35 protein-coding genes and 2 tRNA genes are annotated in these 57,671 nt (G+C 32.8%); 22 read left to right on the top strand and 15 right to left on the bottom strand.

Features of this window, described 5'->3' with window-relative positions; translation table 11 throughout:
* The first annotated feature begins 1 nt into the window (after position 1).
* Positions 2 to 1,177, top strand: coding sequence for a beta-ketoacyl synthase N-terminal-like domain-containing protein (locus LJY17_RS10845; RefSeq protein ID WP_264543842.1), 1,176 nt, complete (start codon positions 2 to 4; stop codon positions 1,175 to 1,177).
* Between the two features lie 126 nt (positions 1,178 to 1,303).
* On the opposite strand, the gene LJY17_RS10840 is transcribed toward LJY17_RS10845, so the two are convergent.
* The gene (locus LJY17_RS10840) at positions 1,304 to 1,777 is read right to left on the bottom strand and encodes a regulatory protein RecX (RefSeq protein WP_264543841.1); all 474 of its coding nucleotides are present in this window, start codon (positions 1,775 to 1,777) and stop codon (positions 1,304 to 1,306) included.
* A 224-nt stretch (positions 1,778 to 2,001) separates the two neighbouring features.
* On the opposite strand from LJY17_RS10840, the gene LJY17_RS10835 reads away from it, so the two are divergent.
* From LJY17_RS10835 to LJY17_RS10820, 4 genes are all read left to right on the top strand, one after another.
* Positions 2,002 to 7,944 (top strand): InlB B-repeat-containing protein, encoded by a 5,943-nt coding sequence (locus LJY17_RS10835; protein WP_264543840.1) that lies wholly within the window; start codon positions 2,002 to 2,004, stop codon positions 7,942 to 7,944.
* A 194-nt stretch (positions 7,945 to 8,138) separates the two neighbouring features.
* Entirely contained in the window at positions 8,139 to 11,630 is a 3,492-nt protein-coding gene (locus LJY17_RS10830) for a T9SS sorting signal type C domain-containing protein (protein ID WP_264543839.1), read from the top strand.
* A 132-nt stretch (positions 11,631 to 11,762) separates the two neighbouring features.
* The gene (gene recA / locus LJY17_RS10825; RefSeq protein ID WP_073307748.1) at positions 11,763 to 12,767 is read left to right on the top strand and encodes a recombinase RecA; all 1,005 of its coding nucleotides are present in this window, start codon (positions 11,763 to 11,765) and stop codon (positions 12,765 to 12,767) included.
* An 87-nt stretch (positions 12,768 to 12,854) separates the two neighbouring features.
* A complete protein-coding gene (locus tag LJY17_RS10820) occupies positions 12,855 to 13,259 on the top strand; it encodes a hypothetical protein (RefSeq protein WP_264543838.1) in 405 nt (134 codons plus the stop codon).
* A gap of 1 nt (position 13,260) precedes the next feature.
* On the opposite strand, the gene LJY17_RS10815 is transcribed toward LJY17_RS10820, so the two are convergent.
* Positions 13,261 to 14,013 carry a lysophospholipid acyltransferase family protein gene (locus LJY17_RS10815; protein ID WP_264543837.1) on the bottom strand — a complete coding sequence of 251 codons (753 nt, stop codon included), beginning with the start codon at positions 14,011 to 14,013 and terminating at the stop codon, positions 13,261 to 13,263.
* Positions 14,014 to 14,087: 74 nt separating this feature from the next.
* Here LJY17_RS10815 and trpS point away from each other — a divergent pair, with 74 nt between their 5' ends.
* Entirely contained in the window at positions 14,088 to 15,062 is a 975-nt protein-coding gene (gene trpS, locus LJY17_RS10810) for a tryptophan--tRNA ligase (RefSeq protein ID WP_264543836.1), read from the top strand.
* An 82-nt stretch (positions 15,063 to 15,144) separates the two neighbouring features.
* On the opposite strand, the gene thiL is transcribed toward trpS, so the two are convergent.
* A complete protein-coding gene (gene thiL, locus LJY17_RS10805; RefSeq protein WP_264543835.1) occupies positions 15,145 to 16,194 on the bottom strand; it encodes a thiamine-phosphate kinase in 1,050 nt (349 codons plus the stop codon).
* 137 nt (positions 16,195 to 16,331) lie between these two features.
* Here thiL and LJY17_RS10800 point away from each other — a divergent pair, with 137 nt between their 5' ends.
* Positions 16,332 to 16,820, top strand: coding sequence for a DinB family protein (locus LJY17_RS10800; protein ID WP_264543834.1), 489 nt, complete (start codon positions 16,332 to 16,334; stop codon positions 16,818 to 16,820).
* A gap of 27 nt (positions 16,821 to 16,847) precedes the next feature.
* Here LJY17_RS10800 and LJY17_RS10795 read toward each other — a convergent pair whose 3' ends face one another.
* From LJY17_RS10795 to lepA, 3 genes are all read right to left on the bottom strand, one after another.
* Positions 16,848 to 17,828: a helix-turn-helix transcriptional regulator gene (locus LJY17_RS10795; RefSeq protein WP_264543833.1), complete on the bottom strand. Its 981-nt coding sequence runs from the start codon at positions 17,826 to 17,828 to the stop codon at positions 16,848 to 16,850.
* Positions 17,829 to 17,998: 170 nt separating this feature from the next.
* Entirely contained in the window at positions 17,999 to 22,228 is a 4,230-nt protein-coding gene (locus LJY17_RS10790; protein ID WP_264543832.1) for a T9SS type B sorting domain-containing protein, read from the bottom strand.
* A gap of 135 nt (positions 22,229 to 22,363) precedes the next feature.
* Positions 22,364 to 24,160, bottom strand: coding sequence for a translation elongation factor 4 (lepA, locus tag LJY17_RS10785; RefSeq protein WP_264543831.1), 1,797 nt, complete (start codon positions 24,158 to 24,160; stop codon positions 22,364 to 22,366).
* Positions 24,161 to 24,432: 272 nt separating this feature from the next.
* Here lepA and dusB point away from each other — a divergent pair, with 272 nt between their 5' ends.
* From dusB to LJY17_RS10765, 4 genes are all read left to right on the top strand, one after another.
* Positions 24,433 to 25,422, top strand: coding sequence for a tRNA dihydrouridine synthase DusB (gene dusB, locus LJY17_RS10780; RefSeq protein WP_264543830.1), 990 nt, complete (start codon positions 24,433 to 24,435; stop codon positions 25,420 to 25,422).
* Between the two features lie 113 nt (positions 25,423 to 25,535).
* Positions 25,536 to 26,807 (top strand): hypothetical protein, encoded by a 1,272-nt coding sequence (locus LJY17_RS10775; RefSeq protein ID WP_264543829.1) that lies wholly within the window; start codon positions 25,536 to 25,538, stop codon positions 26,805 to 26,807.
* A 1-nt stretch (position 26,808) separates the two neighbouring features.
* Complete coding sequence (locus LJY17_RS10770; protein WP_264543828.1) at positions 26,809 to 27,612, top strand: hypothetical protein; 804 nt, start codon at positions 26,809 to 26,811, stop codon at positions 27,610 to 27,612.
* Positions 27,613 to 27,840: 228 nt separating this feature from the next.
* Positions 27,841 to 28,623: a hypothetical protein gene (locus LJY17_RS10765; protein ID WP_264543827.1), complete on the top strand. Its 783-nt coding sequence runs from the start codon at positions 27,841 to 27,843 to the stop codon at positions 28,621 to 28,623.
* A 50-nt stretch (positions 28,624 to 28,673) separates the two neighbouring features.
* Here the strand turns inward: LJY17_RS10765 and LJY17_RS10760 are convergent, their stop codons facing one another.
* From LJY17_RS10760 to rbfA, 3 genes are all read right to left on the bottom strand, one after another.
* Entirely contained in the window at positions 28,674 to 30,095 is a 1,422-nt protein-coding gene (locus LJY17_RS10760) for an MATE family efflux transporter (protein ID WP_264543826.1), read from the bottom strand.
* A gap of 162 nt (positions 30,096 to 30,257) precedes the next feature.
* Positions 30,258 to 31,460, bottom strand: a complete 1,203-nt coding sequence (locus LJY17_RS10755; RefSeq protein WP_264543825.1) for an ABC transporter permease — start codon at positions 31,458 to 31,460, stop codon at positions 30,258 to 30,260.
* A gap of 1 nt (position 31,461) precedes the next feature.
* The gene (rbfA, locus tag LJY17_RS10750; protein WP_264543824.1) at positions 31,462 to 31,854 is read right to left on the bottom strand and encodes a 30S ribosome-binding factor RbfA; all 393 of its coding nucleotides are present in this window, start codon (positions 31,852 to 31,854) and stop codon (positions 31,462 to 31,464) included.
* An 83-nt stretch (positions 31,855 to 31,937) separates the two neighbouring features.
* Here rbfA and mce point away from each other — a divergent pair, with 83 nt between their 5' ends.
* From mce to LJY17_RS10735, 3 genes are all read left to right on the top strand, one after another.
* A complete protein-coding gene (gene mce, locus LJY17_RS10745) occupies positions 31,938 to 32,342 on the top strand; it encodes a methylmalonyl-CoA epimerase (protein ID WP_264543823.1) in 405 nt (134 codons plus the stop codon).
* Positions 32,343 to 32,424: 82 nt separating this feature from the next.
* Positions 32,425 to 32,498, top strand: a tRNA-Ile gene (locus tag LJY17_RS10740).
* 201 nt (positions 32,499 to 32,699) lie between these two features.
* Positions 32,700 to 32,903, top strand: a complete 204-nt coding sequence (locus LJY17_RS10735) for a hypothetical protein (RefSeq protein WP_264543822.1) — start codon at positions 32,700 to 32,702, stop codon at positions 32,901 to 32,903.
* Between the two features lie 51 nt (positions 32,904 to 32,954).
* Here LJY17_RS10735 and bioB read toward each other — a convergent pair whose 3' ends face one another.
* The 3 genes from bioB to LJY17_RS10720 all read right to left on the bottom strand — a co-directional run bounded on the left by bioB (position 32,955) and on the right by LJY17_RS10720 (position 35,635).
* Complete coding sequence (bioB, locus tag LJY17_RS10730) at positions 32,955 to 34,037, bottom strand: biotin synthase BioB (protein WP_264543821.1); 1,083 nt, start codon at positions 34,035 to 34,037, stop codon at positions 32,955 to 32,957.
* A gap of 115 nt (positions 34,038 to 34,152) precedes the next feature.
* Entirely contained in the window at positions 34,153 to 34,596 is a 444-nt protein-coding gene (locus LJY17_RS10725; RefSeq protein WP_264543820.1) for a hypothetical protein, read from the bottom strand.
* 103 nt (positions 34,597 to 34,699) lie between these two features.
* Positions 34,700 to 35,635 (bottom strand): bifunctional riboflavin kinase/FAD synthetase, encoded by a 936-nt coding sequence (locus LJY17_RS10720; RefSeq protein WP_264543819.1) that lies wholly within the window; start codon positions 35,633 to 35,635, stop codon positions 34,700 to 34,702.
* Positions 35,636 to 35,790: 155 nt separating this feature from the next.
* On the opposite strand from LJY17_RS10720, the gene LJY17_RS10715 reads away from it, so the two are divergent.
* Both LJY17_RS10715 and LJY17_RS10710 read left to right on the top strand, forming a co-directional pair.
* Entirely contained in the window at positions 35,791 to 38,592 is a 2,802-nt protein-coding gene (locus LJY17_RS10715) for a reprolysin-like metallopeptidase (protein WP_264543818.1), read from the top strand.
* A 122-nt stretch (positions 38,593 to 38,714) separates the two neighbouring features.
* Positions 38,715 to 41,531, top strand: coding sequence for a zinc-dependent metalloprotease (locus LJY17_RS10710; RefSeq protein ID WP_264543817.1), 2,817 nt, complete (start codon positions 38,715 to 38,717; stop codon positions 41,529 to 41,531).
* A 44-nt stretch (positions 41,532 to 41,575) separates the two neighbouring features.
* On the opposite strand, the gene pth is transcribed toward LJY17_RS10710, so the two are convergent.
* The 3 genes from pth to LJY17_RS10695 form a co-directional block, all read right to left on the bottom strand.
* Positions 41,576 to 42,142: an aminoacyl-tRNA hydrolase gene (gene pth / locus LJY17_RS10705; protein WP_264543816.1), complete on the bottom strand. Its 567-nt coding sequence runs from the start codon at positions 42,140 to 42,142 to the stop codon at positions 41,576 to 41,578.
* Positions 42,143 to 42,275: 133 nt separating this feature from the next.
* Complete coding sequence (locus LJY17_RS10700) at positions 42,276 to 42,881, bottom strand: 50S ribosomal protein L25/general stress protein Ctc (RefSeq protein ID WP_264543815.1); 606 nt, start codon at positions 42,879 to 42,881, stop codon at positions 42,276 to 42,278.
* A 107-nt stretch (positions 42,882 to 42,988) separates the two neighbouring features.
* Positions 42,989 to 43,930: a ribose-phosphate pyrophosphokinase gene (locus tag LJY17_RS10695; protein WP_264543814.1), complete on the bottom strand. Its 942-nt coding sequence runs from the start codon at positions 43,928 to 43,930 to the stop codon at positions 42,989 to 42,991.
* Between the two features lie 294 nt (positions 43,931 to 44,224).
* On the opposite strand from LJY17_RS10695, the gene LJY17_RS10690 reads away from it, so the two are divergent.
* From LJY17_RS10690 to LJY17_RS10665, 6 genes are all read left to right on the top strand, one after another.
* A tRNA-Leu gene (locus LJY17_RS10690) sits at positions 44,225 to 44,304 on the top strand.
* A gap of 585 nt (positions 44,305 to 44,889) precedes the next feature.
* The gene (locus LJY17_RS10685) at positions 44,890 to 45,339 is read left to right on the top strand and encodes a T9SS type A sorting domain-containing protein (protein ID WP_264543813.1); all 450 of its coding nucleotides are present in this window, start codon (positions 44,890 to 44,892) and stop codon (positions 45,337 to 45,339) included.
* Between the two features lie 13 nt (positions 45,340 to 45,352).
* Positions 45,353 to 52,303, top strand: coding sequence for an RHS repeat-associated core domain-containing protein (locus tag LJY17_RS10680; RefSeq protein WP_264543812.1), 6,951 nt, complete (start codon positions 45,353 to 45,355; stop codon positions 52,301 to 52,303).
* Positions 52,300 to 52,719, top strand: a complete 420-nt coding sequence (locus tag LJY17_RS10675) for a hypothetical protein (RefSeq protein ID WP_264543811.1) — start codon at positions 52,300 to 52,302, stop codon at positions 52,717 to 52,719. The genes LJY17_RS10680 and LJY17_RS10675 overlap by 4 nt, the downstream gene beginning before the upstream one ends.
* 29 nt (positions 52,720 to 52,748) lie before the next feature.
* Complete coding sequence (locus LJY17_RS10670; protein WP_264543810.1) at positions 52,749 to 53,543, top strand: hypothetical protein; 795 nt, start codon at positions 52,749 to 52,751, stop codon at positions 53,541 to 53,543.
* Positions 53,531 to 57,373: a T9SS type B sorting domain-containing protein gene (locus LJY17_RS10665; RefSeq protein WP_264543809.1), complete on the top strand. Its 3,843-nt coding sequence runs from the start codon at positions 53,531 to 53,533 to the stop codon at positions 57,371 to 57,373. The genes LJY17_RS10670 and LJY17_RS10665 overlap by 13 nt, the downstream gene beginning before the upstream one ends.
* The last annotated feature ends 298 nt before the right edge of the window (positions 57,374 to 57,671 follow it).

Here is a 57,671-nt window from a genome sequence, read left to right as displayed (position 1 = left end):
TTTGAAACAAAAAATTGCTATTACTTCTTTAAGTTCTATATCGGCATTGGGTAATACGCCTGATGAAATATGGAATAATTATTTATCTGATAAATCTTTTATAGACTATAAAGTTTTTAATGGGAAGCATACTCCTGTGGCTCAAATTCCTGAAAGAGTTAAAACCGAATTGAAAGAGTTACGAAATTCAGATTCAAAGTATAGAGCTTTAGATGAAACGGTTTTGATGGCTATTTTAGCTTCAAGAGATGCGGTTAAAAAAGCAGGATGGGACTCAGGTGAAAACTTCGGAATCAATATAGGTTCGTCACGAGGTGCAACACAATTGTTTGAAAATCATCATAAAGAATTTATAGAAACTGGTAAAACAGCTACTTTAACATCGCCTACAACTACTTTAGGGAATATTTCGTCTTGGGTTGCCCATGATTTAAAAAGTAAAGGATTAGCAATTTCACATTCAATTACTTGTTCAACAGCATTGCATGCCATTTTAAATGCTGTAGCTTGGTTACAATCGGGCATGGCTACCAAGTTCTTGGTTGGAGCCAGTGAATCTCCTTTAACCGATTTTACTTTGGCACAAATGGATGCTCTTAAAATTTACAGTAAAGAACTAGGCGAATATCCTTGTCGAGCTTTAGATTTAGAAAAAAAGAAAAACACTATGGTTTTAGGTGAAGGTGTTGCTGTGGCTTGTTTAGAAGTAGGTGAGAATGATAAGGCCTTGGCTTATGTGGAAGGAATAGGGTATGCAACAGATGATTTAGAACATAATATTTCAATTTCTGAAGAAGCTAAATGTTTTCAGGAATCTATGAAAATGGCTTTGCAAAATACTCCGTTGGATGAAGTTGATGCTATAGTAATGCACGCTCCAGGAACTATAAAAGGCGATTCGTCGGAATATAAAGCAATTCAAAAGGTATTTGGCACTTCGTTGGTTGCTGAGCTTGCTAAAGCACCTTTACTAACTACAAACAAGTGGAAACTGGGACACACCTTTGGAACCTCAGGAATGCTTAGTGTAGAATTGGCAATACTAATGATGCAAAATAATACATTTATACCGGTGCCTTTTGTGTCAAAACAAACAATTAAAAAACCAATTAGAAAAGTATTGGTTAATGCAGTAGGATTTGGTGGGAATGCAGTGAGTATTTTGTTGACTTTGTGATAAATTTTGTGTCCTTTTTGTGAAAAATATTTTTTAAGCACAAAAAGTGTGTCTTTTTTGCAAATTAAATTATTTAGACACAAAATCTGTGTCCTTTTTATGAAAAATATTATTTAGACACAAGTTTTAAGCAGATTCTAATTCATTCATTTTGTCATAAACCAAATAGCTTTCCCATCCTTTTCGAAGTAAATAATCTGAAACTTTTTTCTTTTTTTTCTGAGGATTATTTTCTAAAATACTGTTCCATTGCTTTTCTGCTAAAAGATGGAAATTTTCAATGTAGGTTTCATGTGGGATTTCTTTTAATGCTTTAGTTATGTTGTATTTAGAAATATTTCGTAATTTTAATTCGTTTTCAATTCTAAATTTCCCCCATTTTTTAATGTTATGTTTTCCTCTTGCAAAGCTACAGGCAAATCGTTCTTCGTTTAAGAAGTTATCTTCTATTAGATGAACAATGATGTGGTCTACTGCTTGAGGTACCATACCTAGAGATTTCAGTTTCTTGATAACTTCGTCATGACACCTGTCTTGATAAGAGCAGTAATGTTCTAATTTTTTTGTTGCTTCTTCTACAGTATATACTTTTGAATTCATGCGGTAAAAATATCAAAAACTGTCTAAAAAATTAAAAAAGTAAGAAATTACATATTTAACAAAAATGCGAAAATCTCAGGTTTTATCGACGATTGACGAAATTTAACGATAAAATTAACTATAATTTATTTTTTTATTCGGGGAGAATAATATATTTGTCCGCTTTATATTAAACTAAGTAGTTGGTTTTCATAGAGCGTTTTACACAATTAAAACAGAGATATATGAGAATTAAATTACTTATTTTTTCTTTACTTTTTAGCGTTGTAGTATGGGGACAGACTTCTGTACAAAATTTTGGAACAGGTACAGGCTCAAATACCACAACTACAGGGAATACAACATTGATTCCAAATCCAACAAGTGGCACTACATGGGCTAGAGGAGGAAATGGAGGTTCAGTAAATCTAGTTACAACGTCTAATCCATTAGGAACGACAGGAGCTTATGTTAGGGCTGTAGCACCTACAGGTGCAGCGGTTGTTAAATTTTCTCCATGGGTCGGATATACTGGTGGAACAGAGTTTTATACATCCTTTAAAGTTTTATTTGGGGATTCATCTGCAAATAATACTGCAACATCAGGAACTTGGGCTTTTTATCAAGGAGCTGGCGGGATGTATTCTGATGCAAATGATTTTTCGGGAGCTCAAGTTTTTACAGGACTTCGATTCACTTATGGAGCAGGAGGTTCAATAACTTTAAATAATAGAGCGGCAGGTGCTTGGAGTACAGCAGGCTTGACAACTTCAACGTTTAGTTCGGGTACTGTCTATACTATTGAAATTGTTGGAAATAATAAAACTAGTGGAACTATAAATTATACTTATAATTGTGTTGCGCGAACAGTTGCGGTACAAAAATTTGACCTTTACATTAATGGAACATTAGTGGGTGATGATTTGGCTGAAGCACAATTGTCGGCAAATGCGTCGATTAATTCAGGAACTTTTATTGGAACAAATAGTACAAGTAATGTTTCCAATGTTTTTGTAGATGATGCAATAACTTATAATGCAGTGCCATCTTCAATAGGTACCAGTAGTCACACAGTAACTTTTAATGCAAATGGTGGGTCTGGAAGTATGTCACCTCAAACTTCTTGTGGTTCTGCAAATCTTACAACTAATACATATACGAATTCAGGTTTTACTTTTAATGGTTGGAATACTGCTAGTAATGGAAGTGGAACATCTTATACCGATGGTCAAACGTATAATTTTTCTGCAGATATAACTTTATATGCACAATGGACACCAGTTGCTTCTGGAAACATAATTACGGTAACACAAGCCACTGGTGGTACAATCTCACCAGGAACAAGTTCAGGAATTACTAACGGTAGTAATTTAGACTTTACGGCTTCACCAACTTCATGTTATGATTTTACTAATTGGGTAGTTGACGGATCTAATGTAGGAAATTCTAATCCATATTCATTTACCAACATAACGGCTAATCATACTATTACTGCAGTTTATACTATAAAGACTTTTGCAATTAGTGCCAATGCAGGTGTTAATGGTTCTATAAGTCCTAATGGTGTTACAAATGTAAATTGTGGGAGCAATCAAACTTATACAATTACTCCTAATGCAGGTTATTTGGTTCAAGACGTTTTGGTTGATGGCGTTTCTTTAGGTTCAATAACATCTTATACTTTTAATAACGTAACAGCTACGCATACTATAAGTGTGACTTTTACTTCCCCATGTTTTTCTGAAGATTTTGCAAGTATTCTTGCAGGAGATAATACTACAACTGGGGGTTCTGGAACTTTATGGTCAGGTAATACTAATTTCCCTGCTGCTGCAAACTCAAGCGCTTATAACGCAGGTGGGGCTGTTAAATTAGGTACTTCAAGTGTTCCCGGTTATATTACTTCAAAGACTTTGACTGGTTTATCGGGGAATTTAGCAGTTGTTTTTGATGTTAAGGGTTGGACTACTGTAGAAGGGGATATAAAAGTTACTTTAGGAGGTAGTGTTCAAACTGTCAGCTATACGGCAGTTATGGCTGGTAGCTTTGAGACTAAAACATTAAATTTTACAGGAATTCCTCTAAATCCTACTTTAAAAATAGAAACCACAGCTAAAAGAGCTTTTATAGATAATGTTAAAATTATTTGTGGAGCACCTTTGTCTCCATGTACAACGCCAAGTGCTCAGGCTACATTATTAAACTTTTCTTCAGTAACATCGACATCTTTTAATGGTGCATATACTGCTGCTTCACCAGTTCCTAGTGGATATTTAGTTGTTTATAGTACAAATGCTACATTATCTGCTTTAGATTTGCCTGTTGATGGAGTAACTTATTCTCTTGGAAATTCTATTGGTGATGGAACTGTAGCTTATGTTGGAAATGGGAATTCATTTTCAGTTTCAGGATTAACATTAGGCACAACATATAACGTGTTTATTTTTTCATATAATTCAGGAACTTGTATTACTTCATATAACACAAATTTACCATTGACAGGAAATGTTACAACAGTTTCAATGATAAATGATTTATGTAATAATGCAACGACTTTAATTGTAAATGCAGCTCCTGTGGCTGGTGATATGACAGGTTCTACATTAACAGCACCATTTACTAAAAAAGATCGTTGGTATACCTTTACAGCAACCTGTTCAAGTACACATGCCATTACAGTCTCAGGTTTTACAGGAGATATAGATATTGAGTTGTTTTCAGGAAGTTGTCCTACAACAACAACATTTATAGATAATTCAAACGGTGCTACTTCGACAGAAACAATAAGTATTGTGTTAACTGCAGGAACAACTTATTATGTTCGCGTATTAGCATTTGATACAACTGCAGAGACTTCTGGATTTAATGTGGGTGTAACTGCAGGAAGTTCATTAAATATAAGTAATACAGGAAGCCCAGCAGCAGGAAATATTAATACTGGTACAAATAATGTTGTAATTATGGGAGTTACTACAACTCCAGCTTGCGCAACTAGTTATGATGTATCTTCCATAATATTGACTAAAGCGGCTACTTCAACTGTTGCTTCAACAGATATTTCTAATTTTAGAATATTTTATGATGCAAATTCAAATGGAGTTGTTGATGGTGCAGAAACTTCAGTTTCAGGTGCTGGTATTGCTTTGAGTGCATCAATGAGCTTTACTTTAGTAGGGCAAACAGGATTAACAACAGAGAAAAGATATCTATTAGTAGCAGACGTATCGGCTACTGCAGTAGTGGGAAGAAAAATAAAAGTAGATTTGTCACCTAACAGTAATTTAGTTGCGACGATTAACCCAGCAGGAACTAAAAATGGTATTGCTTTAGGAAATGTACAAACTATAGTTACACCATCATGTACACCAGTTACAATTGTGTCTGTAATGCCTGCATCAGGTCCTGTGGGGACGCAAGTAACCATAACAGCATCTACAGGTAATTTAACTTCGGCTACTGCTTCTTTTAATGGAGTTGCTGGAACAATTGTTTCAAGTTCGGCTACTCAATTAGTGGTTACAGTACCAACTGGCGCAACAACTGGAAATTTAATTGTGACAGATGCTCAACCGTGTTCTTCGGCTGCAATTGCTTTTACGGTTGTAGATAAGGATATAACTTCATGTCAAAGTTCATCTTTGATAACAGATTTGTTTATTTCTGAAGTTACAGACGCTTCTTCAGGATCTTTAACTTATGTAGAAATTTATAACGGTACATCAAGCTCTATTGATATGGCTGCATTAAATTATGCTGTTAGATTTACAAATTACAATGGTACTTTAAATGACGGTGCTTCTGGAGTAGATGTTGACTTATCATTAGCTGGGGTATTAGCTCCTGGAGATAAATTTATTTTTGGCACAACAGTTGGTACAGCTTGTGTCGTTCCGGGAGGCAATGGTAGTTTAGCTAATCAAACTGGAGTTCATTCTGGAATTAATAATAATGATTTAGTAAAATTAGTAAAAGGAGGAGCGGTAATAGATGTTTGGGGATTTGCAGATGATACGCGTTTCTGGATTACTGATTTAGGATTAGGTGACAGAGGTTATGATTTCGAAAGAAAGAATACTGTTTCGGCGCCTTCTACAACTTTTAATGCAAATGACTGGATAATTATAGATTGGGATAGTTGTAGTGATGATTATTCAAACATAGCAACATATATTCCGGTTGCGGCAACTCCAGTGATAACTATACAACCAACAATTTCTGTAAGTTGTACAACAACCTCAGCAAATTTGAGTGTTACAGCAAATGAAGGATATTCAGGAGGAAATCCATTGGCATATCAATGGTATGTAGTAGCTCCAAATACAGCTACTTGGACTCCAGTAACTAACGGAGGAATATATTCTGGAGCAACTTCAGCTAATCTTGTAATATCATCGGTTGCAACTTTAGATGGATATCAGTTTTATTGTCAAGTAAGAGAAAATACTGCTACATGTTATATAGCTTCTAATTCAGTATTCGTTTCTGTACCTTCAACTGTTTGGAATGGTACAATTTGGACGAAAGGAGCGCCTGATACTGCTAAAATTGCAGTTATTGATGGGAATTATGACACAGCCGCTAATGGTGATTTTGAATGTTGTAGTTTGTTTGTGAATACAAATTATACATTAACTATCAAAGGCGGGGATTTTGTTGCTGTTATTAATAATATTACAAACAGTGGTACATTAAACATAGAAAACAATGGTTCATTAGTTCAGGTTAATGATGTAGGGGTGAATACTGGTGTTATTAACATGCAAAGAACTGCTTTTGTAGATTATAGAGATTATGTTTATTGGTCAACACCTGTTGCTAATTTTAATTCAGCAAATATATCTACCTTCTCAAACAATAGTAATTTGTATAAATGGATTCCAACAGTTCCTGGTAACGGAATTGGAGATTTTGGTAATTGGACAAACGGTACAGAAACAATGGTACTTGGGAAAGGATACATTGAAAGAGGACTTAACAATGCTTCATTAAATTCACCTACGAACTTTACTAGTACATTTACTGGTGTACCAAATAATGGCAGTATTACAACTTCTATTTCAAGAGGCACATATAACACAGTTGGAGTTTATCCTTCACCATACTCTCCAACAAACGCTACACAAGATGATGATAACTGGAATTTATTAGGAAATCCGTATCCATCTTCAATATCAGTAGATGCATTCTTAACAGCTAATTCAAGCAATTTAGATGGGTTTGTTAAAATTTGGTTACACGGTATTGCTCCAAACACATCAGCTGCAGACCCGTTTTATAATAATTATAGTTACAATTATGATTCAAACGATTATTTAACATATAACCTTTCAGGACCTTCAACTCCTGGGGTATTTGATGGATACATTGGAGCAGGACAAGGTTTCATAACTAGAATGTCGACAACAAGCATTTCTACATCAGCAACAGCTGTTTTTAATAATAGTATGAGAAGTAAAACGTACAGAAACGATCAATTTTACAGAAACTCAAATAATAATGTGAGTGTACTTCCTCAGGGTAGAATTTGGATTGATTTAGTTTCTTCTACAGCAAGTAGTTCAACACTTGTTGCTTATGTAAATGGGGCTACAAATGGTAAAGATCAAATGTATGATGCAGATGCTAATTTAAAAGCTAATTTTAGTATTTATTCATTATTAGAAGGGTATGATAGAAACATTATTCAAGGAAGAAGCTTGCCTTTTGATCAAAACGATCAAGTACCGTTGGCAGTAAAAATACCATCTAATGGTAATTATACTATTGGAATTAAAGATGTAGATGGTTTCTTTAATAATGCAAGTCAGTCTATTTATTTAGAAGATAAACTATCAAATGCAATTCATGACCTACGTTCAGCTCCATATCACTTTACAAGTACTAGTGGTGAATTTGTAGATCGTTTTGTGTTGCGTTATACAAATCAAACATTAGGAAATGATCATTTTGAAGTTTTAGATAATAGTGTAAAGGTTTATACTTCAGATAATAGTATAGTAATAAATTCATTGGTAGAGTCAATAAAAACATATGAAATCTACAATGTTTTAGGACAAATGTTGGTAAGTAAAAAACAAGTTAAAGTTAACAAGGCAGAAGAAACTTCATTACAAAAAACGAATCAAGCACTTATAGTAAAAGTGACTTTAAAAAACGGTAAGTCTTTTACTAAAAAAATCCTTCATTAAGAGTGATTTAGTCTAAAATATATTATGCTAAAATGGGGCTTTATAAAGCCCCATTTTTTATTAATTCTTCTCGGTTAGGGAATTATTTAAATTAACTTGAATTTAATCTTTTTTAAGTGTTTCTCATTAGTTTGATTTATAGATTATTGCTATTTTTGCACCGCTAAACTGAATCTTACTAAACCTAACTTGTCATGAGAATGATTTTATTTGCATTGTTGCTGTTTTCGGCGACCAATGCTCAATGTGTTTACCCTACGGGTAATACGCTTAATGGTAGTGCACAAACATTTTGTGTTGGAAACCCAACTAATAGTATTACAATTAACAATGTAAATTCCAAAAATTACACTTTAATTAATGTTGTAAAAGGTTTTACTTATACCTTTTCTGTTGGTGATGTATATTCTGGAAGTAACGAAAAATTAGATATCTATAACGCAACAAGTAATTCTAATATTGCAAATGCGTCTGGTTCTGCTGGAACTTCAATAAATAATTGGGTAGCTACTTATTCAGGACAAATTAAACTAGTTCTATCTAGAGGATCTTGCAGTAATTCAGACACAACAAATGTCTCAGTAACGATTCAATTAGTTAATGTAGGCAATACCCAAGATAATCAAAATAATTTTGGTACGGATACTTGGGTTGGGCATGTTTATAACTGGTTGGGTTCTCCGCCTCCGGGGGGTACTTCTCCGTCTGCACCAGCAGCAACATTGCCATTTGATAGTGCTAGTTATGTTGGATATTATACTATACCATCGGAATCAATTGTAGAAGGTTTTGGAGGTGATAATAACTGCTTGCCAATATATTCTAATGGTGTGGTACGAACAAATATGCAAACGGAAACTTTTGCTGTTAGATATAAAATGCGATCTACAAGACCTGCTGGTTGTTACATTGCAACGATTAGGGGAGATGATGGAATTCGTTTGTATAATGATGGAGTTTTGGTTTTTAATTCTTGGATTCAGCAAGTAGCGACCACATATAGCAATGTGTTAATTTATTTGGATGGAAGTGCTGATTTGGTTTTTGATTTTTATGAAAATTCAGGAGGGAATATAGCGGAATTTAGTTTAACTCCGTTTAACACTAATTTAAACTCAATAACAGCACCTTCTAATTCGATAGTATGTTCTGGAAGTCAATCTGGAGTTATTGATGGTTCTTCATTTGTGTATAATGGTTCTTCAGTAAATCCTACAATTGCATTTCAATGGCAGTCTTCTACAGATAATGTTACCTTTACTGATATTGCAAGTGCAACTTCAGAAGATTATACCCCTCCAGCAATTACAACTTCTACTACTATTGTAAGATATTATAGAAGACAGGTTTCGGCCGTTTCAAATACTTCGGCATGTAAGTTTTCAAGTAACTCTATAGCCATTACTACTACTGGTGGTACAGCTACTACCTCGCCAAGTGCAAATGCAGGATCAGGAGCAACTTGTTCACAAATAACAACCAATTGGAGTGCGATGGTAGGTGCAAGTTCATATCTGTTAGATGTTTCTACAAGTTCGACTTTCGCATCTTTCGTGTCAGGATATAATGGATTGAATGTAGGTAATGTTACAAGTTATATTGTTACAGGCTTAACAGCAAATACTACTTATTATTATAGACTAAGAGCGAATTACACTTGTGGTCTAAGTAGTAATTCTAATCCAATTAGTTATTCTACTCTAGCAATAGTTGCTCCGGTAGCAACTGCGGCAACAGCTATTTCTTGTGGTGATTTTACGGCAAATTGGAATGCGTCTCCTTATGCAACTAGTTATACTATCGATGTAGCTACATCAAATACATTTACAGCTGGAACTATAATAGCGGGTTACTCTGGATTAAATGTTGGTAATGTTACCTCTTTTAATGTAAGTGGTACAACAGAAAGCACATTGTATTATAGAATTAGCGCTGTGGCTGCATGTGGAAATAGTAGTTATTCTAATGTAATTACTGTAACTACTCCTACAACTACATGGAATGGTACTGCATGGAGTAATGGAGTTTCTAGCTCATCTAAGATTGCAATTATTGATGGTAATTATAATACGGCCACAAATGGAAATTTTGAATCTTGTAGTTTATTGGTAAATAATGGGTATGTATTGACTATAAAAAGTGGTAACTCTGTTACCATAGTTAATAATTTGACAAATAATGGCACAATTAATATAGAGAATAATGGTTCTTTAGTTCAGGTTAATAATTCAGGTGTAAATTCAGGTAACATTAATATGCAAAGAACTGCATTTATCGATTTCCGTGATTATGTGTATTGGTCAAGTCCTGTTGCAAATTTTAATTCTGCCAATATATCTACTTATTCAAATAATAATAGTCTTTACAAATGGATTCCTACTGTTGTAGGTAATGGAGTTGGTAATTTTGGTAATTGGGTAAATGGGACAGAGACAATGGTTATTGGTAAAGGCTATATTGAAAGAGGTCTAAACAATGCTCCATTGAACTCGCCAGTTAACTTTACTACCACTTTTGTTGGAGTGCCTAATAATGGTGTTCTTACTACGCCTATATCACGAGGCACTTATAATACTGTTGGAACCTATCCTTCGCCGTATTCTCCAACTAATGCTGCACAAGATGACGATAATTGGAACTTGTTAGGTAATCCATATCCTTCAGCAATATCTGCAAATGCATTTTTAACCGCCAACTCAAGTAATTTAGACGGTTTTGTTAAAATTTGGTTGCATGGTATTGCTCCTAACACTTCAGCTTCAGATCCGTTTTATAACAATTATGGATATAATTATGACCCTAATGATTATTTAACTTATAATCTTTCAGGTCCTTCAATACCTGGAGTATTTGATGGTTATATTGGCTCAGGCCAAGGTTTTATCACTAGAATGTCTGCAACAAGTGCATCTACATCAGCAAATGTTATTTTTAACAACAGTATGAGAAATAAAATGTACAGAAACGATCAATTTTACAGAAACTCAAATAATAATGTGAACGCCCTTTCTCAAGGTAGAATTTGGATTGATTTAGTTTCTTCTACAGCGAGTAGTTCAACACTTATTGCTTATGTAGATGGTGCTACAAACGGTAAGGATCAAATGTATGATGCAGAGGCTAATTTGAAAACTACTTTTGATATTTATTCATTACTAGAAGGGTATGATAGAAATATTATTCAGGGAAGAAGCTTACCTTTTGATCAAAACGATCAAGTGCCTTTAGCTATAAAAATACCATCTAATGGTAATTATACAATAGCTATTAAAGATGTTGATGGGTTCTTTACAGAAGCCAGTCAAGGGATTTATTTAGAAGACAAACTATCAAATATGATCTATGATTTACGTTCATCTCCATATCACTTTACAAGTACAATTGGAGAGTTTACAGATAGATTTGTGTTACGTTATACAAATCAAACATTAGGAAATGATCCGTTTGAAGTTTTAGATAATAGTGTGAAAATTTATGTTTCAGATAATAGTATTGTTATCAACTCTTTTGTTGAATCAATTAAAACTTATGAAATCTATAATGTTTTAGGGCAAACTTTAGTAAGTAAAAAACAAGTTAAAGTTAACAAGGCAGAAGATACTTCAATACAAAAAAGCAATCAAGCTCTTATTGTAAAAGTGACTTTAGAAAATGGAAAATCAATTACGAAAAAAGTTATATACTAAGCTTTTGTAATTATTTAATAAAAGAAAATCCCTCAAACGAGGGATTTTCTTTTTTGTTGAAAACTTGTTACTTTAATGAAATAAAAAACAACTATTTTTACTAAAAATAATTCGATTTAAAATTTAGGAATAATGAGTTCAGAAAAAGAAGCCAAACTAAAAGCGCTACAGCTTACTTTAGATAAATTAGACAAAGCATACGGTAAAGGAACCGTAATGAAAATGGGAGATAAAGCTATCGAAGAAGTTGAAGTAATTGCTTCAGGTTCGTTAGGATTAGACTTGGCTTTAGGTGTAAATGGATATCCAAAAGGAAGAATTATCGAAATTTTTGGGCCAGAATCATCAGGTAAAACTACATTAACATTACACGCTATTGCCGAGGCTCAAAAGGCAGGAGGAATAGCTGCCTTTATTGATGCAGAACATGCTTTTGATCGTTTTTATGCCGAAAAACTAGGAGTAGATATTGACAATTTAATTATTTCTCAGCCAGATAATGGAGAGCAAGCATTAGAAATTGCAGAAAACTTAATTCGTTCAGGAGCTATTGATATTGTGGTTATTGACTCTGTTGCAGCGTTAACTCCAAAAAGTGAAATTGAAGGTGAAATGGGAGATTCAAAAATGGGTCTTCATGCACGTTTAATGTCACAGGCTTTAAGAAAATTAACAGCAACAATTAGTAAAACACATTGTACAGTTTTCTTTATTAACCAGTTGCGTGAAAAGATTGGTGTAATGTTTGGAAACCCTGAAACGACTACAGGTGGTAACGCTTTAAAATTCTACGCTTCGGTACGTTTAGATATTCGTCGTTCATCTCAAATTAAGGATGGTGAAAATGTTTTAGGAAATAGAACAAAAGTAAAAGTTGTTAAAAATAAAGTAGCACCACCTTTTAGAACTGCAGAGTTTGATATTATGTACGGTGAAGGAGTTTCAAAAACTGGAGAGATTTTAGATTTAGCTGTTGAATTTGAGATTATTAAAAAGGCTGGATCATGGTTCAGTTATGGAGATACTAAATTAGGACAAGGACGTGATGCAGTTAAGGCTTTAATAAAAGATAATCCTGAATTAGCAGATGAACTGGAACTTAAAATTAAGCAACTTATAAAAGAAAACGAAAATTAATAAATATATGAAAGCCTCAAATTTAACTTTTGAGGCTTTTGTTTTTTAAATAGCTTATGTAACTTAGTGTTTTAAAATGAGTAAACTATGAAAAAGTTATTGTTTTTTGCTTTAGCAATTGTCACTTTTGGTTGCTCAAAAGATGACTATACAGAAGTTCATTATGAATATGTACCAGTGAATAGTGTTCAATTACCTTCTGAATTTAAAAAGGATAGTATTTATGAGTTGCCCTTTACTTATGTAAGACCTAGCACATGTCATTTTTTTAATGGATTCTATTATGACAAAAAATCAAATGTAAGAACAGTTGCAGTTATAAACGGTGTTTTTGAACAAGATAATTGTACAGCAGCAACAGTTAATCCTATAACCGAAATTTTAAAATTTAAACCTACCACAGAAGATAGTTACATTTTTAAAATCTGGAAAGGGGAGGATTCAAACGGAAACGATGTTTATGAAGAAACTGAGATTCCTGTAGTGCCTTAAACTATTTGTTGGTTTCTTTTTCTAGACGAACTAATTCGTCATACATAATTTTATGAGCGTCATCTCGAATTGTTTTTCGATCATGATGCTCTTTTGTTTTGGTCTCTATGAATTTTAAAATTTTAACTCTTAATTTTCCTGGACTTCCGCTAAAAAAAGTATAGGAAAATCTTCTTTTGTTGTCAGGGAAAATCATAGGAACAATTGGGAGGTTATGGTCTAAGGCCAAATTAAAAGCTCCTGTTTTAAAACTATCTAGAATAATGCTTTCGTCATCTGGAACTTTTCCTTCAGGAAAAATGCAAATACTTAGCTTTTGATTTATTCTTTTCTGAGCTCGCTCATATACTTGTTGTCTGCTTTTTGGGCTGTCTCGATCAACCATAATTACTGCTCGTTTATAAAAGAATCCAAAAAGAGGGATTTTTACCAATTCTTTTTTTCCTACAAACACAAAAGGATTTTTTACAGTTACTAACATCAGCATAATGTCAACCATTGAGGTATGGTTGGCAATAAACATATAACTTTTTTGAGGAATAATTTCTTCTTCAGCTTCTGTTTTTGGATAAAACCCTGCTCCGTATAAAATTACTTTGGCCCAAATTCTGGCCATTTTAAAAAAATGAGGGTACCAACTTTCTTTTAAAAAAGAAAGGAATAAAAAAGGAAACATTACAATGATAGGGAGTAATACTAAAATGTAAAACCAAACACGCCAAAGAATCCAAAAAGGTATTTTTATTATTTTCATAGTGTCAAAAATACACAATCACTTTAAAAATCTCACAAAAGAATTAACTTTGCTAAAAATAGACAAAATTTACAATGGCAAAAATACTTACAGGAATTCAAAGTACTGGAACCCCACATTTAGGGAATTTATTAGGAGCGATTTTACCTGCAATTGAAATAGCGAAAAATCCAGCTAATGAATCGTTTCTTTTTATCGCCGATTTACATTCCATTACACAAATCAAAAACGGTGAGACATTAAGAGGAAACACAAATAGCACAGCTGCTGTATGGCTTGCCTGTGGACTAGATCCTGAAAAAGTTATTTTTTATCGCCAAAGTGATGTTCCTCAAACTACAGAGTTGTCATGGTATTTGAGTTGTTTTTTTCCTTTTCAACGTTTAACATTAGCGCATTCATTCAAAGATAAAGCAGATAGATTAGAAGATGTAAATGCTGGTTTGTTTACGTATCCTATGCTTATGGCGGCTGATATTTTATTATATGATGCAGAAGTGGTACCGGTAGGTAAAGATCAGTTACAACATCTTGAGATTACTCGTGATGTAGCTTCTCGTTTTAACCATCAAATGGGAGAAACGTTTGTTTTACCTGAAGCTTTGACTAGTGAAGATACTAAGTTAGTTCCAGGGACAGATGGTGAAAAAATGAGTAAATCTAGAAACAATATTATCAATATTTTTCTTGATGATAAAGCACTTCGCAAGCAGGTAATGAGCATTGAAACTGATAGCACACCACTTGAAGAACCTAAAAATCCTGATACTTGTAAAATATTTACAATCTTTAAATTATTGGCTAACGAAGAACAAATTGCCGAAATGAAAGAGAAGTATAAAAATGTAAATCGTGATTTTGGTTACGGTCATGCTAAACAAGCTTTGTTCGAATTAATTATTGAAAAGTTTGCTGTAGAAAGAGAGCGTTACAATTATTACATGAACAATCTGGATGAATTAGAAGGATTGTTGCATCAGGGAGCTCAAAAAGCATCTGTAATTGCAGATGGAGTTTTAAAAAGAGTTCGTACTAAATTAGGTTACTAAAAGACTTTCAAATTAATAAAAAAATCCCAAACAATTCACTTAGCTTGTCGAAGGAATGTTTGGGATTTTGCTTTTATAAGTTTTACTCTTCCTGCAAGGCGTTCCAGCCCCTTGCTTTTAGCTCAATTTTAGTATTGGCACGAGTTACTAAATGAATACCTTCGTTTTCTTGAGTCATGTGACCAATAACGGTGAAGTTTGGATTTCCTTTTATTTTGTCGAAGTCGTCTATTTTAATAGTGAATAGTAACTCATAATCTTCTCCACCGTTTAAAGCAATAGTAGTTGAATCAATATTAAACTCTTCGCAAACATTAATAAACTGAGGATCTAATGGAAGCTTGTCTTCATAAAGATTACAACCAACACCAGATTGTTTACAGATGTGCATGATTTCTGAAGATAATCCGTCAGAAATGTCAATCATCGCAGTAGGTTTAATATCCAATGCTTTTAAAATTTCTGCTACATCTTTTCGTGCTTCTGGTTTAAGTTGTCTTTCAATTAAGTAAGTATAATTGTCTAAATCAGGTTGGTTATTAGGGTTGACTTGAAACACTTGTTTTTCTCTTTCCAAAACCTGTAATCCCATATATGCAGCTCCTAAATCTCCTGAAACCACTAATAAATCACCTTGTTTTGCTCCATTACGGTAAGTAATATCTTCTGCATCGGCTTCTCCTAAAGCAGTAATAGAAAGTATTAGTCCTTTTTGTGAAGAGGTTGTATCACCTCCAACAACATCTACATTATATTGTTTTGCTGCCAAAGTGATTCCTTCGTACAATTCTTCCAGTGCTTCTAAAGGAAAACGATTTGAAACAGCTACCGAAACCGTAATTTGAGTTGCTTTGGCGTTCATGGCATAAATATCCGAAACATTCACCACAACCGCTTTATAACCTAAATGCTTCAATGGCATGTAAGCTAAATCAAAATGAACACCTTCAATTAGTAAATCGGTAGAAACGATTGTTTTTTTGTTTTGGAAGTCCAAAACGGCAGCATCATCACCAATTCCTTTCAGGGTTGAGGTGTTTTTTATTTCGAAATGTTTTGTCAAATGGTCAATCAAACCGAATTCGCCCAATTGAGCAATGCTGGTTCTTTGTGGTGTTTTATCTTCTATCATGTTTGTCAAATTTCTGAACGACAAAGGTACAAAGTTTTTTAGGCTTAAAATTTTTTAAAATTCGATTTTACTACTGACAAACTGTTGTCACTTGCCCATCTTAATTTTGTTTCAGTAATCATTAAAACACTTAAAAAATGAACACAGAAGCAGTTTCACAGGTAATCAGTCAAGAAGATTTATTAAAACACTGGCAAGGTCACAGAGCATTAACAAGACGTGTAATCGAATTATTTCCTGAAAAAGATTTCTTTGAATTTTCGGTTGGAGGAATGCGTCCGTTTGCAAAACTGGCAGATGAACTTTTAGCAATTGCAGCTCCAGCTTTAAGAGGTATCGTGAACAGAGATGTGCAACCTTTTACAGAAGGCTCAACGCAGGGTTTTACAACAAAATCTCAATATTTAGAACAATGGGACAAAGACACAAAAGAGATTGATACGCTTTGGCAACAATTGTCGCTAGAGGATTTTAGCGACACTTTTAATCTTTTCGGACAGTATGAATTCCCGATTATCCAGAACATTCTTTATTTTATTGATAACGAAGTACACCATCGCGGACAGGGCTATTTGTATTTGAGAGCATTAAATATAGAGCCACCATTTTTCTGGGAAAGACAATAATGAGTAAGTTGATATAATCCTAAACTATTAAGTTTGGGATTGTTTTTTTTGAAGTAATCTGTTTGTGTTCAGTTCTAGTAATTCAAGAACACGATCTTTTAATTCGTCTGGTTCAAGTATATCTGCATGATCTGCAAACATTAAATACCACCTTGGGAAACTTTCCTTAATGTCAAAGCACATGAAAGTCATTTCGACTTGATTGCCAATGTTTTTTTCTGAAACAAATCCGTATTGTTTGCGTTCCCAGTTGAGGTAGCGTGCTATTTTTTTATTTACAAGAATACGTACTTTGATTAAGGAATGAATTGATTTTTCTTTATGGAGTAATTCCTCGAGTGTTTTGTGTTCGATTGTAAAATCTAAATCAGTTTTCTTGATTTGCTGTATTCGGTCGGTACGAAATTGACGGTAGTCTTTCCGTAAATGACAATAACCTAAGACATACCAAAAGTTATTTTGATGAAAAATACCTACTGGTTCTATAATTCTTTCGTTGATTTCTTCGGTATCGAAGGTTTGGTACAAAAGTAATGTCTGCTTTCTTTCTGCAATACTTTCAAAGAATAATGTTAACGCATTAGGCGCATTTTCATTGAAAAGCTTTTGATTGGATTGCATAATCACTTTCGACTCAATGGTGTCCAACCAGTCCTTGTCGCTATTTTTTAATACTGCTTTGAGTTTATACATCGCCGATTTATAGTGTTTGTCTAAAGCAGCATCGGTAAATTTTTGCATTAATTTTTCAGCAGCAATAAAACTACTGGCTTCTTCTCTTGTAAACATGATGGGCGGAAGACGGTAACCATCCATTAAGGAATAACCAATACCTGCTTCGCTGTAAATAGGGACACCCGAAGCTTCAAGTGTACGCACATCTCTGTAAATGGTTCTAAGGCTTACATTAAAACGATCGGCCAAATCCTGTGCTCTTACAATCTTTTTAGATTGCAACTGGATTAGAATAGCAATTATTCGATCGAATTTATTAAGAGAATCATCCATGAATGAGGAGTATAACTTTTATTTCAAAGATATAGTTTTATGTATATTTCTAAAAAAGCATATTGAGAATAATTATGTGAAAATTATATAAGTTAATGTTGAGATAAATTAAAAATGACACAACTAATTCTGTCTTAGAAGTGCCATTTTAATATTAAAATCGTTGAAAACTATCTTTTCAAACTAAAATGCGCCTTAAATTCTTGGTCTTGACCATTAAATTTATAGAAAACTTGAAACCAATAATCGGTTGAAGGTAGTGGTTGTCCATTAAAAGTTCCGTCCCATCCTTGCGTTGCTGGTCTAATCTGTTTCAAGAATTTCCCAAATCTATCATAGATATAGATGTAAGACTCTGGTTGATTCGCTAAGGTTTTAATATTCCATGTTTCATGATATCCATCGCCATTTGGAGTAAAATATCTTGGATAATCAAGTACTGTTGCTTTTATAGTGACACTTCCACAATTGTTAAGTGTATCAGTGATTGTAATTAAATGTTCACCAGCTGTAACATTAGTAAACACATTACTTTGCTGTGTTGGCCCATTATCAAGTTGATAGATGTAGTCTCCATACCCTTGGTCAATAGTAACAGTGATGTCTATTTGATCTTCAAATGCAGCTGAGACATGAGCTGAAGCTACAGCCACACTCGATTTCTTTACAGTTACTTTAGTTGGTTTATAATTGCAATTTGCTCCAACATCTGGAGTTAGTTTTATAAATTCTACATCATAAACGCCTTCTTGAGTTGCTGTGTAACTAACACCTGTACCCATCAAAGTTCCATTTAGATACCAATTCGCATTAAACAAAGTTGGATTTAAGTTTGTATTAATAGTATAAGAACTAGTTGTGGCATTTGTTATAGGATCTACACAAATATATCCATCAGGTAAAGTAATATCTAATAGAGGATATACTGTAAATGTGAAAGAATCTTCATCATTACAATTTATATTATTGGTAGCAGTAGCATACCTGTAAACTGTATATGAAACTGGAGTCGAACCAGTGTTGGTGTATGTGTAATTAGCTGGAGAAATTAAACCTATGCCTCCTGGACTCGAATAGTAATTAATAGTGTAGCTAACTGTTGGTAATGGTGGTAGTGTGTATGATCCACATTTTTCTGAATTAAAAACCTGAGTAGGAATAACTGGAGTATCAGAAACAGTAATTACAAATGATTTTTCCTCGATACATGTTGAACCAAATCTGCCTGCGTTTACTGCATAAACATAAATAGTTACTGGAGTATTTGCAGAAGTAAAAGTCATTCCGTTAGGAACAGGGTTTGTGCCGTTTGTATTAAAAAAATACCCAATACTATAACTAGTACTTGGCTCTGGTGGTACATGAGTTAATACAGGAAGAGTATAAGTATCACATACATTTTCGTTTTGATAAGTAGGAAGATTAATTCCATTATAGTATACTTCAAAAGGTTTGTCAAATACACAACCAGTTGCAGGATTTATATTATACATATAGAACGTATTGTCTGATGTAAACACTTGTGATGATGTTACAACAGTTCCACTGCCGTTAGGGCCACCTGGAGCTGTATAAACGGTTCCGTTAGTTGGAGTTGGTATCGAATAAGCATTACATTCTATTCTGTTGATTGGATCATCGGTTACTGGATAAGGAATGATATTGATTGTGAATGAACTTTCGTTGTCACAGCCATTCGCATCAGGGTTTGTGTAAATCCAATACGTTCCAGGATTAAGATTAGATCCAGACAAATCAATTATTGAACCTGCAGGAATAGCTACTTGTCCAGGTATAGTTGGTCCTCCTTGTAATAAATAATAATTTCCGTTTGTAGGAACAGGTAATATAAATTCGCCACAATGGGTTCCATTAGGAATTGTATCTACAGCAGGTTTTGGGTTTATTGTAATTTGATAGTTTAGATTGTTTGCTTCAGTACAATTAGGTACGGTAGTTGTAGCAGCGTAATAGTAAACTGTTTGTGATGTTGTTATTAGAATGTTTGGATCTATTGAATTCCCACCACCACTGGGAGCATCAAAATAACCACCAATAGAAACAGGAGGTAACATATAGCTACCACATGCTTGTTGAGGTGTGTAAAGAGAAGTGTCAATTATGGAAATATTTAAATCATTTTCAGTGATACAAAATCCAATGTTTCCATTTACATCGGTGTAGCTGTTTGCATTGTATACATAAACTGTTTGGGTTGATGTTATATTATTCCCGGCTGATAATGTTACTTGACCGGGAGCGCTTGGTCCTCCTGATACACTATAATAAGTGCCATTAGTCAATGCCGGTAACGTATATGAGTCACAAGTGACTACGTCTGAAGGATTATCTGCTAATGGTAATGGGTGAATATTTATAGTAAATAATCTATCAGTACAAAAAGAGTCATTTACATCAGCATAATAATAAATATTTTGCGTGATTGAAGTTGTTGATGACGGATTTGTAAAAACGGTACCTACAGGAATTAAAGTTCCAGTACCAGTCGGTCCTCCAGGAGCAGTATAAAAAGCTCCAATATTATAATCGGGTTGAGGTACAGTAAATGAACCACAATTATCTAGAGAAGGTTCATATTCGTCTACAAAATGAGCATAAAATTGAGACTGATTTGTACAACCATTTGCATCAGGTCCAGCAAAAATGTAATAGGTTCCCGAAGTATTAATTACATCACCAGGATTTAACTGACTACCAGTACCGTTTGAACCTGTGTAATAGGTTCCATTCGCAATGGGCAAAAGAGTGTAATTGTTACATTCAACTATTGGACCTATTGTTGAAACTATAGGGAGAGGGTTAATTGTAATTACGGCACTGGTTACATCAAAACAATTTGAGTTTGATATGTTTTGCATACGAATCCAAACTGTTATTGATGTTAAACCAGGAGGTATGTTTAAAGAGCTTCCTATACTGTTTATTCCTTGTTGTGCGTCTGTTTGTGTTGTATAATAAGTTATGGTGAAATTTCCAGCTGGTTGACCATTTAGTACATCTAAATTAAGAGTTGTCAAAGTATAATTTTGACCAACCGCATTGTCACAAATAGAGTCTGTAATATTTGTTCCGGCAACAACAGGTCCTGTTACGATTAAATAAAAAGGATATAAGGTGTCACAAAACTGATTTGTTTGTGTGTTAAATATTTTAATGTATATCGTTTGTCCTCCAGTGCTTGTGTAAGTACTTAAATTTAAAGCTGGAATAGGATTGTTTGCGTTAGCATTAGCAACAGAATCATAATAGAAAACATCGTAAATCGTATTGTCTATACCAAGTGTTGCTTCATTATTTGTAGTTAAATCAAAATTGTAACTAGGACTCCCATCTCCACAAACGTAAAGATCTATGGGATTGTTAACAGCTAAATTATTAAAAACAATTGTATCTGTCAATGAGCAGCTTCCTTTAGTTATGTTTACAGTATATGTGCCAGGTTGGGTAACGGTAAATGTTGCTCCTGTTTGACCTGTTGAGATTCCATCTAAAAGCCAATCAAAAGTGTATGAGGTATCAAGATTCGTGTCTAGTGTATAGGTGTCTCCAGTACAAATTATTCTATCTGGTCCTAAATCGAAAGTATTTTGAAAACTTCCAGCGCCTATAAATACTGCCGAATCATAATCTGAATCACCATAATCTGCAATTACAAGTTTAAGGCGATATGGTGTATTAGGAGTAACTGGTGAAGCTGCATTTAAAACAACAGTATGTCCTCTCATGTTTAACGTAGAAGCGCCTGGATTGTTTACGTTGTAAATAGAAAAAAGATTTGGATTAGATGATCCGCAAGTATTGTTATATAATGCGTTTTTAATTGTTTTAACAGAAACTGGAGTTGAGGTGCTTGGTATTACTGCTAAGTTAGTTGTTACGCCAGTTGTTAAATTCGTTAACTCAAAAGCAAAGATATCATTTGATAAGCATTGGAATTGACCATATTCATTTGAGGCAAATAAAAAATCAAAACTAAAAGCACTTGAAATAGGCACAAAATCAAATTGTAAATATGATAAATCTGTTATTGCTGTTGTTTGTCCACTACTAGTATTGCTTAGGTTTTGCAGAAAAGCGTCTGTCCCTCCCCCTGTTGCAACAGAACTCATATTGGCTCCTGTATATGTGCCTTGTGAAAAAATTGCTTGACCATTTCTAAGTATAATTCCTTCGTTAATTGGGAAAGCTGACCCGTTTTTATTGAAATATGCAACAGACTGCGAAGAAGAAATTCCAATATTTGATACAGTCACACAAGAATTGCCAAGTAATAAGTTAACTAAATCACTTGGGCTATTAGTAGTATTATCAACAGTAATCGTTTGGGAAAAAACATTACTCCCTAAGCATAGTAGTAAAATGTAAATTACTTTCTTCATAAAAGTCAGCTTTGGGCTTAATAAAGATACAAAATTTAACATTTTGAAAATAGGTTTTAAGGTTAAGATTTGTTTTTAGGACAAAAAAGTCCAATTGGGTTTACAATTGGACTTTGAAATATATATTTCTTATTTTTAATCGTTTAGTTTCAAAACAGCCATGAATGCAGATTGGGGTATTTCTACATTTCCTACTTGTCGCATACGTTTTTTACCAGCTTTTTGTTTTTCTAACAATTTACGTTTACGAGAAATATCTCCACCATAACATTTTGCAGTTACATCTTTACGTAAGGCTTTGATTGTTTCGCGAGCAATAATTTTTGCTCCAATCGCGGCTTGGATTGGAATGTCAAACTGTTGTCTTGGTATTAATTCGCGCAGTTTTTCGCACATTTTTTTACCAATGTGATATGCATTGTCCTCGTGGATTAAAGCTGATAAAGCATCAACATTTTGACCGTTTAATAAAACATCTAAACGAACTAGTTTAGAGGTTCTCATCCCTATTGGGTGATAATCAAATGAAGCATATCCTTTAGAAACTGTTTTTAATCTATCATAGAAATCAAATACAATTTCGGCTAATGGCATGTCAAAGTTTAACTCTACACGTTCAGTAGTTAAATAGGTTTGATTAGTAATTTGACCTCTTTTTTCAATACACAAACTCATTACATTTCCTACGAAATCAGCCTTAGTAATAATTGTTGCTTTAATAAAAGGCTCTTCAACTCTATCTAGTTTTGATGGTTCAGGTAAATCTGAAGGGTTGTTTACTATGAAAGGAGTTTCAGGATCTTTTTTACTGTAAGCTAAGTACGATACGTTGGGAACGGTTGTGATTACTGTCATGTTGAATTCACGTTCCAAACGCTCTTGAATAATCTCCATATGTAACATTCCTAAGAATCCACAACGGAAACCAAAACCTAATGCAGCCGAACTTTCTGCAGTAAATACAAGCGAAGCATCATTTAGCTGTAATTTTTCCATAGAGGCTCGAAGTTCTTCGTAATCTTCAGTATCAACAGGATAAATTCCTGCAAATACCATTGGTTTTACATCTTCGAAACCATGAATCATATTTGTTGTTGGGGTCTTTGCATCAGTGATGGTATCTCCAACTTTTACTTCTTTAGCTTCTTTAATACCTGAGATTAAGTAACCAACATCACCAGTTGAAACTTTATCTTTAGGGACTTGATTTAGTTTTAAAGTTCCAATTTCATCAGCAAAATATTCATTGCCAGTAGCCATGAATTTTATTTTTTGTCCCTTTTTGATTTCTCCATTTTTCACTCGGAAAATAACTTCGATTCCTCTAAATGGATTGTAAACTGAGTCAAAAATCAAGGCTTGTAATGGCTCTTCTGGATTACCTTTAGGAGCTGGTATTTTTTCAATGATTGCTGCTAAAATATTCTCAACACCAAACCCTGTTTTACCAGAAGCATGAATAATATCCTCTAACTTACAACCAAGTAAATCTATAATGTCATCACTAACTTCTTCAGGATTAGCACTTGGTAAATCAACTTTGTTTAAAACTGGAATAATTTCTAAATCATTTTCTAATGCTAAATATAGATTAGAAATTGTTTGCGCTTGAATACTTTGTGCTGCATCAACAATCAATAAAGCACCTTCACAAGCTGCAATTGAACGCGACACTTCGTAAGAGAAATCTACGTGTCCTGGTGTGTCAATTAGATTCAGGATGTAGTCTTCTCCTTTGTATTTGTATTCCATTTGGATGGCGTGACTTTTAATTGTGATACCACGCTCACGCTCCAAATCCATGTTGTCAAGTAATTGAGCTTTTTCCTCACGAGCAGTTACTGTTTGCGTTGCTCCCAATAAGCGGTCAGCCAAAGTACTTTTACCATGGTCAATATGTGCAATAATGCAAAAATTTCTAATGTGTTTCATGTGTATTCTATATTGTTTTTTTTGGAACATGTAATGCTCCGCATGCCAATCTTCTGTCTTTTTTTTGTGCGTTCCCGCCTTCATTCTTTCGGTTGTCAGGCTTTTTACCCTAAAAGGATACAGCTATAATCCTTAACACAACCCTAAAAGTAGGGAATTAATCTGCAAATATAGTTTAAAATAGTCAGTTTCAAAGTGGTGAGACAACAGTTTGTACTGTTATCTTTTTTCTATTGTTGTAAATATTGTATTTTTGCAAAAAATTAGCACCCATGCCCAAAATTGGCAACATAGAATTACCAGATTTTCCACTATTGCTGGCTCCCATGGAGGATGTTAGTGATCCGCCTTTTCGTCGTTTGTGCAAACTACATGGGGCAGATTTAATGTATTCTGAGTTTATTTCTAGTGAGGGGTTAATTCGTGATGCCATAAAAAGTAGACAAAAGCTTGATATTTTTGATTACGAGCGACCTGTTGGGATTCAGATTTTTGGAGGTGATGAAGAAGCGATGGAAATGTCAGCTAGAATCGTAGACACCGTTCAACCAGATTTAGTGGATATTAATTTTGGTTGTCCTGTAAAAAAAGTAGTCTGTAAAGGAGCTGGAGCTGGAGTGTTAAAAGATGTTGACTTGATGGTGCGTTTAACCAAATCAGTAATCAAAGGCACAAGTCTTCCGGTGACGGTAAAAACTCGTTTGGGATGGGATGAGAATTCAATTAATATAGATGAAGTAGCCGAAAGACTACAAGATATTGGGGTGCAAGCCTTAACCGTTCATGCACGTACGCGGGCACAGATGTATAAAGGGCATTCCGATTGGTCCCACATCCAACGTATCAAAGAAAACCCAAGAATTACGATGCCTATCTTCGGAAATGGGGATATCGATTCTCCTGAAAAAGCGTTAGAATACAAAAACAAATACGGTCTCGACGGAATGATGATTGGCCGTGCAGCAATAGGTTACCCCTGGATTTTCGACGAAATCAAACATTATTTCAAAACAGGAGAACATTTGCCACTGCCAAATATCGCAGCTAGAGTTGAAGCAGCGCGAAATCATTTAATTTGGTCTATGGAATGGAAGGGTGAACGTGTAGGAATTGTTGAAATGCGTCGTCATTATACAAATTATTTTAAAGGAATTCCACATTTTAAAGAGCATAGGCAGAAATTAGTTACCCTTGATGAACATAATGCTTTACTACAAGTTTTTGATGATATTATTCAAGATTATAGCGGCCAATTAGTCTAATAAAATAAAAGTCCCAATTTTGGGACTTTTTTTATGTTTTAAAAAGAAATATTTTTCTTACAATTTATATATTTGATTGCTAAATAATAAAATATATAAACATCGATTTAAATATGAGCAGAATTCGTATCGTAGGAGGGAAAATCACTAAGCATACTGTGGGTACTCACAATATGTATGCAGAAGAGAGTATAGTTTTTCGTTCGGATAAAGCAATTTCTGAAAAAGGAGAGGAAAAAGGCGTTACATATGGGAAACCAAAAAAGGCTCCGCCAGTTGTAAAAAGTTTGTTAAAATGTGTTGTAGAATTTAGACCAAGCAAAGATTGGAAAGGAGAATTTGGATTTGATTGGAATAGAAAATCTGATAGCCAAATGCCCGTTGATGAAAAGTATTCAGATGTTGTAGGTAAATACGGTACTTTATACGCAACAAATCCAAAAGCAATTTTTACACAAAGCAATAGTTTATATATTAAGCATCTTTTAGAGTATGAAATGTTTATTGTAGACGGTTATTCAAGATATTACGTGCCCAATATGACACTAATGAAAAATGAAAAGGCAATTTTGGATGCGGCTATCGAAATTTCAGAACAACCAGATTCGATGTGTTATGAGTATGATGAAAATATTTTTCAGATTACAATTCTTGAAAAACTCAGTAATAAAAAAGGGAAGCATTATAATGATAAAGTAATAGAGATAAAATGCTTAAAAGAGTTTTCAAGTGTACAAAAAATAGAATTAATTGCTACAAAAGACAAAATCAATAAAAAAGTAGGACAAATAAACATATTGCCTAATAATATTGTGAAAGATGTTAATGTAGTGTTTATTCCTGTTCGTCACAACAGTAAAACAGGTGCTGTTAAAGGTTATGAATTGCAAATTCTTAACAATGCTTTTAAACAATCATATATAAAAGGATCTATTATTCAATTATCAAAATATATTGAAGTTGGAGATTGGTGGTTCGATTTGTTTTTCACTACAAAAGATAAAAAAGGAAACACAATATTGGATACCTCAAACGTTCGTTCTATTCACAGAGCATTGGACGATAAATTTTTTGAAGACAAAAAAAACGATATTTATAAGGATTATTATAGGTTATATATGTTGCCAGATGGAACCTTGAACGGAGTTGCTGAAGATATTGGAGGAAATGCAAAAGTCGTAGTGGTCTATCAAGGTAGAAACGATTCGACAGCCCCACATGAGTTGATGCATGCTATGGGCTTGTATCATACATTTGATAATGATGGAAAATTTACCTACAAATTACATAAAACGGATAATATTATGGATTATACCCATCAAGCAGGTAAAAGTAGATTTTCGACCAATAAATGGCAATGGAAAATTCTAAATTCAAAAATTTAATATGAATAATATAAAAAAAATAATTGCTATAACTTTTGCTTTAAGTTTATTACAATGTACAGGACAAACTGAAAAAGGGGTGCAATATCCAAAAGAAAAAATTATGACACAAGATAGATTTGATATTAATAGATTTAAAGACTATCCAGATGCTATTGTATTTGGTGAAGAAAAAAAATTGACTCCGACAGAAGATACTTTATCGGATGGGACGGTTATTATATATTCATGGGGTAATGGACTTGATAATAAAAAATATTACTCTAAATTAATTAAGACGCCAGTTCCTTCAATAACTGAAGTATATAAAGAGTATTATAATAACGGTATTCTTAAAGAAGAAACAGAAAGATTTATAGGTTCTTCAATGAATTCAGATCAAATCAAGTTTGGGATATCAAAATTTTATGATGAAACCGGGAGATTAATAAAAATTATACATGAATCGGTTCGTTATGAGCAAATCACTGTTAAGCCATTGCAATTGTTTGATATTCTAAAAAAAACACCTCTTTTTGTAAGTTTGACAGATGAGGAAAAAGCTCATTTTAAGTATATATTTGGTTTAACAGAAGATAAATCAGAAGTGACCCCTCAAATAGTACATAAGGCTCTGAAAGAAGAATTTATACTTAATCCTAAAGATAGGGAAAATGCAGTAAGAGTTTTTTTAACCTTATCAAAAGACACAAGAAAGTGGTATGTTACGAAAGATATTTATCCTTTTGGATTAATAGAATTTGAAGTGGATACAAAATCTGGGAACGTGTCTAATAGGGAATATAAAAAAGAGTGGAGACCTTAATTTCATTAGTCGTAGTGGGGTCTATCAAGGCGGAAACGATTCGACAGCCCCATATGAATTAATGCATGCAATGGGATTATATCATACTTTTGATAATGATGGAAAATTTACATACAAGCTTTACAATACTGACAATATTATGGATTATACTCACCAAGTTAGGGAAGATAGATTTTCGACCAATAAGTGGCAATGGAAAATTCTTAATTCAAATATGTAGAAGAAATTATGAGAAAGATAATTTTAATAATTCTTGCATTTGGTTTAATGCAGTGTACTGGGCAAACAGAAAAAGGAGTAGAATATCCAAAAGAAAAAATTATGACACAAGATAGATTTGATATTAAAAAATTTAATGAATGTTTAGAAAAAAAGGAAAAAGAAAATCCAATGCAAGATTTGTCTCAGTGTGTGGAGATTTTGAAAAATGGTGAGAAAATATCTAGCTATGAAACGACTGAAGATTATGTCATGTTGATAGATTTAGCTAGCCCTAAATTATTTCAAAAATATATGAGATACTATAAAAATGGGATTATAAAAGAAGAAACAGAAAGATTTATAGGTTCTTCAATGAATTCAGATCAAATCAAATTTGGAATAACAAAATTTTATGATGAAACGGGTAGGTTAGTAAAAACAATAGATGAATCGGTTCGTTATGAAAATATAGTTGTAAAGCCATTACAATTATTCGAAATTTTAAAGAAAACACCTCTTTTTGTAAGTTTGACAGATGATGAAAAAGCTCATTTTAAGTATATATTAAGTTTAACTGAGGATAAATCAGAAGTCACTCCTCAAGCGGTCCATAAAGCTTTGAAAGAAGAATTTATACTTAATCCAGTTGATAGAGAAAATGTAAAGAGAGTTTTTTTGACATTGTCGAAAGATACAAGAAAGTGGTATGTTACGAAAGATATTTATCCTTTTGGATTAATAGAATTTGAAGTGGATACAAAATCTGGAGACGTGTCTAATAGGGAATATAAAAAAGAATGGAGGCCTTAATTTCATTAAAAAGTATTTTAAACAAAAAGTCCCAATTTGGGACTTTTTGTTTATACTTGAATTGTTTTCCATTTTCCTTTTCTGTATAAAAATATACTGGCCAAAGTGATAGCTGTCTCAGCAATTGGGATTGCCATAAAAACTCCTGTGGGTCCCATTTTTAGATATTTTGCCAAGAAATAAGCTAAAGGGATTTGGAAGAGCCAAAATCCGAAAAAATTAACCTTTGTAGGAGTCCAGGTATCTCCAGCTCCATTAAAAGTATTAATTAGGACCATTCCAATTCCATAGAATATATATCCTAGACTCATAATTTGTAAAGCTAATACAGCTATCTCGTGGACAGTTTTATCATTCGTAAAAAAAGAAATAATAATATTTCCAAAGAGCAAACAAAAAATCATAATGCTTGCCATAAAAATCACATTGTATTTTGCAGTTGTAAATACTGATTTTTCGGCACGTTCTACTTGATTTGCGCCTAGATTTTGACCAACTAATGTTGCTGCAGCATTGCTTAAACCCCATGCGGGAAGTATAAAAAACATCATTATTCGTAAGGCTGTTTGATACCCTGCTGAGCCATGATCACCTCCTGTTGTAGCTACCAATTGTGCTAAGAAAATCCAACTACATGAAGCAATAACAAATTGTAATACTCCAGGAGCAGCAATTTTTACTAAGGCATTAATTTGTTCCCAATCTGGGATGAATTGTCCTAGTTTTACTTTTAAAATTCCGTTACCTCCAAATAAATGATAAAATTGGTACAAGACACCTATGGTTCTTCCAATGGTTGTAGCCATGGCAGCTCCTATTAATCCAAATGCAGGAATTGGACCTAATCCATTAATTAAAATTGGACATAGAATAATGTTGCAACCATTGGCAATCCATAAGCTTCGCATTGCAATTGATGCATTACCTGCGCCTCTAAATATTCCGTTTATTAGAAATAAAAGCATGATGCTTATGCTTCCTCCCATCATTATTTGAGTAAAACGGAATCCATAATCAGCTGCTTTTTGGGACGCGCCCATTAGTAAAAGGATTTCTTTTGCGTAAATAACGCCGAAAAGGCTTATGATTGTGTTTATAGCAAAAGCAATTACAATGGCTTGCATTCCTGATTTTGCTGCAGCTTCTGGATTTTTTTCTCCAATTCTTCGAGCAACTACAGCTGTGGCCGCCATACTTATTCCTATGGCTAATGAGTATATAATTGTAATTACTGATTCGGTTAAACCTACTGTTTGTATAGCATAACTACTATTTTCAAGATGTCCTACAAAATATAAGTCGACTAATGCAAAAACAGATTCCATCATCATTTCTAAAACCATTGGAATGGCTAGTAAAATGACTCCTTTTTTGATGCTTCCAGTTGTGAAATCAAATGTGTCGTCGCCTTTAATGGCGGTTTTAAGAGTTGAATATATACGTGATATTGTTGAATGTTTTATTTCTGTCATGATTAAAATAGGGTAATAATTAATACTGCCAAATAAGTGTTATTTGGTAAAGAAAAGTTATGTCTTAATTATCTCCCGATAATTATAGACTAGATAAAAACAATCATAGACATTCTTTTAATAAAAGTGAGTAGCAAATATAAATCCTTTTTGGGAAAAATATTACATCATTAGTTTTTTTGTTACTCTGCTACTGGCGATATAAGATGCAAGAAAGCCTAAGATGAATATTGTGAAGAACACAATGAAAACATTTGTAAAATTAAAGATGACAGGATAAGGAAGAGATTCTGTTATCATTACGACTTTGAAGTGTTGTTGTATAAAAACTATAATAATTCCTAGAATAATACCTATTAAGCCTCCAACGACTGTTAAAAGTGTTCCTTGAAGCAAGAATACATTTTGAATCTCTTTGATGTTCATGCCTACACTAAATAGTGTTTTAAGATTACTTTGTTTGTCAAGTATCATCATTATTATGGCGCCTGCAAGAGTAAACAATGTCATTATTATGACTAAAGTAAAAATTAAATAGATGGCAGCATTTTCAGTATTGAGCATTTTATGTAAACTGTCATTTAGTTGTGCTCTATTTTTTATGATCACATTGTTCTCACCATAAATTGATAAAAGTCGATCAACTATTTTCTTTTCATTTGCGAGAGAATCTAAATTAATTTCAATTGCATTGACTTGATTTTTTTTGTATTCTAGTAACTCTTGTGCTAGTTGTAAATCTGCAAAAACATATTTAGAATCTAATTCATCATTGATAGCATATATTCCAACTGGAATAAGATTTGATTTATTAAAAGCGGTCTCTGCACTAGTGATAGCTCCTTTTCCTGGTCGAGGTACATAAATTTCAAAAGCATTGTTCATGTCGAATAGTCCCATCGAAAGTTTTTGGGAAATTCCGTTGCCAACCACCACTTGAGGAGTTTTTGGTGCAAGCCATTGGCCTTGGTACAACTTTTTTTGAATATTGTTTACTAAGTTGTATTGATTGTCAACTCCTTTTATAAAAGCTACTTGTTCTTTGCCTTTGTATAAAAACAGTACTTTTTCTTCTATAACTTGACTGTAGAATTTAATTCCTTTTGTGGCCTTAGTTTTTAGTCGTTGTTCTTCAGTTATGTTTAATATTTTTCCATATTTAGGTATAATTTTTAAATCTGGATCAGAATCGTTACTAAACGACAAACTAAAATCTTTTAAACCGCTAAAAACAGAAAGTACAACAAATAAACACATGGCTCCAACAACAATACCCAACGAAGCAATACGAGTAATAATATTTATGGCATTGTTTTTACTCGATGTTCGTAAGTAACGTTTGGCTATGTAGAAGGAAAAACTCAAATTACGATTTTTTTCTTTTTTCTAATAAATCAGGGTTTTCAATCGGGTTTTCTTTTCCTGATAAAGCATTGTCAATTTTTTCGATATAATCTAAACTATCGTCAATGTAGAAAGTTAAATTTGGTACTTTTCGTAATTGCTGTTTTACTCTTTGTGCAAGGTCGTGTTTAATTAACGGTGTGTTTGATTTTATAGCTTCAAGAATTTCTTTTGCTTTATCTTGAGGGAAGATACTTAAAAAAACCTTAGCAATAGATAAATCTGTGGTAACACTTACTTTTGAAACAGAAATTACAAGATTGGTAATTCCGTTTTTACGCACTTCACCTTGTAAAATATCCACTAAATCCTTTTGCAAAACGCTCCCTATTTTTTTCTGTCTGTTTGTTTCCATGTGGCAAAAATACAATTTTTTAGTTTGATAGGAGTAAAGTAACTAAGTTACAAAGTTTTTATATTTGTTTAAAATTTAGAAATATGAGAAAAATTGAACATATTGGCATCGCCGTGAAAAATTTGAATGAATCAAATAAGTTATTTGAAAAGTTATTTGGGTCACCAGCATATAAGGAAGAAGAGGTGGAGTCAGAAGGAGTAAAGACTTCTTTTTTTATGAACGGACCCAATAAAATAGAATTATTGGAAGCAACAAATACTGAGAGTCCAATTGCAAAATTTATTGAAAAGAAAGGTGAAGGAATACATCATATTGCTTTTGATATCGAAAATATTTATACAGAAGTAGAAAGATTAAAGGATGAAGGGTTTGTGATTTTAAATGAAACTCCTAAAAAAGGTGCTGATAATAAACTAGTTGTTTTTTTACATCCAAAAACCACAAATGGAGTCTTGATAGAATTGTGTCAAGAAATAGCAGATTAATTTTGTAGAACCCAAAAAATGTACTAATATTGCAACCTCAAATAAGGAATTTCTTTATTTTTGATTGTTGAAAATATCAACTGGTCCTATAGCTCAGTTGGTTAGAGCACCTGACTCATAATCAGGTGGTCCCTGGTTCGAGCCCAGGTGGGACCACAAATATTAAACCCCGTTAAAACGGGGTTTTTGTTTATAAATAGTTAAGGAAAAGTTTCTTTTTTGATATGACGCTAATTTTTTAATTTTTAATTGGTTGTGTCATTTTTTTCTTTTAATATTGTCCAGAAATCAATTTTTCCAATTAAAACTTTTGATAAAGTTTCGTTAAATGTTTTTTTTTTATACTTTTACCAAACTATGAGAATGTTTCCAAAAAATACCTGCTTATTAGTTTTAACTACTTTTGTAAGTGGGAGTCTTTGTGCTCAATCTGCTCCGCCGCCGCCGCCGACACCAGTAGGTCCAGGTTTTCCAATTAATGAAAATTTAGTGTTTTTGGCAGTTGCAGGAATTCTTATGGCAGTTTACTTTTTTAAAGGTAAAAAATCTACAGCGAAATAAATCAAATTACTATAGATATTAAAATAAAAAAACTCCCATTTGGGAGTTTTTTTATTTTTTAGCAGATGCTTCTAAATTTCTTTCTATTGTATGGCTAGGTCTTGACCATTTTGGCTTTTCTCCTAATGATTTAAATTCTGAGTTGCAAGCTTCAACTGTTTCAGGTTGCATTTTCTTTATAAATGGTTTTTGAGGTTGTAATCCTAACATTTCAAACATTTTCATATCCTCATTTACATCAGGATTTGGAGTGGTTAAGAGTTTATCTCCTGCAAAAATTGAGTTAGCCCCAGCAAAAAAGCACATTGCTTGTCCTTCACGAGTCATGTTGGTTCTTCCTGCAGATAGTCTAACTTGGGTCTCAGGCATTACAATTCTAGTTGTTGCCACCATGCGAATCATTTCCCAAATCTCAACAGGTTTTTCGTCTTCCATTGGAGTGCCTTCAACGGCAACAAGTGCATTAATTGGCACCGATTCTGGTTGTGGATTCAAAGTTGAAAGTGCTACAAGCATTCCTGCTCTGTCTTCAATACTTTCTCCCATTCCAATAATTCCACCGCTACAAACTGTAACATTTGTTTTTCTAACATTATCGATGGTTTGTAAACGATCTTCAAAACCACGAGTAGAGATTACTTCTTTATAATATTCTTCAGATGTATCTAAATTGTGATTGTAAGCATACAATCCAGCTTCCGCCAAACGGTGTGCTTGATTTTCAGTAAGCATTCCTAATGTACAACATACTTCCATGTCAAGTTTGTTTATGGTTCTTACCATTTCTAATACTTGGTCAAATTCAGGTCCGTCTTTAACATTTCTCCATGCGGCACCCATACAAACTCTCGAAGAACCTGATGATTTGGCTCTTAGAGCCTGTGCTTTTACTTGTTGAACGCTCATTAAGTCATTTCCTTCAATATCGGTATGATACCGTGCTGCTTGTGGACAATAACCACAATCTTCTGGACAACCTCCAGTTTTTATAGAAAGTAGTGTTGAAACTTGAACCACATTTGGATCATGATGTTCTCTATGTATTGAGGCAGCTTCAAACAATAAATCCATTAAAGGTTTATTGTAGATAGCAATAATTTCTTCCTTAGTCCAGTTGTTTCTTGGGATACTCATAGTATGCTTTTTGTAATAATGGTCAAAAATACGGATTTAGATTTATTATTAAGGAATGTGTAAAAAAAAATGCCTTTGGTAATCAAAAGCATTTTTCTAAAATTTATTTATATACTTAATAATGTTTAAGAGGACGATCTTTCCAGTATTGCATTAAAGTGAATGTAATAATTATAGAAGATGCAACTCCTTCAAAAAGTAATCCTATACAGTATTGATACATTGTAGGTTCTCCACCACCAAATAAGAAGTTTTTGGAAAGATTGGCTAAGTAATCGTTGCCGCCTTTCATAGATATGTAAGCCAATAAACCAGCTACACTTAATGCGACTCCAATAAGAGATGTTAAAGATCCGGATATAATATTTTCTAAGTATTCTCTTTTTCCTTCGCGGTAATTTGATTTGATTGTTTTATTGATGAAATAGACCACAATAAAAATATTAAGAAGTCTTAATAAGAATACATCTGAAAGGCCTAACAATTCCATAAGTAAGAAATAGATGCCAATGCTGATGAAAATCAAAATGCCATTGTTTAATTCTTTTGAGATGTTCATAACTTTTAAATTTAATTAGATAATTATTAAAAGCAATCTGAAGTACACTCAAATTTAGTTAATAAAAAACTGAAAAACAAATATTTAGAAATAATAAACCTTCTTAGGTTTTATTTTTGAAGAATTCGATAGTTTTATTTTTATCTTTTTCAAGTTGTTCTTTCAAGTCTTGTAAAGAATTAAATTTTTGCTCCTCTCTAATAAAATCAAGGATATGAATGGTTATCTCCTTATTGTATAAATCTTCGTTCAGATTCAAAAAATGAACTTCAATCGATAGTGATAAATTATTTTCGTCAACAGTTGGTCTGAATCCAATATTCATCATTCCTTGATGTTGTTGGTTGTTCCATTCTCCTTTTACAATATATACGCCTGTTTTTGGGATGATTTTTTTTGGATTTTGCATCTCGATGTTGGCAGTTGGAAATTGAATGGTTCTTCCAAGTTGTTTTCCTAGAGTTACTTTTCCTGAGAAAAAGAAGTTGTAGCCAAGGTATGAATTGGCTAATGTTATTTGGCCGTTAGAAATTGCATTTCTGATTTTTGTTGAACTAATGGTGATGTCATTTAATTCTTGCGCCGAGATTTGTTCTACATCAAAATGATATTTTTTTCCAAAATAAATTAAATCGTGAATATCTGAAGATCTATTTTTTCCAAAACGATGATCATAACCAATGATTATTTTCTGAATATTAAGCTTGTCAACTAAAATATTCTTTACAAATTCTTCACCAGATAGTTCGGCAATCGATTTGAAATCTAAAATAACTAGGTTGTCCAAACCTAGTTTTTCAAGTAATAATATTTTTTCATCGGTTGTGTTTAATAAACCAATGTTTTTTTCTGACTGAAGAACCGAGCGCGGATGTTCTGAAAAAGTAATTACAGTACTTTCAAGGTTTTCGGTTTTAGAACTTTTTAATAATCTATCGATAATTTTTTTATGTCCTAAATGAACTCCATCAAAAGTTCCAATTGTGACTATGTTTCTTTTGGTTGATTTAATATCTGGGATATTAATTTGTGTTTTCACAGAAGTAATTTTGTTTATACAAAAATATAAGATTTTTATTGTTCTTGTGAAACAAAATTTAAATTCTTGTAAATAGCAATTCTAGTAAAGTTAACAAAATCATTGGTGAATGTTTGTTTTTTTGTTATTTTTGACGAACAACCAAATATTCGATTATGAAAAAACAATTACTAATTGCGCTTACCCCTATTTTACTTAGTGGCTATGCAAATGCACAGTCAAATAAGTTTTGGGCGGCAAGTTCAAAAGGGAAAAGCGATGTAGAAACGGCCAGAGGAGTGGCTAGAGCTTCATTTCCTAAAGATTTTATGCTTTTTGATTTAAATTCAGAAGCAATGCGTCAAACACTTTTTTCTGCTGTGAATAATACTTCAAAAAAATCAGTAGTTATATCATTGCCAAATGCAGAAGGTGGTATAGAGCAGTTTGAAGTATTTGAAGCGTCAAACTTTGATGCTGAATTACAAGCTCAATTTCCTGAAATTAGAGCGTTTTCTGGAAAAGGACTTACTGATAAATATGCGACTTTAAAAATCAGTATTTCTCCAGAAGGAATTCAAACTATGGTTTTCAGAGTTGGTAAAGAAAACGAATTCATGGAGCCGTATTCAGCAGACCGTAAAGTTTATGCTGTATATAAGTCACAAAGAGAAAAAGGAAAGTTAAACTGGACTTGTTCGGTGGATGACAAAAAAGCGTTTGAAGATATTTCAAACAAAATTGGTTCAGTTCAAAAATCAAGTGCTGGTCAATTAAAAACTATGCGTTTAGCACAATCTTGTACTGCAGAGTATTCAAATTATTTTGGAGCTACTTCAGCGGCTCAGGTGAATTTAGTTTTAGCTGCTTTTAATGCAACATTAACACGATGTAATGGAGTTTATGAAAAAGACTTAGGGTTGCATTTAAACTTAGTTGCAGCTAGTACTAATGTTATTTATTATAATGCTGCTACTGATCCTTATTCGGCTGCGGCTGCAGGGGCAGGGGGAGCTTGGAATGCAGAATTAGCAAACACACTCTTTTCAGTTATAGGGGATGCTAATTTTGACATTGGGCATTTGTTTGGAGCAACAGGTGGAGGCGGAAATGCAGGTTGTATAGGATGTGTTTGTAGTAATGACAGAACAACTGATGTTGACGGTGATGGAATTCTTCCAGATTTATATAAAGGATCAGGTTATACATCACCAGGAGATGGAGTGCCTCAAGGAGATAGTTTTGATATCGACTATGTAGTACACGAAGTTGGACACCAATTAGGTGCTAATCATACTTTCTCACATGGTAATGAAGGAACAGGGGTTAATATGGAGGTTGGCTCAGGTGTTACTATCATGGGATACGCTGGTATTACTTCGCAAGACGTTGCGCCACACTCTATTGATGTGTATCACGCAGCAAGTATTGCTCAAATACAAGCTAATTTAGCAGGTTTGTTATGTCCTGTTACAACAAATATTGCGGCTAACAATGCTACACCTGTTGTTAATGCAGGTGCAGATTATACAATTCCAAAGAGTACTCCGTTTATATTAACAGGATCTGCTACAGATGCAAATGCAGGTGATGCTTTAACTTACTCGTGGGAGCAATATGATAATGCATCAGGAGCTCAAACAGGGGCAAATTCTGCTGCTTCTGTAACAAAAGCAACTGGTCCTAATTTTAGATCGTTTTTACCATCGATATCACCAGTGAGATATTTTCCTCAAATGGCATCTGTTTTAAATGGTCAAACAACTACGCAAGGCGCAGAAATAGTTGTTGAGGCATTAAGCTCAGTAGCTAGAACATTGAACTTTAGATTAACTGTTAGAGATAATGTTGCTTACAGCGGTGTAGCTCCAATTAAAGTAGGTCAGACTAATTTTGATAATATGGTTGTGACTGTAGATGCAACAAGAGGTCCTTTGACGGTAACTTCACAAAACGTTGATAATCAATCATGGGTGCAAAATTCTACGCAAACTATTACTTGGGCTGTTAATAGTACTAATACAAGTGTAGGAGGTGCAAATGTCGATATTTTGTTATCAACTGATGGTGGTTTAACATACCCAATAGTATTGTTAGCAAATACACCTAATGATGGTTCCCAAACAATTACTGTTCCTAATATAACTGCTCAAAAAGCTAGAGTTATGGTAAAAGCTTCAGGAAATATTTTCTTTAATGTGAATTTAAAAGACATTGCTATTGGATATAATGTAACTACTACATGTAATACTTACTCTAATAACACTTCTGTTGCAATTCCTGATGGACTTGGAAGTTCATCTCCTATGTTAGGGGCTGCTGCTCAAAAGACCGTTAATGTACCTGTTACAGGAAATATTAGTGATGTTAATGTCACACTTGGTACAGATCATACATATATAAGTGATTTGTATATGCAATTATTTCACCCTGATAATACTGCTGTTTGGATTTGGTATGGAAGCTGTACTAGTCAAAATGGATTTAATATTACTTTTGACGATGCTGCCGCTGCTGCTCCAAGTTGTTCAGGTGGTACTACAACGTCTGGACCAACAGGAGTGACATTTAAACCTTCTGGAATGTTGTCAGATTTTAATAATAGACCTGCTAATGGTATCTGGACAATTGCAGCTGCTGATGCATGGCAAGATGATACAGGAAACTTAACGACTTTCTCGTTAAATGTTTGTACAAAAACATATACACTTTCTAACCCTGATTTTGAGTTCGAAGATTTTAATTTATATCCAAACCCTAATAAAGGTGAGTTCACAGTTAAGTTTACCTCTTCAACTGGAAGTGATATCAAAATTGTGGCTCACGATTTAAGAGGTCGTCAGGTTTATGAAAAATCATTTACAAACACAGGGGCTATAAACCAAAATGTCTCTCTTAATAATGTTGAATCTGGAATTTACTTAGTTACTATTATTGACGGAGCTAAGAAAACTGTTAAACGTGTTGTAGTAGAGTAAATTGATTAAAAAAACAATGAAAAAAGGTGGATTTTTAAAAATCCACCTTTTTTTTGTTAAAAAAAAGTGATTTAGAATAAGTAATTTATAAATTAGCATTTTAAAATGTTAACCTAAAGATTATGAAAAAACAATTACTAATTGCGCTTACCCCTATTTTACTTAGTGGCTATGCAAATGCACAGGCAAATAAGTTTTGGGAAGTGAGTTCTAAGGGTAAAGAAAATGTTGTAACTGCTAAAGGGGTTGCAAGAGAATCGTTTCCTAAAGATTTTATGCTTTTTGATTTAAATTCAGAAGCAATGCGTCAAACGCTTTTTTCTGCTGTAAATAATACTTCAAAAAAATCAGCAGTTATATCATTGCCAAATGCAGAAGGTGGTATAGAACAGTTTGAAGTATTTGAAGCATCAAACTTTGATGCTGAATTACAAGCTCAATTTCCTGAAATTAGAGCGTTTTCGGGAAAAGGACTTACTGATAAATATGCGACTTTAAAAATCAGTATTTCTCCAGAAGGAATTCAAACTATGGTTTTCAGAGTTGGTAAAGAAAACGAATTCATGGAGCCGTATTCAGCAGACCGTAAAGTTTATGCTGTATATAAGTCACAAAGAGAAAAAGGAAAGTTAAACTGGACTTGTTCGGTGGATGACAAAAAAGCGTTTGAAGATATTTCAAACAAAATTGGTTCAGTTCAAAAATCAAGTGCTGGTCAATTAAAAACTATGCGTTTAGCACAATCTTGTACTGCAGAGTATTCAAATTATTTTGGAGCTACTTCGGCGGCTCAGGTGAATTTAGTTTTAGCTGCTTTTAATGCAACATTAACACGATGTAATGGTGTTTACGAAAGAGAATTAGGTTTACATTTAAACTTAGTTGCTGCCAGTACTAATGTTATTTACTATAATGCCGCTACTGACCCTTATTCAGCTGCAGGTTCTGCAGGTTCTGGTGATGGTTTAGGAGCCGATGGAGCATGGAATGCTGAATTGCAAAATACTTTAAGTTCAGTAATTACTGAAGCAAACTATGATATTGGCCATTTATTTGGAGCTTCAGGTGGCGGAGGTAATGCTGGGTGTATTGGGTGTGTTTGTGTAGACGGTCAAAAAGGTAGTGGCTTTACTTCTCCAGCTGACGGAATGCCTCAAGGAGATAATTTTGACATTGACTATGTGGTTCATGAAGTAGGTCACCAATTAGGTGCTAGACATACTTTTACACATTCAAGAGAATCAGGTTCTACAGTTCAAGCTGAGGTAGGTTCGGGAATTACTATTATGGGATATGCAGGTATTACTTCTTATGATGTTGCTCCACACTCTTTAGATTCTTATCATGCAGTTTCATTAACTCAAATTCAAACAAACTTGGCAGGGAAAACTTGCCCAGTTACTACAAGTATTACGGCGAATAATGCAACTCCAGTTGTAAATGCAGGTGTAGACAGGACTGTTCCAAAGAGTACCCCTTTTATGTTAACAGGATCAGCTACAGATGCAAATGCAGGAGATGCATTAACTTATAGTTGGGAACAAATCGATGTGTTGACAGGGGCAGGTACTGGTTTAACTGCTGCAGGTAGTAGTGCAACTGCAACAAAAACAGGAGGGCCTAATTTTATATCATTTGCTCCAAAAACTTCACCTACAAGATATTTTCCTAGAATGGAAAGTGTTATGGCGGGTTCGGCTACCACTGGTACTTTAGGGGGTGATGCAACAATGAATTCAGAAGCGCTTCCATCAGTTGCAAGAACTTTAAATTTCAGATTAACAGTTAGAGACAATGCAGCTTACAGTAGCGTTGCTCCAGTAAAAGTTGGTCAAACTAATTTTGATGATATGGTTGTAACTGTTGATGCAACAAGAGGGCCATTAACAGTGACTTCTCAAAATACAAACGGTATTGTTTGGGCTCAAGGATCAACTCAAACTATTACTTGGGCTGTTAATAGTACTAATACAAGTGTAGGAGGTACAAATGTAGATATTTTATTATCAACAGATAACGGGGCTACATTTACGACCGTTTTGCTTGCAAACACGCCAAATGATGGTACTGAAACTATCACTGTTCCTAATGTAACGGCAGCGAACTGTAGAGTAATGGTTAAAGCTTCTGGAAATATATTCTTTAATGTAAACACAAAAAATATTGCTATTGGTAATTATGTTTATCAAACACAAAATGCTTGTAATGATTATACATTTAATTTGAATCAAGCTTTTACAGAAAGTTCAGATACTTCTTATCCTGGATTAACTTTGACAGTTAATGATTCGTTTACAATTACAGATTCTAATTTTAAAGCTAATATAACGCATCCAAATATTGGTCAAGTGAATATTTTGTTAATGGCTCCTTGGCAGGCATCATTAAATACGGCTTTATGGTATAACAATACTACTTGTACAGCTGCAAATATGGATAAATGGTTTGATACTGCTGGATCGGCTGTTAACTGTGCAAATGTAAATAATGGTGCTTTTGCATCTGCATTCACACCTTTTTCTGCTGCTAATATTAATGGTTATAATGGAAATAATAGTGCTGGAGGATGGAAACTTTACTTTAAGGATGCAGTAGTGGATTCAAACTTTGCTACAGCTAGGTTTAATACTTTTACTATTCAGTTGTGTTATTCTCAGTCAGTACCAGTTTTAAGTACTGAAAGTTTTGAATTTGAAGATTTTAGTTTATATCCAAATCCTAATAAAGGAGATTTTACAGTTAAATTTACATCTTCAACAGGAAGTGATATCAAAGTTGTAGCTCACGATTTAAGAGGTCGTAAAGTATATGAAAATTCATTTACAAATACTGGAGCAATCAATCAGTCAGTTTCTTTAAATAATGTTGAATCAGGAATCTATTTAGTTTCTATCATTGATGGAGGTAAAAAGACTGTGAAACGTGTTGTTATTGAATAATTGATTATGTATTATATAAAAAGGGAAGCTTTAGCTTCCCTTTTTTATTTTCCGTTAAAATCACTCATTGTATTTCCTAATCCTGATAAGGCAAATGATTGAATTGCTTTGACAGACATTTCTAATCGTTCAGAAAGTTTTATTTTTTCATCTTCATCCCATTCTCCTAACACATAATCAACTTGTTTTCCTTTTTTAAAATCATCGCTTATTCCAAAGCGAAACCTTGGGTAGTCGATAGTATTTAATAATTGTTGAATACTTTTTAATCCGTTGTGCCCACCATCAGAGCCTTTAGGTTTTATGCGGATAGTTCCAAAAGGTAAATTCAAATCATCTGTTATCACAAGAATGTTCTCTTTGGCTATTTTTTCTTTTTCCATCCAATATTGAACAGCTTTACCACTAAGATTCATATAAGTGTTCGGCTTAAGAAGTAATAACGTTCTTCCTTTAATTTTATATTCAGCTAATGAACCTAATTTTACAGTTTGAAAATCAAGTGATTCCTGTTTTGCCAGAAAGTCTAAAACTTTAAAACCAATATTGTGACGGGTATTGGCATACTCAGCTCCAATATTTCCTAAACCAGCTATTAAAAATTTCTTCATGTCTATTTCTGTTGCTTCTGTTTTGTTAGTAAACAGATTTTTGATCCAATTAATTATTGAGCAAAAGTAACTTAAATTTTAATCATAAAAAAAGCACCTCGATGGAGGTGCTTTTGTATAGAGTGTAAGAAAATTATTTTTTCTTTTTTGCTCCTTTTTCTGCTTTTGCAGCTTCTTGAGCAGCTTTCATTGCAGCACGAGAAATTCTTACTTGACAAACTACAGTGTTGTCTGGGTGTAAAAATTTGTACTTGTCAGATGCTAATTTAGTAATGTATAATTTATTACCCATTTCTAATCCAGAAATATCAGCATCGATATAGTCAGGTAAATTTGCAGGTAAAGCTTTAACTTTTAATTTACGTTGGTTTAAACGTAAAACACCTCCTAATAATACGCCTGGAGAAGTACCAACAACTCTAACTGGGATTTCCATAGTAACTTCTTTGTTATCAAATAACTGGTAGAAGTCAATGTGTAAGATTTTGTCAGATACTGGGTGTACTTGAATGTCTTGTAAAACAGCATTGAATGATTTACCGTTTTCTAACTCAATCACAACTGTGTGTGCGTTTGGAGTGTAAACCAAGTTTTTGAATGCTTTGTCTTCTGCTGAGAAATGCACTGGTTGATCTCCTCCGTATAACACGCAAGGAACCGCTCCAGCATTACGTAAGGCTTTAGTAGCAACTTTGCCCACGCTTTCTCTTTCTGATCCTTTAATTGTAATCGATTTCATTTTAAAAAAATATAGTTATTAAATATTTTACTTATTTATGCAACAAGCTTTTAACTTTGTGCGTAATGAGCCGGCAAATGTACAACTTATTATTAAATTGGTTGCCTTTACATTAAAAATTTTCCACTAATGGAATTGTTGTGGTGTACCATGTGCATAACCTCTGCAAATAGCGGTGCGCAACTTACCACTTTAATTTTCTTTGACTCTTTCTTTAACGGAATAGAATCGGTAACTATTAATTCACTTAATTGTGAGTTTTCAATTTTTTCATAAGCACTTCCTGATAAAATAGCGTGTGTACAGATAGCACGAACACTCAAGGCTCCTTTTTGAATCATTAAATCGGCAGCTTTTGCCAAAGTGCCTCCTGTGTCAATCATGTCGTCCACTAAAATAACATGCTTGCCTTTTACTTCACCAATCAATTCCATGGTATCAATTACGTTGGCGGCTTTTCTTTGTTTGTAGCAAATAACTACTTCCGATTCTAAGAACTTCGAATAGGCATATGCTCTTTTTGAACCTCCCATGTCAGGAGATGCGATAGTTAGATTTTCCAAACCTAAGCTTTTTACGTATGGTAAGAAGATTGTTGAAGCAAATAAATGATCCACAGGCTTTTCGAAAAACCCTTGAATTTGATCTGCATGTAAATCCATTGTCATGATGCGAGTTGCACCAGCACTTTCTAATAATTTTGCAACAAGTTTGGCTCCTATTGGTACTCTTGGCTTGTCTTTTCTGTCTTGACGGGCCCATCCAAAATAAGGAATAACAGCGGTTATATGTCTTGCAGAAGCTCTTTTAGCAGCATCTATCATTAATAACAATTCCATCAAGTTGTCTGAGCTTGGAAATGTTGAACAAACTATAAATACTCTCAATCCACGGATTGACTCTTCATATGATGGCTGAAATTCACCATCACTATATTGCGAGAACGTTACTTTTCCTAGCTCAACACCGTATTTTTCGGCTATTTTTTCGGCTAGGTAAACACTTTGTGAACAGGCAAAAATTTTTGCTTCGGGTTCTAGGTGCGACATTAATATGTTGTTTTTATTCCGCTACGCTCCATACAATTCGGCTTTTTGTTATTTAAAGCTTCATGTGTTAAGCGCCTCGGGTGTAGTTAGTTATGTGTTGTGCATTTTATTGCGGTGCAAATTTAGGAATAAAATCCAAGCCGGAAAGATATTTTTGAACTATTTTTTATGATTTCTAGAAAAAATAATTACATTTGCACCCACAATACTGAAACAATAAACAGTTTTTTGCCTGGATGAAAAACTTTAATTAATTTTTCTAAAAATTAAAATAAAAAATTCATTCAAATCCTTGCCCGGATGGCGGAATTGGTAGACGCGCACGACTCAAACTCGTGTACTTAGGTGTGTGGGTTCGATTCCCACTCCGGGTACTTTAAAAATCCTTAAATCGCTAATTAATAGCTATTTAAGGATTTTTTATTTATTTTTTTGCCGAAAAATTGCCGAAAAATATATGAGTTTTCTTTCTGTAATATTTTTGAAATCCCTTAATTTTTTAAAATATTCATTATGTGTAATAAGTTTTTCAACTAACTATAATATTAGTATAATGCTGAATTTTGGCATAAAGATAATACGATGTTAATAAAAAATATAGCATAAAATTAAACTGTATAGCTTAAAAAAGATAAAAATTAGCTAAAACAAGAAAAGGTTTTGACTCTATTCAAGTTTACTCAAATTTTACTATTAAATATTTTACTCAAGGACTTGAGAATTGAAGTATAAAATAAATCCATCTCTTTTATTAAAAAATGTATCTCGTCGATTATTTATAAAATTAGATTCGATAATAACATATGATATGATTAATAAGAGTGTTAATTAGTACTAGACTGTAAATTAATTAAAATTTTAAAAAAATGGATTAGATGAAATCTAACTAAATTCAGGTATTGTTTTGTATTAGTTTATTGCAGTATTTTCGCGCAAAAATTAATATAACAAATATCTAAATGAAAAAACTATTTTGTTTAATAACTTTTCTATTAAGTCTATTTTGTTACTCTCAACAAGATAAAATAAGTTTCACGTATGACAATGCTGGAAATCAAATAAAAAGAGAATATTGCCCAAGTTGTCCAGCTAAGACGAATAATATTGTTAAAGAAGTTTCAGAAATAGTAGAACAAGATTTACTAAAGTTCTATCCTGAAGATGAAATATCATATTATCCAAATCCTGTAAAGGAACTACTTTTCTTGAAATGGGATGTCAGCGATTCTAAAAAAGTTAGAGCAATAAATATCTATTCATTAAACGGACAATTAATAAAAGCATATAATAATCTGGAATCAAAAAATGAATTTGTAATCCAATTTCAAGAATTACCTCAAAATGTTTATAGTATCAACTTAAGCTATACAGATGGTGATAATAAATCAATTAAAATAATAAAAGAATAAACGTCCACCGAAAATGAATTTAATTCAAATTATAAGAAAAGCAATCCAAATATCTATTTTGCTATTTGCACTTAATTCCTATTCACAGGATAAAAATATCGGAGGTATCCCTGTAAAAGGCATTTTGCCAATTAAAAGAGGTGAAATAAAGAGTGATGCAAATAATTTTTCAAAAATTTCAAATATTAATGGTAATACATTAACTGCTGGAACACCAACTGGACAGTCAACAGAAGTAGGTGTGACACAAGGTGAATTATCCGTTTCATTAACTGGAGCAGCGCAATATAATATTCCTTTGAGTTTGCCAAATGGAATCAATGGAGTTGTTCCGCAAATAGGCATTGGTTACAATAGTCAAAGTGGTAACGGAAATGCTGGATATGGATGGAATTTGACTGGTATTTCTTGCATAACAAGATCTGGATCAACAACTTACTATGACAATAAAATTTCTACTGTAAACATAGACGATAATGATCGATTTATGTTAGATGGTCAAAGATTAATTTTAAAAACCGGTGTATATGGCTATGATGGAGCTACATACGAAACCGAAAATCAAAGTAATTTAAAAATTACTTCATTTGGAAGAGTAAAAAATGGTCCTGAGTATTTTATTATTGAATATCCAGATGGATCAAAAGCCAAGTTTTCTGGAGGTGGGATTTGTTCTAATTTTAGTTACAGTGAAAATTGGAAAATCATAAGTTGGGAAAGTCCACAAGGTATTAAGATTGAATATGTGTACAATTGTATCACTGGAAACAATAATTATCTTTCAACAATAATTTATAACTATCTAAATGCAAATAGCAAATCTTCAGTAGAATTCATTTATAAAAATAGGGTAAGAGAAGAAAAAGCATATCCAAGTTATCTTAATAATTATGTAGATAATAAACTTATTGATGAAATTAAAATTACTAACAACAATGTTCCTTTTAAAAATTATTTACTTGAATATGACACAACTTCTTTAGGGTATGAAAGGCTGGTAAAAATCACTGAAAAGAATGGAGATAAAACTAAAAACTTAAACCCAACTGTTTTTACTTATGATAATACTCCTTCTACTATATCATATAAAGATATTGGCACAACTTTAACGGTTAGTAACATTAATTACAATAATTCTGGAACTATTTCAGGTGATTTTGATGGAGATGGGAGCCAAGATATTATTTTATATCCTACTACTGGTGTAGATGCAAAGAAAAAGTATTGGTATTTTTCTAATATAAAAGGTAATACTACCAATATAGCTTATGAACATAATATTGGGTATTTTAGAGAATTAATACCAACTTCTTGGTTAAGTCAGAACAACAAACTAATGCCAATGCAAGGTTGGTGTGCTATTCAGTATAACACAACATCAAATATTACTACATTCAAAAATTATTCTTCTGGTACTGTAAATCCAATATACTACCAATATGAAATTAATTATCAATTTCCTAAGTTTGAGTATGGATATTGGGTTGAACCATGTACGAGTACTCCTTTGGGAAAGCAATCAATATCTTCTGATTCTCAAAATGAAAGCATAGTTAAACCAATACCTGACCCAAATCAACCTCAATGGGCTGAAATAATTAGAGAAATTCCTAAAGAATATTTGGGTGGTGATTTTAATGGAGATGGTTTAACAGAAGTATTAATTGTTGAAAAACCTTTTGATTTTACCGTAACTCAAGGATGTTCAACATATACACAAACTTTTCCTGGGGGTAGAGCATATGTTGTAAATCTAGATAGAAGACTTATATCAAACAATGTCAGTGTAATTGGTAACTTATCTATAACTGGTAGTTCTAAAATAATTATTGATGATGTCAATGGAGATGGAAAATCTGATATAATCATTTTTGAAAACGGAAGTGTTAAGGTTTACTCCTTCGATGCAAATAATGTACTAATGAGCCCTGTTGTAACAAACGATAGCAGAGTAAACATAAGTACCCAAATATTATTAGGAGACTATAATGGTGACGGAAAAACAGATTTTATTATACCAAAAGGAACTGGAAATAATTATACTAAATTTTCTTCTACTGGCTCAAAGTTCATTATTGAAGATGCCACTTACGATGTGCCATATCAAGCCAATTATCAAAGTGGATCAAGAACATATACGTATTATCTAATCCCAAACGATTTTAACCAAGATGGAAAAACTGATTTAATTTTTGCTCAGAATATATATGAAGATGTAAGATTGATCAATTTACAACAAGGTTCTATTCTAATTAAAAATTACAAAAATATAGGTAGCAACTTTGTTGAAGAAATGTCTGCTTCATCAGGAACACAACCAACAATTAAAGCTAATGCGCTTCCTATCTTTTTGAATAACAATAAAAGTACATTAAAATCTGAGCTTAATTTTATAACCAACAATAGGATTATTCATTTTGAATCACAAAAGGATTTCAATAAAGATAGATTGCTTAGATCTATTACTTTAGGAAATGGTGTTGTAAATGCAATCAATTATACATGCTTAAAAAATATTGACCCTGATAGTTATGGAGCCTTTGATTATTATCCATCTACTTACACAGAAGATTACCCTAATTTTGATATCACTTCTGCAACTAATTTTCAAGTAGTAAATTTATTAGAAGTTTTCTCTCACACGGACTACAAAAAACAAATGTATAGATACTATGGAGCTGTAAGCAGTGTAGACGGAAAAGGATTTCTTGGATTTAGAGCAATAGCAAAAACCAACTGGTATGATAACAATTTTCCAATTATTACCAATCTAACAAAATTTGATATCAATAAAAAAGGAGCGCCTTATGAAAGTTATACTGTTTTTGGTGAAGTTTATGGTAATGTGACTAATTTTTCGACTTCTAGTTTTATTTCTAAAACTACAATGGGTTATGATTATCAACTTTTTCCTAATAAAGTTTTTAAACTAAATAACATTTCAACTGTAGAACAAAACGGTGTTGAGAATACTTCAAAAGAAATAGTTACTGGGTACGATTCAAACAATAACCCTAAAACTATTACTACCAATACAAAGTTAGGAAGTACAATTGAAGAAAGTGAGACTACAACTTTAGATTATTATTCTGCAACATCTGCGCCATATATTGTAGACAGATTGAACAAAAAAACTTCTTCTGTTACAAATTATAATAGTGCTGTTCCAGTCGATACAAAAACTTCAGAAGAAACATACAGCTATACTGGCAACAATTTAACACAAATTAAAAAGAAAGGACATCTAACAAATGAAGTCACAGAAGATCTAGAATACAACCCTTTTGGAAATCTTATTAAGAAAACAATTTCAGCTAACGGCACAGCAAGTCGTGTAGCAATATTCGAATATGATCCTACTGGAAGATACTTAACTAAAAGCATAACTAATGAAGGATTACAAACTTTATACAACTATGATTTTACAAAAGGAACGCTTACATCAGAAACTGACCCTTATGGCTTAACTACCACTTATGATTATGATACATGGGGAAAGAAAAAAACAGTTACTGATTATTTAGGAAAAAAAACATATTTAACCTACACTAATTCAAGTACAGGAAACGAAGTATATGTAAACAGTACTTCTGATGATGGAAGTTTCACATCATTGGTATATAATAGTCTTGGCAGAGTAATTAAATCTTCAAATAAAAATATAGACGGAAAATATTCAACTGTTTTCACTCAGTATGATATATATGGAAGACCAATTTCAGTAAGTGAACCATACGATGGTAGTAGTTATAATGCTTCTCAATTTACAACAACAACATATGACGAATATGGAAGACCAAAATTGATTAACCATGCAAGTGGAAAAATAACCACGTTAAATTATACAGGACTAACAACAACAAGCAATGATGGAATAAAAAACATTATAACTACCAAAAACTCTTTAGGACAACCAATCTCTGTAACAGATAATGGAGGAACTATAAATTATACTTATTATGCTGATGGAAATCTAAAAAAATCAGATTTTGAAGGAAGTATTACAGAATTAGAATATGATGGCTGGGGAAGAAAAAGTAAATTAAAAGACGCTTCTGCTGGAGAATATATTTATGAGTATAATGAATATGGTGAATTAACTAAGGAAATTGCTCCTAAAGGAATAACAGAATATAAATTGAATAATTCAGGGAAATTAATTGAAAAAACCATTATAGGAAGTAATGGTGATTTAACGAATTCAAAATCAATTTATGGTTATAATACTACAACAAAATTTTTAGAAAGTGTAGCATATGATGATTACTCAGAAATAGGACATCATATAGACTATCTAATAAATTATGATAACAATGCTAGAATTTCAAAAATAGTTGAAACAAATGCTAATAAAGCTATTTTTGAAAAACAAATTGAATATGATGAGTTTGGAAGACCATTAAGAGAATTTTATAAAGCAACAAATCTTAATGATAATAAATCTTCTGAAAAATGGATAAAAAACACCTATAAACTTGGTTTCCATTGGCAAATTGTTGATGATTCAAGTGGTAATACTAATGGTAAAATTCTTTGGGAAACTAATACAGTAGATGCAAGAGGACAATTAACAAGTGGTAAATTTGGTAATGGTATATTACAAACCAATACTTACGATCAATATGGTTTTTTAGAAAAAACAAGTCATAATTACACTAACAGTTTAACGGGGACAACAGCTAATATTATGACATTAGTAAACAGTTTTAATCCTGTAACGTCAAATTTAAACAGTAGAACTAACAGTTTGTTTAATACAAATGAGACTTTTACTTACGACAATCTTGATCGCCTTATAGAATGGTCTGGAGCTTCAAAAACGATTTACAATTTAAAATTCTCAAATACCAATGAAGGATTTGTAGTAACCAATGCTGCTGTTATTGAACTACATACAGATAAGTTAAAAGTTAAAGCAAATAGTCCTCAATCTGGAGTTCAAAAAAAGGTACTGGAAAAAGCGGTTTTTGGTGATAAGTATAAAGTAAAATTAAATTTTGATGATGGTGAAACTGCTGTAGCTTCATATAAAACAAGAATAGTTGTTGTCGAAGAAAATACTGTTACAAACGCTATTGTTGAATACAATTTAGGGTTAATAACTGAAGGTGTATTTGAAGTTGAACATACAATTCAAACAGACAATGTAAATGTTTATATTAAAATTGATAAAAGTGAGAACACTGCCGGATTAAGTGCTCCTAGAACATTTTACATTGACAATTTTATGTTAATTAAAACAGGTGGTAAAAACAAACAGAGCTATGATAATAAAGGAAGAATCACTGGAAATGATTTAGGAAATTATAATTATACAGACATTGCCTCTGCTATTCCTAAGTTTTACAGAAACACATCTGTTGCCACAACTTTTGAAGCTACACAATATTACAAGAAAAACCCCTTACAAGAGGTTGATTATAATGTTTTTAAAAGTCCTGTAAAGATAACAGAACAAGGAGTTGATAAAATAAATTATTTATACAATCCGTTTGATAGCAGATGTGCCATGTATTATGGAAATCTTAACGATGATAAAACCACTCGTCCTAAGCGTAAATATTATTCTTTCGACGGGACAATGGAAATCAATTTTGATGTTGCAAACAACAAGAGTGAATTTGTAACCTATTTAGGAGGAGATGCCTATACCGCTCCAGTTATATTAAAAAGTGATGGAACTGCTCAAAATTATTTCTATCTTCACAGAGACTATCTAGGTACAATTGTTGCAATTACAAACGATTTAGCCGAAGTAGTAGAAAAACGTTCTTTTGATGCATGGGGAGAAATCGCTTCTATTAAAGACAAAAATAATAATGAACTTGAGTTTCTAACCATACTTGATAGAGGTTATACAGGTCATGAACACCTACAAAGTGTTGGTTTAGTTCATATGAACGGTCGTATATATGACCCTAAATTGCATAGATTTTTACAACCAGATAATTTTATTCAAAACCCTTTTAATACCCAAAATTATAATCGTTATGGGTATGTATTGAATAATCCATTAAAATATGTAGATCCTTCTGGTGAAGAATACAACGGAAATCCTGAAACAGGGGGGATGAATGAAACCCAGCAAAGCGCATTAGGTAATGCTATTGCAAATCTTGCACAAAATTGGGATGAATTGGGTATAAAGAACTGGGCAAATAGAAATATAGGTTTTAAACAGGCTGGTTTTGCAAAAGGTGGATGGGTTGACAATAATTTAAGAAGCATAGGAAACTGGTTTACTAAACAATGGAAATCTATTTTTGGAAGTAATAAAAAGTCAGAGAAAGTGTACCTGCCATCTACTCCTAGCTTTTCTAATCATCAATTAACCGGAGGTTGGCAAAATGAGGGGTTTCAGCCATCACAAGCGGTGATTCAAATGCCTACGCAACATACCTTTTTAGGTATAAATATGACAGCACTTTCTGAAGGTAATTTGCTACAAAGGACTGTATATGGCATGGCAAACACAATTAATATTCCTGTTCAATATATGATGGGGAGAAGTGTAGGGGATGGTAGTATGAGAAATCTAAATGGAACATCTACAAGTACAGACGAAGGAGTGCTTTCTTTTGGAACCTTACCTCTAATGTTTGCAGGTGGCGGAGGCGGTGCAGGTGTCATAAGTGGGAATGGAACAAAACTTGCTATTAAGGAAGTGCCTACGATTGTGGGAGAAGGAATGAAACGAGTTGGTATGGAAGCCGCTAAGCACCCAAGTTCTGTTATCCTGAATAATATGCCTAAATTCACAGGTACAGCAGATCAAATTACAAGCCAGATGATGACTTACAATCGTCAATGGTTATTGCAGCAAATGAGAAGCGGAAGACCAATTATAAATATCGGTTTAGACCCTAATAGAGGAGCACCAAGTATTTTCTATCAGATGGAACAAAATATGATTAAAAATTATTTAAAACTTCATCCTAATGCATTTCAAATAATAACACCATGATAACAATGATTAACGGTAAAAAATATATAGAATTAGTAGAATTATTTTTCTCTTTTTTACTTAAAGAATTTGGATTTGAATTATTAAAAGTAACAGAGAATGGAAATGTTTTTTATGATGTTGAATATACTGATTATAAAAGGACTGTATCTATTTCATATGAAAATATAGAAGATTATCTACAAGTGATAGTTTTTAGGTTAAAAAATGGAGAACTTCCAAACTATGATGATAAATCACAAACTTTACATTTAAATGAATTAAATAAGAGGGTACTTCCTCTTATCAGTAAGGAGGAAATTCAAGAAAATAATGAAAAATTTAATATAATATTTACAAATACTGAATTGGAAAAAAAATTATTAAAATCTGCAAAGGAGTTAAGAATTATTTTAAAGTATTGGGATAAGATTTAGATAGATAACATTAAAATAAAATTTTAAACATGAAAATTCTTAAATGTGTTATTTTTTCTATTATCTACTGTTGTTATTCATGTTCGAGTGAAGATCAAGAAGCAGGGGATGGAGGAAGTGGTTTTGAAATTAGTTTGAATAGTTCAACAACAAACCCTTCAATAGATGAAGAGTTTACTGTTAATGTCACAACAAATGAAACCACACAAGCTGTTTGGGTTTCGTTAGATAATTTTACTACAGGAGGTTATACTGTTCAAAATTTAGATAATAATTTTAATTTACGCTTTAATTTTGATCAGCTAGGACAAAAAACAATCTATATAAGATGTAAAAATGCTAATGGTAGTGTGGCTGAAAAGCATTTGAATATAAATATTCAAAGAGGTAATGCAATCAAAATTAATGGATTGCAGGTGATTTCTTTTTACAATGTGAATTCTAGTTATGACCCTGAATATCCAAACACTAATCCAAATCATTTGGCTGATTTACAATTTGGTTTTGCCAAATCTAAATTAGGAGATTTCTTAAATAGCACATATTCATATAGGCGATGGTTTTTGTCTCCAATTATAGAAAATCAAGGAACAATGACTTGGGACGTATCGGGTCAAAATTTATTCATAAATCCATCAAAATCTTTATTGTTTACTTTAGCAGATATAGATGATAATATCGCAGGCGCTGATTTATTAAATGGTCCTCCAGATTATCGTATTTTGAGTTTTTCAAATTATACAACTACAAAACCAAATAGTATTACCTATTCATATCCAGAGATTAATCTAGAGATTAAATTAAATATTGAATGGGCAAATTGATAAATAAAAAATTTAGTTTTATACTTTTGATATTAGCTTTATTCTCATCAATATTGTCTCATGCACAAGGAGAAGCAAATATTTGGTATTTTGGCAACAAGGCAGGGTTAGATTTTAATAGTGGTGTTCCAGTTGCCCTTACAAATGGTCAACTTAATACTGAGGAAGGTTGTGCAACATTATCTGACAGCAATGGACAACTGTTATTTTACACTGATGGTATTACAGTTTACAATCGTAATCATCAAGTGATGTTAAATGGTGCTGGCTTGATGGGACACTCTTCAACTACACAATCGGCTACTATTGTGCCAAAACCAGGATCTTCTAATTTATTTTATGTTTTCACAATCGATGTTGTGGCTGGGCCAAATGGTTTTAGGTATTCCATAATTGATTTGAATTTAGATGGAGGGCTAGGAGGTGTTACTACGGATAAAAATGTTTTAGTTTATGCACCTACTTGTGAAAAAATTTCAATCGTAAAACATTCGAATAATACTGATTTTTGGGTTGTTACACATGGCTTTGGCAATAATGCCTTTTATTCTCATCTATTAAATTCTTCAGGATTAAGCCCAACAACAATCTCAAGTAATGTAGGTGTTGTGGTAAATAATACTTATAATACAAATTCAATGGGATATATGAAAATATCTCCCAATGGTAAAAAATTGGCTGTTTGCCATCAGTTCTTATATTTAGCACAATTGTTTGATTTTGATAATACTACTGGAGTAATTTCAAACCCCATTACACTAATTAATAATGATACAGGACAATTATATGGTGCTGAATTTTCGCCAAATAGTGAATTATTATATTTAACAACAAATATTAGTAGAAAACTATATCAGTTTGACTTAAATGCCAGTAATATTCCTGCTTCACAAGTTCTAGTTCATACTTTTTCTGATTTTCCAGGAGCTTTACAACTTGGGCCTGATAAAAAAATATATATTGCTCAATTTGGGTCTAATAAATTAAGCTCAATAAATAACCCTGATATTATTGGAATTGGTTGTAATGTTTTATTAAACAATGTTGATCTGGCAGGGAAAGTATCTATTTTAGGACTTCCTGCATTCAATCAATCTTTTTTCTTTATTCCAGAAATTGAGGCTGAAAATGCATGTGCTGGAGAAGTAGCACAATTTTCATTAAATACTAATCAAAATATTGTTAATGCATTATGGAATTTTGGTGATGGTAGTCCAATACAAAATAGTATAGTTGGGAATCACACTTACACTAATCCAGGGACATACACAGTTTCGGTGACAGCAACTAATAATAATGGCATAACAGGGACTAAAACAAGAGATATTATTATATCTTCAGTGCCAACAGCAACTCAGCCTTTGGACATTTTAGAATGTGACAATAATAATAATGGGTTTTATACTTTTGATTTGACCACATTAGATTTGGCAATTCTAAATGGTCAAAATCCTAACCAGTTCAAAGTAAAATACTTTGCCAATGCTACAGATTACAGTAATAATATATTTATTGTAACACCTACTAATTATCAAAATGTAATTGCTTATCAACAACAATCGATAATAGCAGAAGTCTATAACATTCAAAATAACGCTTGCAAAGCAACTACAGCATTTAATATAGATGTTTTCGACACACCAAGTTCCACGACAAATATATCTAGTTTGACTTCTTGTGACAATACGACTTTTGGTACAGATACTGATGGGAAAATTCGTTTTGATTTGTCCCAAAAAGCAACTGAAATCCTAAACGGGCAGTCACCAAGTCAATTTACTATTACATATTTTATTGATGCAGGTTTGTCAAATATTATTGCAACTCCTGCCAATTATGTAAATACCAATAGTACGGAAACAATTTATGTAAAAGTCAGCAATGTAGATAATGCTAATTGTTTTGCCACAACTTCGTTTACAATTGAAGTTTTTCCATTACCAATCATTACAAATATTGTTTCCCTAAAACAATGCGACGACAATATTGATGGTTTTAGTAGTTTTAATCTAACTGAAGCCAATAGTAAAATATCTGCTAATTTTGCATCTGAAACATTCAGCTATTTTGAAACTGTCTCAGATGCTCAAAACAATGTTAATCCCATAACAAATTTTACTACTTATATCAACCAAGTAGTAAGTAATGATGTAGTATATGTTAGAGTAACTAATACAAATGGTTGTTTTAGGATAGCACAACTTAATTTAAGTGTATCAACTACACAGATTCCTGCAAATTTTACTAGAAATTTTACAGTTTGTGATGATGCTATTTTAGGCACAAACACAGATGGTGTAAGTAGTTTTGATTTCAGTAGTGTCACTCCACAAATTCAAAGTTTATTCCCTATAGGACAGCAGTTAATTATATCTTATTATCGCAATTTACAAGACGCACTTGGGGAACAAAATGCTATAATTGACATTTCGAATTATAGAAACACGGGTTATCCTAATTCTCAAAATATTTACATTAGAGTAGATAGTGCTGTAAATAATGATTGTCTAGGATTGGGGCAACACATAACATTAAATGTTGAACGAATTCCTATTGTACAGCCACAAGAGTACAGATTTTGTGATGATAATCAAGATGGACTATATCCATTTAATACAACAAATTTACAGTCAAGTTTATTAAACGGATTAACCAATGTGTCTGTTGCTTATTATGATCAAAATAATAATATTTTACCAAGTCCATTGTCAAATCCATTTGTAACAGCTTCACAAATTATTAAAGCAATTGTGACTAATAACACGCCAACAGCTTGTAACTATGAAACAACAATAAAATTTATTGTAGATGATTTACCTGAAGCTTTCCCAATAAGTACAACTTTATCTACAGTTTGTGATGATGAATTAAATCCAATGAATCAAGACGGATTATTTGCTTTTGATACATCAACATTCCAAAATTCGATTTTAGGCAATCAAACTGGTATGATAGTCAATTATTATGATCAAAATAATAATCCATTAGCTAGTCCACTCCCTAATCCATTTATTACAGCTACACAAAATGTACGTGTTGAGATAGTTAATCCTAATAATGTAAACTGTAAATCAATCTACAATATTCCTTTTGTAGTTCATCCTGTTCCAAAAATCAATTTAAACGGAAATGAAATCGTATGTAACGAATTGACGATCACTAAAATTCTCAATGCGGGAATTGAAGATGGGACTTCAATAAATGATTATACTTACATCTGGAAGAAAGATGGGATTATACTTTCTAATGAGACAAACTATACACTAAATGTTAATCAAGAAGGGACTTACGCAGTAGAGGTTAAAAACGCTTTTGGCTGTACTCGAACAAGAACTATTAATGTAGTTGCTTCTGACCTTGCTACTATTTCAAACATTCAAGTTAGTGATTTGTCCGAGTCGAATTCAATAATTGTAAATGTAACAGGTGATGGGAACTATGTGTATAGTTTAGATGCTATTAACTTTCAAGAATCAAACATATTTTACAATTTACCTGCGGGTGTTTATACTGTTTATGTAAAAGACTTAAATGGTTGTGGGATTTCAAAAGAAGAAGTAAGTGTTTTAGGAATTCCAAAATATTTTACACCTAATGGAGACGGTTATCATGATTATTGGAACATTCAAGGAATAAGCAGTAAAATAAATACTAAAACAGAAATCCATATTTTTGATCGTTTTGGAAAACTAATCAAGCAATTGAATCCAACTTCCCAAGGGTGGGATGGCACTTATCTAGGACAGCCATTACCTTCTTCTGATTATTGGTACTCTATAAAGTTGGAAGATGGTAGAGATATAAAAGGACATTTTGCGTTGAAAAGATAATCCTTTTCACATTGTTCATTGTCAAGTTTTCAATAGAAGAATAAGATAAACTCTATACTAAATTAACGTATCTAACTTTAGTTGCAACTAAAATTGCAATCATTTAAAAACTCAATTTTTTTATTAAAATAGCTTTTAAATGGTTATTATATTCAGCATAAAGTTTTAGTGTTCAAATTAAAGCAACCAAATTTAAACTAATGGTTGCAGTTTGGTTGCAATATCATTGCAATGATTTTGTAGAAAAATATTAGATAATTGCAATCCTCAAAATATTTTCTAAATGATTTATCGACTA

This window comes from Flavobacterium hankyongi (assembly GCF_036840915.1).
Classification (GTDB): Bacteria; Bacteroidota; Bacteroidia; order Flavobacteriales; family Flavobacteriaceae; genus Flavobacterium; species Flavobacterium hankyongi.
The sequence above is the reverse complement of the archived record's forward strand: the minus strand, read 5'-3'. Positions and strand labels throughout refer to the sequence as shown.

What these genes read in the sequence shown, in the direction of transcription:
- dusB (WP_264543830.1), top strand. Translation starts at nt 24,433, where the DNA reads ATGCCCAAAATTGGCAACATAGAATTACCAGATTTTCCACTATTGCTG.
- LJY17_RS10770 (WP_264543828.1), top strand. Translation starts at nt 26,809, where the DNA reads ATGAATAATATAAAAAAAATAATTGCTATAACTTTTGCTTTAAGTTTA.
- LJY17_RS10675 (WP_264543811.1), top strand. Translation starts at nt 52,300, where the DNA reads ATGATAACAATGATTAACGGTAAAAAATATATAGAATTAGTAGAATTA.
- LJY17_RS10765 (WP_264543827.1), top strand. Translation starts at nt 27,841, where the DNA reads ATGAGAAAGATAATTTTAATAATTCTTGCATTTGGTTTAATGCAGTGT.
- LJY17_RS10835 (WP_264543840.1), top strand. Translation starts at nt 2,002, where the DNA reads ATGAGAATTAAATTACTTATTTTTTCTTTACTTTTTAGCGTTGTAGTA.
- LJY17_RS10725 (WP_264543820.1), bottom strand. Translation starts at nt 34,596, where the DNA reads ATGAACATCTCAAAAGAATTAAACAATGGCATTTTGATTTTCATCAGC.
- lepA (WP_264543831.1), bottom strand. Translation starts at nt 24,160, where the DNA reads ATGAAACACATTAGAAATTTTTGCATTATTGCACATATTGACCATGGT.
- LJY17_RS10760 (WP_264543826.1), bottom strand. Translation starts at nt 30,095, where the DNA reads ATGACAGAAATAAAACATTCAACAATATCACGTATATATTCAACTCTT.
- pth (WP_264543816.1), bottom strand. Translation starts at nt 42,142, where the DNA reads ATGAAGAAATTTTTAATAGCTGGTTTAGGAAATATTGGAGCTGAGTAT.
- LJY17_RS10815 (WP_264543837.1), bottom strand. Translation starts at nt 14,013, where the DNA reads ATGAAAATAATAAAAATACCTTTTTGGATTCTTTGGCGTGTTTGGTTT.
- LJY17_RS10695 (WP_264543814.1), bottom strand. Translation starts at nt 43,930, where the DNA reads ATGTCGCACCTAGAACCCGAAGCAAAAATTTTTGCCTGTTCACAAAGT.
- mce (WP_264543823.1), top strand. Translation starts at nt 31,938, where the DNA reads ATGAGAAAAATTGAACATATTGGCATCGCCGTGAAAAATTTGAATGAA.
- LJY17_RS10710 (WP_264543817.1), top strand. Translation starts at nt 38,715, where the DNA reads ATGAAAAAACAATTACTAATTGCGCTTACCCCTATTTTACTTAGTGGC.
- LJY17_RS10795 (WP_264543833.1), bottom strand. Translation starts at nt 17,828, where the DNA reads ATGGATGATTCTCTTAATAAATTCGATCGAATAATTGCTATTCTAATC.
- bioB (WP_264543821.1), bottom strand. Translation starts at nt 34,037, where the DNA reads ATGAGTATCCCAAGAAACAACTGGACTAAGGAAGAAATTATTGCTATC.
- LJY17_RS10680 (WP_264543812.1), top strand. Translation starts at nt 45,353, where the DNA reads ATGAATTTAATTCAAATTATAAGAAAAGCAATCCAAATATCTATTTTG.
- LJY17_RS10775 (WP_264543829.1), top strand. Translation starts at nt 25,536, where the DNA reads ATGAGCAGAATTCGTATCGTAGGAGGGAAAATCACTAAGCATACTGTG.
- LJY17_RS10700 (WP_264543815.1), bottom strand. Translation starts at nt 42,881, where the DNA reads ATGAAATCGATTACAATTAAAGGATCAGAAAGAGAAAGCGTGGGCAAA.
- LJY17_RS10800 (WP_264543834.1), top strand. Translation starts at nt 16,332, where the DNA reads ATGAACACAGAAGCAGTTTCACAGGTAATCAGTCAAGAAGATTTATTA.
- recA (WP_073307748.1), top strand. Translation starts at nt 11,763, where the DNA reads ATGAGTTCAGAAAAAGAAGCCAAACTAAAAGCGCTACAGCTTACTTTA.
- LJY17_RS10715 (WP_264543818.1), top strand. Translation starts at nt 35,791, where the DNA reads ATGAAAAAACAATTACTAATTGCGCTTACCCCTATTTTACTTAGTGGC.
- LJY17_RS10820 (WP_264543838.1), top strand. Translation starts at nt 12,855, where the DNA reads ATGAAAAAGTTATTGTTTTTTGCTTTAGCAATTGTCACTTTTGGTTGC.
- LJY17_RS10685 (WP_264543813.1), top strand. Translation starts at nt 44,890, where the DNA reads ATGAAAAAACTATTTTGTTTAATAACTTTTCTATTAAGTCTATTTTGT.
- rbfA (WP_264543824.1), bottom strand. Translation starts at nt 31,854, where the DNA reads ATGGAAACAAACAGACAGAAAAAAATAGGGAGCGTTTTGCAAAAGGAT.
- LJY17_RS10830 (WP_264543839.1), top strand. Translation starts at nt 8,139, where the DNA reads ATGAGAATGATTTTATTTGCATTGTTGCTGTTTTCGGCGACCAATGCT.
- LJY17_RS10665 (WP_264543809.1), top strand. Translation starts at nt 53,531, where the DNA reads ATGGGCAAATTGATAAATAAAAAATTTAGTTTTATACTTTTGATATTA.
- LJY17_RS10840 (WP_264543841.1), bottom strand. Translation starts at nt 1,777, where the DNA reads ATGAATTCAAAAGTATATACTGTAGAAGAAGCAACAAAAAAATTAGAA.
- trpS (WP_264543836.1), top strand. Translation starts at nt 14,088, where the DNA reads ATGGCAAAAATACTTACAGGAATTCAAAGTACTGGAACCCCACATTTA.
- thiL (WP_264543835.1), bottom strand. Translation starts at nt 16,194, where the DNA reads ATGATAGAAGATAAAACACCACAAAGAACCAGCATTGCTCAATTGGGC.
- LJY17_RS10735 (WP_264543822.1), top strand. Translation starts at nt 32,700, where the DNA reads ATGAGAATGTTTCCAAAAAATACCTGCTTATTAGTTTTAACTACTTTT.
- LJY17_RS10670 (WP_264543810.1), top strand. Translation starts at nt 52,749, where the DNA reads ATGAAAATTCTTAAATGTGTTATTTTTTCTATTATCTACTGTTGTTAT.
- LJY17_RS10790 (WP_264543832.1), bottom strand. Translation starts at nt 22,228, where the DNA reads ATGAAGAAAGTAATTTACATTTTACTACTATGCTTAGGGAGTAATGTT.